We start from the raw sequence: 57,671 nt of genomic DNA, 5'->3' as shown, positions 1-57,671 counted from the left end.
GTTTTGTCCATGTACCAGCCAACGAAGTCGATGGCGTCGTCGAAATCTTCGCGGTCGGCGCCGTGGCGGCCGGTGCTTTTCTGGTAGTCGGACCAGACTTCGTCCTTGGCCTGGGCGTAGCCCGACGCGGTGGTCACGCGGCCCCACGGAATCACCCAAAGCAGGTATTTGCGTGGGGTTTTGGCGTCGTAACGGTAGCCGGACTCCTGATACATGATCGCGAACGGCACCTGAATCGGCACGCCCCAGCGCTTCTGCGTGACTTGCGCAGCGTCGTACCAGTCGCTTTTTTCGCGGAAGATGTCGCAGAGGTTTTCCGGCGAACGGGGCGGCGAGGTGCCGCAACCCGTCAACAGCGCTGCCAGTGTCAGTAGTCCAAGCGTTTGCCCGTAATTCAAAAGCGGTTATCCCGTCATGCGCAAAAAGGCCGACAGTCTACGCGCTCAACTCAATTGGTGACGATAGGGCAAATCCGGACCGGTTTTGCTGCAGGTCAGCGCGGCCGCTCGTACGGCAAATGTGAGCATCGCGTCGATCTGCTCACGAGCGAGTTGGCGGACACCTTCAACCGAATCCAGACCTTGCTCGGTCAGCCAGGTGATCAACGCTGCCTGGAAGGTATCGCCAGCGCCAACGGTGTCGGCGATTTTCACCGCACTGGCCGGCACCGACCAGGAACCATGTGCGCGGCTGAACACGGTTGCACCTTCGCCGCCACGGGTTAGGAATACCAACTGGCAACGGTGCTCCAGCCAATCTTCGATGACGTGCTGCGGATCTTGCTCGGGGTACAGCAGGCTCAAGTCTTCGTCGCTGACTTTGATCATGTCGGCCAGTTGCACCAGCGTGGCTATGCGTGCGCGCCACAGATCGATATTCGGCTCGGGATTGAGGCGCACGTTTGGGTCGAGGGTGATCAGGCGCTTGCCGCTCTCGCGTTGCACCAGCGCCAGCAAGGTGTCGGCAATCGGCTGCACCACCAGCGAAAACGAACCAATGTGCAGGCCTCGAACCTCCGCGCCCAGCGCGGGCAAATGGGCCAGGCTCAGCTGCCGGTCCGCGCAACCTTCACCGCGAAAGCTGTAGTGCGGTGAGCCATTGGCGCCGACCGCGACCATTGCCAGTGTGGTCGGTGCGGCGAAGTCCACCAGATAGTCCGGGCGCACGCCCTCTGCCTGCAGCACTTGTTGCAAGCGTCGGCCGAGGTAGTCGGTCGACAGGCCGCCAAACAACGCCGAGTCCACGCCCAACCGGCGCAACCCCACGGCGACGTTGAACGGCGAACCGCCGGCAATCGCCTTGAAATTCACTTTCGAGGCCAGACCGCTGGCATCGTCTTCGCTGAAGAAATCGAACAGGGCTTCGCCACACACCAAATACATAATTGTTTGCTCTTTATAGGGTTGCGACATGCTGTTGATAGCGTTCATAAGCCTGCTGGAACGCCGCGACATTGGCGGCAACCGGCAGGGTTTCACTGGCCAGATCAAGTTTCACGCAGCGTTCGCAAAGATCGGCCAGCGTGTCTTCGTGGCCGTTCGACCATGATTTGCACCACGCGGCCTGAATCGCCGCGCCAAGAGCAGCGGCTTCACTTTGTTCGGTACAGATCACCGGGGTGTTCATGATGTCGGCAACGATCTGCCGCCACACCGCGCTTTTCGAGCCGCCGCCGATCAGGCAAATGCTGCGGCTTTGTAAACCATTCTGACGCAGCAAATCCAGTCCGTAACGCAGGCCGAAGGTTGTGCCTTCGACGGCCGCGCGGCATAGGTTGGCCTGGGTCAGGTTATTCAGGGTCAAGCCGTGCAGGCTGCCCGTGGCATGGGGCAGGGCGGGGACGCGTTCGCCATTGAAGAACGGCAACAGGCTGACGCCTTCGGCGCCAATCGGTGCTTGCGCGACGAGGTCGTTGAATTGTTCGAGATTGAGGTCGAACAGTTCGCGAATCGCGCCCGTGGCGTTGGTCAGATTCATCGTGCAGATCAGTGGCAGCCAGCCACCACTGGAGGAACAGAATGTCGCGACCGACGCATCCGGGCTGACTTTTGGCGCTTCGGCGTAGGCGTACACCGTGCCGGAGGAACCCAGGCTCATGGTGATCGCACCGGGCCGAATATTGCCGGTGCCGATGGCGCCCATCATGTTGTCGCCGCCACCGCTGGAGACCAGCGCGTTTGGGTTGAGGCCGAGGTGTTCGGCAAGCGCCGGAAGGATCGTGCCCACCGCTTGATGGGCGTCGATCAATTCAGGCAGCGCCGCTTGCAGACGACCACTGGCGTCGATGTCGCGCAGCAGTTGTAAATCCCACTGGCGGCTGCGCACGTTGAAGTAGCCGGTGCCGGAGGCGTCACCGTATTCGCTGCAGGCGCGGCCGGTGAGCCAATAGTTGAGGTAGTCGTGAGGCAGCAGAATGCGTGCGATGCGTGAAAAGACTTCGGGGTGCTGTTCTTGGGTCCAGAGCAGTTTGGACACGGTGTAACCCGGGGCGATGACCACGCCGAGCCGTTCGAGCGAGCCTTTTTCGCCGCCCAGATGCTTGAGCAAACGGTCGTTTTCGTCAGCGGTTTCGGTGTCGCACCAGAGCTTGGCCGGGCGCAGAACCTGGCCTTGATCGTCGAGCAGCACCAGCCCGTGTTGCTGGCCGGAGACGCCGATGCCGAGGATCGATTGACCGTCAATATTTGCCGCTTGCAGCGCTTGGCGGGTGGCGAGGGCGAAGGCGTCCTGCCATTGCCGGGTGTCTTGCTCGCGACGACCGTTGGCAGCGCTGATCATCGTGTGGGCGGCGGCGCCCTGGCCGAGCACCTGACCGCTGTCGGCATCGAGGATGATGGCTTTGGTGCCTTGGGTACCGCAGTCGATGCCGAGGAAGAGTTGTTGGGTCATGTGTGAACCAGTCAGTTGCGCTAAAGATCAAGAGCCACCCCCTCACCCCAGCCCTCTCCCCCAAGGGGGAGAGGGGGAAAGGGAGCAGATTTGTATAGGTTTCAATTCCTGAGTTTGACTCCGGACTCTCAGTTCGGTGTAGCTCAAATAAGCACCTCGGTCAGTCCCCTCTCCCCCAAGGGGGAGAGGGGGAAAGGGAGCAGATTTGTGTAGGTTTCAATTCCTGAGTTCGACTCCGGACTCTCAGTTCGGTGTAGCTCAAATAAGCACCTCACCCTAGCCCTCTCCCTCAGGGAGAGGGCTAGGGTGAGGGGGCTTTTCAGGCCAACACCTGTTCCAAAGTCCGCGTCACGCCTTCTTCACGCAAGCTCTTCAGGCACCAGTCAAACGCCGCGACAAACTCGTTAGAACGCGGTATTGCCACACCGAAAATCTCCTCAACCCCCAGCAACCGCTCAGTGATCAACGCATCATCCGCCACCAGCGCCTGACAAAACGTCGCCCGTGGATCGGGAATCGAATAGGTATCGCCATTCTCGTCCACGCCCTTCAAATACAAGGCCCAGGCCGCCACCACCAACGCCGCGCGCTTAGTCTCGCGCCCATCAGCAATCAACCGGTTGATCGTCGGAATGGTGAACTTGGGAAATTTCGACGAGCCATCCGAACACACCCGCTCCAGTTGATCAGCAATCGCCTGATTGGAAAACCGCGCCACCAGGGTGTCTTTGTACTCGGTCAGATCGATGCCCGGCACCGGCGCCAGTTGCGGGGTCACGTCGAAATCCATGTAGGCGCGCATGTAATGCACGAACAACGGGTCGTTCATGGTTTCGTGAACGAAGCGATAGCCCTTCAAAAATCCCAAATAGGTCAGCGCCAGATGGCTGCCGTTGAGCAGTTTGATTTTCATCTCTTCGTACGGCGAAACGTCGTCGGTGAACTGCACACCGACCTTTTCCCAGGCCGGGCGTCCATTGACGAATTTGTCCTCCAGCACCCATTGCACAAACGGTTCGCAGACCACTGGCCAGGCATCGTCCACCGCGTGTTTGTCGGCCAGTTGCAGGCGATGCGCAGTGCTGGTCATCGGCGTGATGCGGTCGACCATGGCATTGGGGAAACTGACGTTGGCGTCGATCCAGTCACGCAGATTGGCATCGCGCAACGCGGCGAAGGCGAGCAGCGCCTTGCGGGTCACGGCGCCGTTATGGGGCAGGTTATCGCAGGACATCAAGGTGAATGCCGGCGTGCCCGCGCCCCGGCGTTTGGCCAGGGCTGCGCAAAGGAAGCCGAACACGGTTTTCGGCGCCTGCGGGTTGGCCAGATCGTGCTGAATCTGTGGCAGATGCGCCATGAATTCGCCGTTGCTGTCGTCGATGCAATAACCGCCCTCGGTGATGGTCAACGAAACGATGCGGATCTGTGGATCGGCGAGTTTATCGATCAGCGCCTGCGCACCGTCCTCGGCCAGCAGCATGTCGCGAATCGCGCCGATCACGCGCACTTCGGTGTCGTCGCTGTCACCGAGTTCGAACAGGGTGAACAGGTAATCCTGCTCCTTGAGATCGTCACGGGCGCGGCGGTCTTCGGCGCGCAGGCCGACGCCGCAAATCGCCCAGTCCAGCGCTTCGCCGGTGTTCATCAAGGCATCAGTGTAATAGGCCTGATGCGCGCGATGAAAACCGCCGACACCAATGTGCGCAATGCCCTGGCGAGTGTCGCGGAGGCTGTAGGCCGGCAGCTTCACTTCAACGGCGAGGCGGTTGAGGTTCTGTTTGTTGAGTTTCATTGGGCAAGTCTCGAAAGGTCAGGCGGCAGCGCGCAGCGCACGGGTCAACGCCACGCCTTCGGCATCGAATAAATGGCAGTGAGTGGCGTCCAGGTGCAGGCTCAGTTGCTCGCCGTAGCGGCTGGCCAGATCGCCGCGCACGCGCATGGTCAGCGCTTCGCCTGCGGCGGTTTTGACGTGGCAGAAGGTGTCGCTGCCCAGCCGCTCGCTGACGTCGGCGGTGACTTGCAGGGTGCAGTCGCCGGGTTGTGCCAGTTCCAGATGTTCCGGGCGAATGCCCAGGGTCACGGCGCTGCCGACGCTCAGGTTGCCGGCGTTGAACGGCAGGGTGATGCGGGTGCCGGCGTCCAGCGATACTTCGCAGCTGTGGCCATCGACCCGGGCTATCTTGCCTTTGAGGAAACCCATTTTCGGCGTGCCGAGGAAACCCGCCACGAACAGGTTGACCGGGTTGTGATACAGATCCAGCGGCGAACCGACCTGCTCGATCTTGCCGCCGTTGAGCACCACGACTTTGTCAGCCATGGTCATCGCTTCGACCTGATCGTGGGTCACGTAAATCATCGTCGCTTGCAGGTCTTTGTGCAGGCGCAACAGTTCCAGGCGCATCTGCACCCGCAACGCCGCATCGAGGTTGGACAGCGGTTCGTCGAACAGGAAGATTTTCGGGTTGCGCACAATCGCCCGGCCAATCGCGACGCGTTGGCGCTGGCCACCGGAAAGCTGTTTGGGCTTGCGCTCGAGCATCGGCCCCAATTCGAGAATGCGCGCCGCTTCGCCGACTTTCTTCTCGACCTCGGCTTTCGGCACGCCGGCCAGATCGAGGGCGAACGACATGTTTTTTTTCACCGTCATGTGCGGGTACAGCGCGTAGGTCTGGAACACCATCGCCAGATCGCGCTTGGCCGGGCTGACTTCGGTGATGTCGCGGCCATCGAGTTCGATGGTGCCGCCGCTGACTTCTTCCAGGCCGGCGATCAGCCGCAGCAGCGTGGATTTACCGCAGCCCGACGGGCCGACGAAGACCACGAATTCCTTGTCGTTCACCTCAAGGTCGATGCCCTTGATGATGGAAAAACCTTCGAAGCCTTTTTGCAGATTCTTGATTTTCAGGTTGGCCATGGTGGCGCTCCTTTTATATTTGTTCTTTAAGGGCTATTTAACGGCGCCGAACGATAGGCCGCGCACCAGTTGTTTCTGGCTGATCCAGCCGAAGATCAGGATTGGCGCGCAGGCCAAGGTCGAGACCGCCGACAACTTGGCCCAGAACAACCCTTCGGGACTTGAATACGAGGCGATCAGTGCGGTCAGTGGCGCGGCTTTCGACGAGGTCAGGTTCAGTGACCAGAAGGCCTCGTTCCAGCACAGGATCAGCGACAGCAGCACAGTCGAGGCGAGGCCACCCTTGGCGATGGGCAACAGCACGCGAACCATTTCCTGCCACAGCGTGGCGCCATCGAGGCGGGCGGCTTCGAGGATGTCTTTGGGAATGTCCTTGAAGTAGGTGTAAATCATCCAGACCACGATCGGCAGGTTGATCAGCGTGTAGATCACGATCAGCGCGATGCGCGTGTCGAGCAGGCCGAAACTCTTGGCGAGCAGGTAGATCGGCATCAGCACGCCCACCGGCGGCAGCATCTTGGTCGAGAGCATCCACAGCAGCGTGCCTTTGGTGCGCTGGGTTTCGTAGAACGCCATGGAGTAGGCTGCCGGCACCGCAATCAACAGGCACAGGGCGGTGGCGCTGAAGGAAATCACCACCGAGTTCCAGGCGAAACTGAAGTAGTCGCTGCGCTCGTTGATGTGCAGGTAGTTCTCCAGCGTCGGCGTGAAGATGAACTGCGGCGGCGTGGCGAAGGCGTCGATTTCGGTCTTGAAACTGGTCAGCACCATCCAGAAAATCGGGAAGAAAATGATGATCGCGATGGCCCAGGCCAGCGTGCCGAGCAGCAGGCTTTGCAGCCGGCGGGATTGTTGAAGAGTCATGGCAGGCCTCAGGCTTTGTCAGTCAGGTTTTTGCCGATCATCCGCACCAGAATGATCGCGGCGATGTTGGCGATGACCACGGCAATCAGGCCGCCGGCCGAGGCCATCCCGACGTCGAACTGCACCAGCGCCTGGTTGTAGATCAGGTAGGCGAGGTTGGTCGAGGCGTAGCCGGGGCCGCCGTTGGTGGTGGTAAAGATTTCGGCGAACACCGACAGCAGGAAGATCGTCTCGATCATTACAACCACGGCAATCGGCCGCGCCAGATGCGGCAGGGTCAGGTGCCAGAAGATCGCCACGGGGCCGGCGCCGTCGAGGCGGGCGGCTTCTTTCTGTTCCTGGTCGAGGGACTGCATGGCGGTCATCAGGATCAGGATCGCGAAGGGCAACCATTGCCACGAGACAATGATGATGATCGACAGCAACGGGTAGTGCGCCAGCCAGTCCACCGGTTGCGCTCCAAACAGCTTCCAGATGTAGGCGAGGATTCCGGACACCGGGTGAAAAATCAGGTTCTTCCAGATCAGCGCGCCAACGGTGGGCATGATGAAGAACGGCGAAATCAGCATCACCCGCACAATGCCCCGCCCCAGAAACTCACTGGCCTCCAGCAGCGCACTGATCAACACACCTAACACCACGCTGATCAGCAGCACACTGCCGACGAGCAACAGGGTGTTGGTGGCGCCGGGCAGGAAGCCGGAGTCGGTGAGGAAGTAGGTGAAATTTTCCAGCCCGACGAATTCGTTCACGCCCGGATCAAGCAGGTTGTAACGAATCATCGAGAAATAAATGGTCATGCCCAGCGGCACGATCATCCACAGCAGCAACAGGGCCACCGAAGGGCTGACCAGAAACCAGCCGGGATTGGCCACGCGGCTTTTGCGTTGAGGTTGCGACAGGTCGAGGTGGGCTTTGGCAGTTGAAGTATTCATGGCGATCAGAACCGAGTCATACAGACCTATGGAGATCCCGTGTGGGAGCGGGCTATGCGGGTTACTTGGGATAACCGGCGCGCTTCATCTCGCGTTCAGTGGTTTGCTGGGCCGCCGCCAGCGCCTGATCCACCGTGGTCTGGCCGATCAGCGCAGCCGAGAACAGTTTGCCGACCTGGGTGCCGACGCCCTGGAACTCAGGAATGGTCACCAGTTGAATGCCGATGTAAGGCACCGGTTTCAGCGTCGGTTTGCTTGGATCGGCGGCTTTCAGCGATTCCAGCGTGACTTTGGCAAACGGCGCGGCGCTCATGTAGGCATCGCTGTAGGTTGAGGCGCGGGTGCCCGGCGGGACGTTGGCGATGCCGTCGGTCTTAGCCACCAGTTCACCGTATTCTTTGGACGTGGCCCAGGCGCTGAATTGTTTCGCCGCATCTTTGGCCTTGGAACTGGTCGGAATCGCCAGCGCCCACGAATACAGCCATGCCGAGCCCTTGTCGGTGACTTGATGCGGGGCGTAGGTGAAACCGACGTGATCGGCGACTTTGCTTTGGGTCTTGTCGGTCACGAAGGAACCGGCGACGCTGGCATCGACCCAGATCGCGCACTTGCCGCTGTTGAACAACGCGAGGTTTTCGTTGAAACCGTTGCTGGACGCACCCGGCGGGCCGGATTTTTTCATGGTATCGACGTAGAAATTCAACGCGTTTTTCCACTCGGGGCCACTGAATTCCGGCTGCCATTTCTCATCGAACCAGCGTGCGCCGTAGGCATTGGCCACAGTGGTGATCAACGCCATGTTCTCGCCCCAACCGGCCTTGCCGCGCAGGCAGATGCCGTATTGCTCTTTGTCCTTGTTGGTGAGCTTTTCGGCGAACCCGGCAATCTCTTCCCAGGTCGGACGCTCGGGCATGGTCAGGCCAGCGTCCTTGAACAGGTCGGTGCGGTAGTAAGTGATCGAGCTTTCAGCGTAGAACGGCAGGGCATACAGCGAACCCTTGACCGACAGCCCTTCACGCACCGAAGGGAACACATCGTCGAGGGCGTAACTGGCCGGCAGATCCTTCATCGGTTCGAGCCAACCCTTGGCGCCCCACAGTGCCGCTTCGTACATGCCGATGGTCAACACGTCGAACTGTCCACCCTGTGTGGCGATGTCGGTGGTCAGGCGTTGGCGCAGGACGTTTTCTTCCAGCACCACCCAGTTGAGCTTGATGTCCGGATGCTCGGTCTCGAAGGTTTTCGAGAGTTTCTGCATGCGAATCATGTCGCTGTTGTTGACGGTGGCGATGGTCAGGGTCTGGGCGCCAAGGCTGACGCTGCTGAGGGTCATGCAGGTGAGGGCAAGCAGAGCTTTTGCAGTGGGTTGCATCGTGCACTCCTTTTCTGCACCCGGCGGGTGGCAGAAGGACGGTTATTGTTTTTGTGTCTTCCGAATGCAGGAAGAATGTGCACTGATTACAGCCTTCAATCGCAGGGCTGACAAATCATCCGTCGCACTAAAACCAATACTTTTTTGCACTGGCCTTTGAGAGGAGAAACGCAGGGAAGGGGGTTTCAGCGCTGGTGCGTTGTCGAATCCGTACAGGTTTTCATCCCGAACTGCTGGCGTTTCAGCCGCGGTTCTGCTCGGTCAGGCGCTGCACGGCGAGGCGCCGGTAATGCGTCGGCGTCATGCCTTTGAGTTGCTGAAAGCGTCGGTTGAAGTTGGAAATGTTGTTGAAACCCGACTCGAAACACACTTCAGTCACCGGTTTGTCGCCATCGGCCAGCAGTTCACAGGATTTGCTGATGCGCAGGCGATTGACGAACTCGATGAAATTGCGCCCCGTCGCCTGTTTGAATACGCGGCTGAAGTAAGTCGGTTTCATGCCCAGGTGCTCGGCCACTTCCTCCAGCGTCAGCTCACGTGCGTAGTGGGTGAAGATATAGTCGACGGCGCGGTTGGTGCGGTCGATGTTGTGCTCATCGGCCAATTGCGGTGTGGTGGCGCCGGACAGCAACTGGAAATCGTCACTGGCGGCGAGCAATTCCATCAAGATGAAAAAGTGCCCGAGCCGGGTGATGCCTTTGGTGTCGGCAATCCGTTGCATCAAGGTCATGGCCTGGCGAATCGTGCGCTTGCAGCGAAACTCGATGCCGTACTGCGCGCGCTCCAGCAGCGGGGCGAGGGTCTTCAGTTCGGCGAACACCTGGTGCCCGGTTTCAAACAGCTCATCGGTGAAGTTGACCAGCATGTCGCGCTTTTCCACGACTTCGTCTTCGGCCACCTGACTGATCCAGTTATGCGGCAGATTCGGCCCGGTCAGGAACAGGCTCTCGGGATAGAAGTTGCCGATATAGTCGCCAATAAACACCTTGCCCGAACTTGCCACGATCAGGTGCAGTTCGTATTCCTTGTGAAAATGCCAACGCACCAGCGGGCAAGGAAAGCCGTGCTGGCGGTAAATGATGGATAACCCGTTGTGGTCATCCATCAACTCATAGGAAGGATCGGTGACGCGGGTCGCTCGGCTCATGGTCTTGGCGCTTTTTTTGTTATCGCTTGGCAATCATGCCTCTTCGCAGGAGCGTTCGGCCAGCGCCGTTACCTCTGGCGTTCGTACAAGGCGTCGCCGTAAACCGCTTTCATGCTGGTTGCGCTCCAGCAGTAGCGGACAATTTCGGATTCTTCGAAGAAATCGGTGCTGATGATGCTGCACCGCGTGACCCAGTCGCGGGTGGTATTGAACCAGTCGTTGATTTGACTCTTAAGGTGTTGCGGGCCTCCGAGCAAAGAGTAGTTGGTGGCGGACAATGACCAGATAAAGCGATCGTGCGGTGCGTCTTTGAGGCTGGTGCTGATCAGGGTTCGCAGGTCATCGACATCGTTGAAGGTTTTACCGCTCCATTTGTGTGGAATGCGCGTCCAGAAGTAATCAAAGTCCAGGCCCGGCTTGGAGGGCGCCGCCATTACGATGCGGCGTGACGTGCTGGCGGCCTTCAATTGACCGATCGTCAAATGTGCGTCCATGGGCGATACAAGCCGTGACCCCAGTTTGCGCATCAGCAGGCTGTTGAGGCTCCTGTAATCAAACGGCTTGGCGCCGTCTGCGAGTTCATGGAAATCGAGCACGATGAACTCGTCGGGATTCTGATCGAGGAAGTCCGTCACCGCGTCGATGAGCTCATCAAGGATGCGGTGGGACTGCAGTCCGTTGTGATGAAAGTAAAACACCGGGGTGACAGGCCCGGCGGTGCAGCCGAGCCGGATATCAAACGCCCGTGCCCCTTGGGCCAGTTGCCAGGCAAACGAGTCGTTCTGACACGTCGTCCAGTTACCCACCAACACCTCATAGTTCGGCGCTTTTTTGTCCATTCCGCAGTTATGAGTGCCGGGCCAGACGACTTCTGTCAGCTTCAAAAGATTGATGTCGAGAGTGTTGCTCATCCATTTGCTTTTATCGAAGCTTGCGTTTCTGTTATCGCTCATGACGTTTCCTTGTCTTTGACTTTGTCCCGTCCTTGGGGCAAAGGCTGATGTTCGGAGGTGGCCGCTGCCGCCTCGGTTCGAACACCAGCCTAGAGACGTCCGTCGGCATTTCCAACCCCGGGAAACATCCACACAAATATAGCTATTTAGTGGCTTTTATCGGCGCGCTTTTGCGAGGTTGGCCGTGCGGCAATAAGAAACGATGTTTGATTCTTCAATGAAGTCGACATTGATGATGTTGCATCGACTGGCCCAATTACTGTTTTGCGGATCGAACCAGATATTCAGTTCTTCGTGAAGATCGACCGGGCCGATGGGAACGCTATACGTCGCAGCGGATAACGACCACGGAAAATAACTGTCCGGTGGGTTGCTGACCACCCGCTCTATGTAGTTTCTCAAGTTACTGGCTTTGGTTGACGACGCTTCATCCCATTGATGGGTGATCTTCCTGCAAAACAACTTGTCGTCGAGCTGAAAGTGGCTGGTTGCCGCGACCAGAACACGTTGAAGAGGGCTGATGCGCTTGAGCTCCGCAAGGCTGAGATGAGCGTTTTGTTTCGGAATGATGCGCGGGCCGAGGTAGTTGATCACATGCTGATTGAACCGCTTGTAGTCAAACTCGCCTTCGCTGTCAGCCAACTCGTGAAAGTCCAGAATGATGAACTCGTCCGGGTAAAGTCCGAGAAAACGCTGAACATGCGTTAGCAGGTCGTGCAGGTTTCTCGAGGAAAGAAAACTATTGTGCCGAAAGCGGAATTTTTTGATCCCGTCTTCCTTGGCCATGCAGGCCAGACGCAGATCCAGCGCCCTCGCGCCGTTGGCGAGTTGTTCAAAAAATGTATCGTGCTGGCAAGCCAGAAAATGTTTCCCGGGAAGTAGCGCATAGGACGCCTTCCAGTCGCTGCCGGCGTTATGGGTGCCCGGCAGACTTAGTTCGCTGAGAGATAAACTATCGATGGATGGAGTTGTAGCCATCCAGTTTGTATTGGAATAAGTGGTGCTCATGAAACATCCTTTTTTGAATGAATGCCGCTCTTTGATGAGCAGCGATGAAGGATGTTTTATATCGCTTAAGAGGCGTCGCTCCAAACAACTGATTAATGCGGAATGTATATGCAGGATTACAGTCTGTTTTTCGCCTCAATCCACTGCGACATATATTGTGTGCTCTTGTGCGAATGATGGCGCAACATGCTGCCAGTGAAATTGAGCTTTCTCAGTGCCAGCAAGTTATCCTGACAGTACTTCAACTTTTCAATCAGCGACGGCCCATGTTCGGTGTGTGCGTAACGTTGTTTCAATAGTGTATGGCCATGAACTTGAGCGTCCTTCCACTGAGCCTCATCTGTGTAAAGCCGCACTGCTTCATCGGCAAGCGCCTGAGCTGTAGTCGCCACAGCCCCTGGCCACGGGTGTTCGCCATGCATGGCCTCAGCTCCCACAGGCGTGGTCACGCTGGGGGTGCCACACAACATCGCGTCAATGAGTTTGCCTTTGATGCCGGCTCCAAAGCGCAAGGGAGCCAGACAAATCCGCGCCTCGGACATCACCTGCAAGGCATCTTCGGCCCAGTTCATGATGTGAAACCCCTGCGCGGCGTTATGCAGGGCGGAAGCCTTGGGCGGCGTGTACGCCCCGTAGATGTGTAGTTGGGCATTCGGCAGTTGCGCGCGGATCAGCGGCCACACCGCGTTTTTCATCCAGAGCACTGCATCCCAGTTCGGTGCGTGGCGGAAGTTACCGATACTGAGGAAGTTCGCCCGCTCGGCAAAAGTGCGCAGTGCCGTGGTCGGCGGCGTCACCATCAAAGGGCACCAATGCAGGATCTGCCGAGGCAAGCCGAACTGTTGCACTAACAATTCGATTTCCACCTCGGAAATCATCAGGTTCAGATCGCAGCGATACAGCGCGGCGATTTCACGTTTGGCCAGGTCAGTGTCGGCCATCAGACTGAATTCTTCTGCCAATGCCGGAGAGAACAATTCGCTGAAGTCGTTCTGATCGTCGCTCAGCTTCAACCGATCCTTCAGGCGTTGGTGGCGAGCATGCCGCAGGCTTTGCAGATCCGAGGTTTCCAGCACGCGCAAGGCGTTCGGACAGTGCTTTTCGACGCGCCAGCCAAACTGTTCTTCCATCATGAATTGATCGAACACGACGATGTCCGGCGTCAGTTCAGCGACGAAATGGTCGAAACTGCTGTTGTTCAGCTCGATCGCCACCTCGCGAATGCCCAGCGCCGTGAGGTCAGCCTTGTGCTCGCCGGGCCCGGCGGGGCTGCTGAAGGTGATGTCCCAGCCTTGCTGCAAAAAGGTTTCAAGGATTTGCATCACATGCCCACTGGCGGCCGAAGATTGAGGCTCGGGCCAGACGTAGCCAATAACCAAGACTTTTGTAGCAGGGGGCAGACTCATAAAAATCCTTGTTGCTTACACGGAGATTGCTGGGAGGGGGCGCAATTAAACCACATTTGCTTTTGGCATTCGTCTGAAACACGCAGTGCTGTATACGTTTTGCATTAAGGCAAATAGCTGAAGTTGTAAATGTTAATAGGGGCTACTGTTTTTGGCAGTGAAGGAAATAGTTGGTTTCCCGATAAAATAGTCTGCAATATCTTGGCTCTGTCATGCAGTGCTGTATTGAATCTACTCTTTCTCAAAGGGAAGCCATATTGCAATTTGCGCATTTATTCTGCGCAGGGCGATTTGTAATTAAACATTGAGAGGTTGATGCGAATGCAGTTTGCAAACTGGGTTGATTTTAAAGATTCAACGAATGAACGCGCTGAATTACTGCCATTTATTGGCCTTGCCGATGCGGATCAAGAAGAGCAATCAGCAATTGCGGAAAAACTGACTCGGTTTCTTCAGCAGCGGGCAGAAAATTCAGACTCAAGTATTGATTTACTGGTCGTTCCGAGGGTCAAGGGTTCCACACTGGATATCGCTCAAGAGGCCGGACGCGTTGCTTTACTGAAAATGACTCGGACACCCATATTCGAATCTGTCCGCAGAACGCATTCGCTTTCCAGCGATGCTGTCTTTTGTGTGAACGACACCTTGGGTCTTCTCGCCCTGTCAGAAGGACTGTGGCGTTACCTAGGTGAGTTTGTTCATGCTCCGGAGTTTCCAAAAGAAGACTTTGACATGCTCATGGAGTGTGCAACACAGACGGGTGGTCAAGTAGTTTCGGGGAGCTTCATCGGCATTGGGCAGTGGCTGCAGTTTCATCAATATGCCGTGCCCACTGAGGTGGCGGAGATAGAAAATCTGATTGCCTGCCTGAAATTCAAGCTGCCCGCTGCTCCGTTGTTGGGCGATTTCCACGAATTGATTGCGGCACCTGAAGACTCTCCGTTCCATTTGTCTGAGCAGCAACGAGGGCTGATCAGAAGCTTGATCGAGGAAACGACGCAAGGGCGTATGAGTCTGCTGCGACACCTTTGCACAAGCGCTTACACCGATCTTGACGCGCCATCAAGGCGCCAGGAAGCAGCGAGGCTTCTGGAAGACTTTTGGAGCACGGACAAGGCAGCAGATCTGGGGACTGTGCTGCATGATTTGCTCGATTGGCATCTGGAAACCGCTGAACCTCAAATAGCAGCCCGGCAACTCAAACTGTTGCTGGCAACGGCGGTGATCATTGACTTGGGGCTGACAGCTGACAAGCACACCAGAACCATCGCCGGGTTTGATTTCTACCAACCGAATCACGCCTTGCTCACTGCACCTCAAGTGCGCGAAAGGTTCGAGGCGTATCTGGTGGAATCGAATCTTGCAGAACCTGATTTTGCGTCACTTGCAGCTTATCTTTTACTGGCCTTCGCGGCGCCGGAGTTCCTGATAGCTGACACACCTGAACAACTCACGTTAGGCAAACCGGGCTGGGTGGTCGTCACCCAGGCAGTGACCTTGATTGAAATGTCGGCTCCTGGCACCGCACGATCAATGTCGTTCTCTGCGATAAAAAACTTCTCGCATCTTTTACCGATCAGTGAAGAGCAGCGTGTGTTGCATGAGCTGACAGCGGTTGCGCCTGTCATTAACTGGGCGGTACTCAATGGAATTGTCACGTATACCGTCGACAAGGATTATGACCAGCAGACGTTCACCGTCGCGGCCGAGTATTTCGAGCGATACATGGAAGCGTTACACCAGTCGGAAAACGGCTTGTCAGCCATACCTCCGGATCGCCGTGAATTGGCCAGGCAAGCGTTATTGAAGGTGATGCCGGCGGGAGAATACCTAGAGGCGCCAACCTGGCGGTTCACGTCCGTTGCGTCGCTGAAGGAGCGTAGCTGGACAGACTTGCTTCAGTTGTTTTCCATCAGCGGCTTGCTCATTAATATCGCGGACTTCGCGAGCATGGAGACCAAGAACCAGGATCTGGCGATCTCGGAGCTGGCGCGGCTCAGGCTGTCGATCCTTGACCTGTATATGTCGGACGACTTGATAGTCGACGGACGTTTGAACAATGCATTTTTTATACAGGAGGGAGACAACTCGCCCGCTGATGCGTTTTTGCGGTTGGCTGAGTTGCCTCCTGCCATTCCAGCGTTCGAGCAGGCATTTGCCGAATATTATGCTGCACTGCAGAAAAGTCTGGCGGCGGTGCTGAAAATCGCCATTTGCTCCTTGCCCGAGGACGAGAGAACGTTTCTGACCAATAGTTACGTAACGCTCCACACTGTTCGCCCTGGCGTTAATACCTTGAATCCTTTTCAGGAAACCCAGGCACAACGTGATGAGGCCAAGGGGCGATATGGAATCATTCTTTGTGGTGAACAGGGTAAAGAAGTCCGTAGTTACGAACTTTTCAGCTTGCGAGGTATTTGTCGGCGCAATGTGCAACTGGCGGAAAGGTTCAAGCAGAGCGGTGTTCTCAACGATACACCCAGCCTTTCGTTCACCGGCAAAAGCACCGACTTCCAGACCAAGCGCCACGAACAAGCCTGGCCCATCGACGCTACGGCCTATCTCAAGGGCGATGCCCCACGGCCCGACATGACTTCTAGCGTCGTGGTGGAAAAGCTCTGGTATATGCAAATGGACTTGGGGAGTATCAGTTCGGTATCGATGTTTTTCACCCAGAACCTGAGTCGCCTGGTCGCGCTCATCCTGGAATATCATCCAGTGGCGACACGAAAGTCGTTATACGACGCCCTCAATACCCAGACTGATTTGCAAAAGTGGCGCAAGCAGTCCGAAGAGTTCGAGACGTTTCTGTTGGACGTGATTGTTCCCTTCAAAAAATGTATCGAGGACATTCGTTCAGGTGAGGATCCCCGCGTAGCCGAAGGCATTGGCGGCTGCATCCTCGACGGGCTTGCCATCGTTGGTTTGTTGGTCGGGCTGGGCACCCAGGTCGCCAGTGTCATCACCAAGACTGCCTCGACCACGGCCAAGGCGCTGAGTATCGCCAGAGCGAGCGTACGTCTGGTAGTGGCGTTGCTGAATCCGCTGGACGGACTGGCGACCCTGGCACTCAAAGGTTCGAAGCTCGCAGTGCGCGGGGTGTTGTTCATCAGCGATAAAGGCGTCAGCGCCATCAGCACGGCAACTCGCCAGCTTCGGCGACTGACCGGCGGTGCCCAGTCCTATGACTTGATCAAGGCAGCCCGGCGCTTCGATCTGGTAGCCGGCGAAGCGGGGGAGCTGGCCAACGTCATTGCACTTCAGCGCAACAGTGACCTGTATGCGCTCAATCAACGGGTCGGCGGTGCATGGGGGCCACGTTTGAAGACGTTTAGTTGGGCAAAACTGTCGCCATTCAAACTGTTTTTTCCAGCTAAACCGCACAGTTACACGCGAGCGTATGTGAAGAAGGCAATCTCGCTGGCCAAAAGCAAGCTGGATAACGCCATCGCGCTTCTGGCCGACACTCAAGATGAAAATATCAAGTCGGTACTAAAACATGTGTTTGGCAGCGATTCAGAGGCAGTTTTCAAACACCTCGCCAGCAATTTGCGTGATATGCGCAGGGATCTCGACTCGGTCACGCTCGCCAACATGTCGTTCAGGCGCGGAGATCCTGGAGCGCTTGCTGCGCTGCGGCCGGCGGCCTATAAACGCTGGAGGGCGGGGATCGACACCGGTGCAGAATTGAAAGGAAACGCGAAGAAGTTCATGGATATCTTTCCCGAAGAACTGGATCAGCACTATCGCGTTTCGAACTATGACGACTACCGGATAAGTGACACGCTGATCCATGAAATGGCGCACGGTGCGCCCGACACACTGGATCTGTATTACGGTGAGACGTTACGGGGCGCGGTGCCTGCCGATTACGATGTGGTTGGACTAGTCGAGCTCGCCAGGGATGCCCATAAGGCTGATCCAAGGAACTTGTCCAATCCACACTTTCGAATGGCTCATCCCCCTGGATTTGTCGAACTTGAAACCACGTTAGCCAGCAAGCCCTCGATTATTCGCAAGCATCCCGCGTTGTATAACGCGGAATCGATCTCCCTGGCCGTGGCCTTACTGGATCAACTTGAAACCAACAGGTTTACTTTTGGGTTCAATATTTCCGCCATAGGAACTGCCGTCAAAAACACGGATGTCGGTCAGTTTGTCTTCGGGCCAGTGTTGATCAATCTGGCGAAACTCTAATCAATTTGCCGGGAGAACCGGATATCTCCGGTTTTCTTGCTTCAAGACGCTTTCAAAATTCCCCTGACCTTGTCGCGCAACTGATCAATCGAAAAAGGCTTGCCGATTACATGCATGTCAGCGGGCACGTCAATGCTTTCGGCATAACCGCTGGCAAACAGAACGGGCAGGGTGGCGCGCAGCTTGCGCGCTTCAGTGGCCAGTTCACGACCATCCATGCCCGGCAGGCCTACGTCGGTCATCATCAGATCAATGTGCTTTTCAGAATCCTTGAGGACCTCCAGCGCCTGCTCACTACCATCCGCTTCCAGCACATTGAACTCCAACTCCTCCAGCACATCGACAATCAACATGCGCACGATGTCGTCGTCTTCTACTACAAGGATGGTGGACGCGGAGGTGGACATATCAGTGGCTCTCAAGAAATGAATTCGGGGACGGCGACCGGTCGAAAATGCCGGGCTCTTGCATGAGTAAGTGGCGCATAGCCACAAGTTCCCGCAGTGATACAAAAAGATTAGTCGTATTCGGGCGGGCAAGGATAACTGCTGACCACGCAGAGGCGCAGGCAAATGTAGGAAATTGACGTCAAATGTGTGAGAAAAATGGATCCATGCCGTCGTTTTGGGGCAAACTCTCGGGTTTTCAACAGTTCGACAAGGCTGCCCCATGTCCGCTCCGACTTCGGTTGATGAACAACGGTTTCGCAAACTTCTGAGTCGCAACATCAGCCTGCCGCTGGGCGTGGGCGCGCTCAGTGCCGTGTTTTTCGTATCGCTGATCACGTATTTGCTGTCGGTCATCCAGTGGGTGGAACACACCGACCGGGTGATCAATAACGCCAACGAGGCGGTGAAGCTGACCGTTGACCTGGAAACCGGCATGCGCGGTTTTCTGCTCAGCGGCGACGAGCATTTCCTCGATCCGTACGAAACGGCCAAGCCGCGAATCAATGTCGCGCTCAACACCTTGCTCGAACTGACCGCCGACAATCCGGTGCAAACCGATCGTCTGCGTCGCCTGCAAGCCTTGCAGACCGAATGGTCAAATTACGCACAATCAATGATCGATCTGCAGCGATCCAGCGGCGATTACCGGGCAGCGGTGAAGGCCGGACGCGGCAAGCGCCTGACCGACGAGATTCGTAAACAATTCGAAGACGTCATTGAAACCGAGCAGGTTTTGCGCACCACGCGTAACGAAGAGGTGCGCCGAACGACGATCTGGAGCATCAGCCTGTACCTGCTGTTTATCGCAGGGATCAGTGGTCTGCTGGCCTATATCGGCCGCCGTGACTTGATCAATCTGTCCAGCAACTACAGCGCGACCCTCGCTGCACAGCAGGCTTCCGCCGGGCGTCTGGAACAACAGGCGTGGCTGCGCAATGGTCAGACTGAACTGGCCGAGCAAGTGCTGGGGCAACTGACGCTCAACCTGCTGGGCCGCAATATCCTGCAATTCTGCGCGCAATACCTCGGCACAGCCGTGGCGGCGCTGTATGTCCGCGAAGAGCATGGCGGTCTCAAACGCGTCGCGACTTACGGCTTCTCCCGCGAGCAGGAAGAACAGGATCAGTCGATCTACAGCGGCGAAGGCATCGTCGGCCAGGTCGCCCAGCAGGCACGGCTGATTCGCATGGATTCGGTGCCGTCCGACTACTTCAAAGTCAGCTCCGGTCTCGGTGAAGGTCTGCCGCATAGCGTGTTGGTGGTGCCGACCAGTGATGACGACCGCGTCAACGGTGTGATCGAACTGGGCTTCCTGCGCCCGTTGAACGACCGCGATATCGACCTGCTGGAACTGATCGCCGGCAACATCGGCACTTCTATTGAGGCCGCGCGTTACCGCCAGCGCCTGCAGGAAGTGCTGGCTGAAACCCAGCAACTCAACGAAGAGTTGCAGGTGCAGCAGGAAGAGCTGAAAACCGCCAACGAAGAACTGGAAGAACAGTCGCGGATTCTCAAAGAGTCCCAGGCGCATCTGGAAACCCAGCAAGTCGAACTGGAACAGACCAACGAGCAACTGGCGGAACAGGCTCAGACCTTGGCCGAACAGCGCGATGCGATGGATCTGAAGAACACCGAACTCAATCAGGCCCAGGTGCAACTCGAAGAGCGCGCCGAAGAGCTGCAGCGTTCGAGCAAGTACAAGTCCGAATTCCTCGCCAACATGTCCCACGAACTGCGCACGCCGCTGAACAGTTCGCTGATTCTGGCCAAGTTGCTGGCGGAAAACCCGCAGGACAACCTCAGCGCCGAGCAAGTCAAGTTCGCCGAATCGATCTACTCGGCCGGCAACGACCTGCTCAACCTGATCAACGACATTCTCGACATCTCCAAGGTCGAGGCCGGCAAGCTCGAAGTTATTCCGGAAAACTCCAGCGTCGCGCGTCTGGCTGATGGCTTGCGCAGCGTGTTCGAGCCACTGGCGGCCGACAAGCAACTGACCTTCAGCGTCGAACTGCTTCCGGATGCCCCGGCCATGCTGTTCACCGACCGTCAGCGTCTGGAACAAGTGATCAAGAACCTGCTGTCCAACGCGGTAAAGTTCACCGAGAAGGGCGCCGTCAGCCTGACCATCGCCGGTCAGCCGAATGATCGTATTGCTTTCATTGTGCGCGACTCGGGCATCGGTATCGCCGCCGATCAGCAGGAGAGCATTTTCGAAGCGTTCCGCCAGGCCGATGGCACGACCAACCGCAAGTACGGCGGCACCGGTCTGGGCTTGTCGATTTCCCGCGATCTGGCGACTTTGCTGGGCGGTTCGATCAGCGTCAGCAGCACGCCGGGGCAGGGCAGCGTGTTTACGCTGGTGTTGCCGCAGCAATACAGCGAACCGGGCGAAACCCCAGCGGCAGCGCTGCCTTTCACTGCGCCTGCAGCGACGCCTGTCGCGGTTGCGCCGACGCCGGTACAGGCTTCGCCGCTGGCACCCGTGGTCATTCCACGCTTTGCCGACGACCGCGGCAAGGCGCCGTTCGCCACCCGCTGCATTCTGGTGGTGGAGGACGAACCGAACTTCGCCCACATTCTTTACGATCTGGCCCACGAACTCGGTTATCAGTGCCTGGTCGCCCATGGCGCGGACGAGGGTTATGACCTGGCGCGCGAGTTTGTCCCGGACGCGATCCTGCTCGACATGCGGCTGCCGGATCATTCCGGTCTGACCGTACTGCAACGCCTGAAAGAACACGCCGAGACCCGGCACATTCCGGTGCACGTGATTTCGGTTGAAGACCGCGTCGAAGCGGCCATGCACATGGGCGCCATTGGTTATGCGGTCAAGCCGACGACTCGCGAAGAACTCAAGGACGTATTCGCCCGTCTCGAAGCTAAACTGACGCAGAAGGTCAAGCGCGTATTGCTGGTCGAAGACGACGATTTGCAGCGCGAGAGCATCGCCCGGCTGATCGGCGATGACGACATTGAAATCACCGCCGTGGGCCTGGCTCAGGATGCGTTGGAAAAACTGCGCACGACGATTTACGACTGCATGGTCATCGACCTCAAGCTGCCGGACATGCTCGGCAATGAGCTGCTCAAACGCATGTCCACCGAGGACATCTGCTCGTTCCCGCCGGTAATCGTTTACACCGGGCGCAACCTGACCCGCGACGAAGAAGCCGATCTGCGCAAGTATTCGCGCTCGATCATCATCAAGGGCGCACGCTCGCCAGAGCGTTTGCTGGACGAGGTCACACTCTTTCTGCACAAAGTCGAATCGCAGTTGTCCCATGAACGGCAGAAGATGCTCAAGACCGCGCGCAGTCGCGACAAGGTCTTCGAGGGTCGCAAAGTGCTGCTGGTGGACGACGATGTACGCAACATCTTCGCCCTGACCAGCGCCCTGGAGCACAAAGGCGCAGTCGTGGTCATCGGTCGTAACGGCCGTGAAGCGATTGAAAGATTGAATGAAGTCGAGGACATCGACCTGGTACTGATGGACGTGATGATGCCGGAAATGGACGGTTTTGAAGCCACCATTGAAATCCGCAAGGATCCGCGCTGGCGCAAGCTGCCGATCATCGCCGTGACAGCCAAAGCCATGAAGGACGATCAGGAGCGCTGCCTGCAGGCGGGCGCCAATGATTACCTGGCCAAGCCCATCGACCTGGATCGACTGTTCTCGCTGATTCGCGTGTGGTTACCGAAAATGGAACGGATTTAGTGGAACGCAGTGATCCTGTCGAGCGAAACAGCGAAATCGAATTACGTTTGCTGATCGAGGCCATCTACCTCAAATACAGCTACGATTTTCGCGATTACTCCGGCGCTTCGATCAAGCGCCGGGTGCAACATGCCCTGAGTCAGTTCGAGTGCGCGACGATTTCGGCATTGCAGGAAAAAGTCCTGCATGACCCGACCGCGTTCATGCAATTGCTGCAACTGCTGACGATTCCGGTCAGCGAGATGTTTCGTGATCCGTCGCATTTTCTGGCGATTCGTCAGGAAGTGGTGCCGCTGCTCAGAACCTATCCGTCGATCAAGATCTGGATCGCCGGGTGCAGCACCGGTGAGGAGGTCTATTCGATGGCGATTCTGCTGCGCGAAGAAGGCCTGCTCGACCGCACGATCATCTACGCCACCGACATCAACCCACGCTCGCTGGACAAGGCCAAGCAGGGCATTTTCTCCATGGAAAATGTCCGCGCCTACACCGCCAATTACCAGCAGGCTGGCGGGCAGCGCTCTTTCGCCGACTACTACACTGCAGCGTATGGCTACGCGATTTTCGACAAGAGTCTGTGCGAGAACGTGACCTTCGCCGATCACAGTCTGGCGACCGACAGCGTGTTTTCTGAAACCCAGCTGATTTCCTGCCGCAACGTGCTGATCTATTTCAACAAGAAGCTGCAGGACCGCGCTTTCGGGCTGTTTCATGAGTCGCTGTGCCACCGTGGTTTTCTGGTGCTTGGCAGCAAAGAGACGCTGGATTTCTCCAGCTACGCCAATCAGTTCGATCCGCTGGTGAAACAAGAACGGATTTACCGCAAATCATGAACGATGTCGTGGATTTGCCTCGAGTCGAGGCCATCGTGATTGGCGCTTCCGCCGGTGGCGTCGAGGCGCTGTTATCGCTGCTCGGGGCGCTGCGCAAGGGATTCGTGCTGCCAATCATCGTGGTGTTGCACTTGCCGGAAGAGCGCCGCAGCCAACTGGCCGAAGTCTTCGCCCGACGTCTGCTGCTGCCCGTGGAAGAAGCTCTCGACAAACAGAATATTGTCGCCGGCACCGTGTACTTCGCGACGCCGGGCTATCACCTGTCGGTGGAGCTGGATCGCAGCCTTTCCCTGAGCCTTGAGGATCGCGTGCATTACTCACGGCCTTCGATTGATTACCTGTTCGAATCGGCCGCCGATGCTTACCGCGATACGCTGGCTGCGGTGCTGCTGACGGGCGCCAATCACGACGGTGCGCGCGGACTGGCGCAGGTCAAACGCCGGGGTGGCCTGACCATCGTCCAGGACCCGCAAGAAGCGCAGGTCGCCACCATGCCACTGGCTGCATTGAACGTTCATCAACCTGATCATGTCCTACCCATTCACGGCATCGGCCGTTTGCTTGTCGAGCTGGAACGAATCGCATGCTGAGTAATATTCAAGCCAAACTGCTGATCGTCGACGATCTGCCGGAAAACCTGCTGGCACTCGAAGCACTGATCAAACGCGAAGACCGCACCGTCTATAAGGCGTTGTCGGCGGACGAAGCGTTGTCGCTGCTGTTGCAGCATGAATTTGCCATGGCCATCCTCGACGTGCAGATGCCCGGCATGAACGGCTTCGAGCTGGCCGAGTTGATGCGCGGCACGGAAAAAACCAAGAACATCCCGATCATTTTTGTCAGCGCCGCCGGCCGTGAATTGAACTACGCGTTCAAGGGCTACGAGAGCGGGGCGGTGGACTTCCTGCACAAACCGCTGGATATCCACGCGGTGAAGAGCAAGGTCAATGTCTTCGTCGACCTGTACCGCCAAAGCAAGGCGATGAAACAGCAAGTCGAAGCGCTGGAGCAGAGCCGCCGCGAACAGGAAGCGCTGCTGCAACAATTGCAAAGTACTCAACTCGAACTGGAGCAAGCGGTGCGGATGCGTGACGACTTCATGTCAATCGTCGCCCACGAAGTGCGCACGCCGTTGAACGGGCTGATACTCGAAACCCAGTTGCGCAAGATGCACCTGGCGCGGGACAACGCTTCAGCGTTTACCCTCGACAAGATGCACGCGATGGTCGATCGCGACGAACGCCAGATCAAAAGCCTGATCCGTCTGATCGAAGACATGCTCGACGTGTCGCGTATCCGCACCGGCAAGCTGTCGATCCGCCCGAGCCGCTTCGATCTTGCGCAACTGGTGAGCAATCTGTTGCAGAACTTTGGGCAGCAAATTGAGGCGGCCGAAACCGAGGTCAGTTTCACCGCGCCGGAACCCGTGGAAGGGCTATGGGACGAGTTCCGTATCGAGCAAGTGGTGTCGAACCTGCTGACCAACGCCCTGCGTTACGGCGGTCGCAGTCCGATTCAGGTGCGCGTTTACCGTGAAGGTGATGAGGCGCGTGTCGAGGTTCAGGATCGCGGTATCGGTATCAGTCAGGAGAACCAGAAGCGTATTTTTCAGCAGTTCGAACGGGTCTCCGCCAAGACGGTAGTGGCCGGCCTCGGACTGGGTCTGTTCATTTCCGAGCAGATCGTCGCCGCCCATGGCGGCTCCATCGTCGTCGAGAGTGAAATCAACGAAGGCGCCCTGTTTCGCGTTTGTCTGCCGATCCAGGAAAACGGCAAATCCGACGCAACCTCTGAGTGACCGCACGGTCGTATCAGCAGCTATTGACCGAACAAAGGCTTCCCATGAGCGTAGATGCACAAGATGTAGTACTCGTCGTCGAGGACGAACCGGTTATCTTGATGGTCCTGACCGATTATTTGTCAGGGCAGGGGTATCGCGTGTTGCAGGCCGAAAACGGCGAGCAGGCGTTCGAAATCCTCGCGAGCAAACCGCATCTGGACATGTTGATCACGGACTTTCGCCTGCCCGGCGGTATCTCCGGCGTGCAGATCGCTGAACCTGCGGTAAAGCTGCGCCCCGACCTCAAAGTGATTTTCATCAGCGGCTACCCGCAGGAAATCCGCGAAACCGGCAGCCCGATCACGCAGAAGGCGCCGATTCTGGAAAAACCGTTCGATCTGGATGTGTTGCAGGAAAAGATTCAGGAGCTTCTGGCCTGAACGCAGGAGCCGGATCTACCGCTTGGCGCGGTAGATCCTGCACTACGTTGCGTATCAGATTCTGATCATCTCGCGCACCTTGGCGGTCAACAGATCGAAGGTGAAGGGCTTGGTGATCATCTGCATGCCCGGGTCTAGAAAACCGCCACGCACCGCTGCGTGCTCGGCATAACCGGTGATGAATAACACTTTCAAACCTGGTCGGTACTGCCGGCCAATTTCTGCCAATTGCCGACCGTTCATGCCCGGCAGGCCGACGTCGCTGATCAGCAAATCGATGCGTTGCGTCGAGTTGAGAATCGGCACCGCGCCGTCTGCATCGGCTGCCTCGACAAACGCATACCCCAACTCACCGAGCACGGCGCTGACCAACACGCGTACGGCGGGGTCGTCTTCGACAATCAGCACAGTTTCGCCGTCCAGTGCGTCCGGAGCATGGTGGATATCAGAGTCAGGTGCGGCGAGTTCTTCGCCACGGAAGCGCGGCAGGTAGAGGTTGACCGTGGTGCCCTGATCGATTTCGCTATCGATCGAGACGTGACCACCCGATTGCTTACTGAACCCATAAATCATCGACAGACCCAAACCGGTGCCCTGGCCAATCGGTTTGGTGGTGAAGAACGGATCGAACGCGCGGCTGATCACGCTCTGCGGCATACCGCTGCCGTTGTCGGTGACGCTGAGCACGACATAATCGCCGGGTTCAAGGTTGCTGTAAGCCTCGGTAAACTCTCGGTTCAGTGCCTGGTTACGGGTTTCGACCACCAGTTTGCCGCCATCAGGCATGGCATCGCGGGCATTGAGCACCAGATTGAGCAGGGCGCTTTCCAGTTGATTGGGATCGGCTTCGGCGATCCATAACTCTTCGTCCAGACGCATGTCGAGCTGGATGCTTTCGTTGAGGCTGCGCTGCAACAGCTCGCCCATCGATTGCACCAACTCGTTCATCTGTACGGCTTTTGAATCGAGAGACTGCCGGCGCGAAAACGCCAACAAGCGATGGGTGAGGCCGGCAGCGCGGTTGGCTGAGGTCACGCCCAGGTCGATCAGACTATCGAGGTCGTCAGTTCGGCCGCGGGCCAGACGCCGACGCAACAACTCCAGGCTGCCGATGATGCCGGTCAGCATGTTGTTGAAGTCATGCGCGATACCCCCGGTGAGTTGCCCGACCGCTTCCATTTTCTGCGACTGGCGCAGGGCTTCTTCGTTGTGACGAAGCTGCGCGGTACGTTCCTCGACCTGTTGCTCAAGGGTTTCCAAGGTCGATTGCAGCCGGCGCTCGCTTTCACTCAAGTCGATCAGACGATCGCGGGCTTCATATTGTCGTCGCCGCCCGCGCATGGCTGCCGACACCAGACTGACCAGCGTTGCCGGATGGAACGGGCGCTCAAGGAAGGTCACATTGCCCAGCAGATCACTGAGGCGCGAGGAGGGGCCTTGCTCCGAACCACCGTGATGGGTCAGCAGCACAATCGGCAAGTCCGACCACGCTGGTTGCTGCTCAAGATGCAGCAGCAAGGTTTCCAGATCGGGGCCGCGCAGGGCTTCAGCGGCAATCAGCAACAGCCCGGCACCGGGATCCAGTTCGCTGCACAACGTACCCAGATCCGCAGCAATCACACCGCCGTAGCCGGCTTCATTGAGAATCATCAGTGCAATCTGGCTGTCACGTCCCAGGGGCGCAAGAATCAGCGCCCGTTCGGACAGCGGCACGATGACCGTCACAAGGTTTCTTCCTTGAGCAGCGGGTTACTCGCGCCGAGGTAGGTAGGAACGCCGCGAAGCACGCCCTGGAACGCTTCGAGCGGTTCGCCGATGGTCATGCCGTTGGACGCAATGCGGTATTCGCGAATGGTCGATTCGTGGCTGCCGGTGCGTTTTTTGATGATCGAAATGGCCCGACGGACTTTGCCGAGGGCTTCAAAGTAACGCAACAGAACCACCGTGTCGGCCAGGTAAGTGATATCGACCGGCGCTTGCATATCGCCGACCAGGCCATGCTGGGCGACGGTCATGAAGGTCGCCGCGCCTTTGCGGTTCAGGTACAGCAGCAGTTCGTGCATGTGCAGCACTAGCGCGTTTTCTTCCGGCATCGCTGCCTGATAGCCGTTGATACTGTCGATCACTACGGTTTTGATGTTGCCGTCATCGACGCAACGGCGCACTCGATGGGAGAACTCACCCGGCGACAGTTCGGCGGCATCGACCTGTTCGATCAGCAGATTGCCGGTCGCACGCAATGCCCGCAAGTCAATACCGATGTTCATCATCCGGTCGAACAGCAATTCCAGTTCTTCATCAAAAATGAACAGCGCGGCTTTTTCGCCGCGTTGTACAGCAGCAGCGGCGAAAATAAGCGAAATCAACGATTTGCCAGTACCGGCCGGGCCAAGAATCAATGTGCTGGAACCGGTTTCGATGCCGCCGCCGAGCAAGGCATCCATTTCCTTGATGCCGCTGCTCAATTGCTGACGCGGATAATCGCCACGATGTTCGGCGGCGACCAGACGCGGGAAAACATGCAAGCCGTCGCCCATGATGGTGAAGTCGTGATAACCGCCGCGATACTTCTGCCCGCGATATTTGACGACGCGGATCCGACGACGCTCGGCGCCGTAATTGGGCGTCAACTCTTCAAGACGAATCACCCCGTGGGCCACGCTGTGTACGGTCTTGTCGAGGGATTCGGTGGTCAGGTCATCCAGCAGCAACACCGTGGCGTCGTAGCGCACGAAATAGTGTTTGATCGCCAGAATCTGCCGGCGATAGCGCAACGAACTCTGCGCCAGCAAGCGTATCTCCGAGAGGCTGTCGAGCACGACGCGGGTCGGTTTGAAGCGCTCGACCACCTCGAAAATCTGCTTGGTCGCTTCGCCCAGCTCCAGGTCGGAGGAGTACAACAGACTTTGCTGGTGCTCGGCATTGAGCAGACTTTCCGGCGGCGTCAGCTCGAAAATATGGATGTTTTCGTCCAGCTCCCAGCCATGGGAGCGCGCTCCCTGGCGCAATTCACGCTCGGTTTCCGACAGCGTGATGTACAACGAGCGTTCGCCGGCACGGGAGCCGGCTAAAAGAAAATGCAAAGCAGCGGTGGTTTTGCCGGTGCCGGGTTCGCCCTCAAGCAAAAACACATGGCCGCGTGACAGACCGCCGGCAAGGATATCGTCCAGGCCTTCGATGCCGGTGGCAGCTTTCGCACTGATGAACTCGTTGGATGTAGACAAAGAATGCCCTCTCATGACTAGGGGAAGCGAGGCGGCTCGCACGATTTCGGGCTGCCTGATCACTTGACCTTTTGCCGAGACGGCGGTTCCGATTTTTGTTCGCCGAGACGTGAAGGGGCGCTCAAAGCCCCTGTTGCAGGGCCGGGTCGTCCGGATTCAATTGTTCAAGTTGAGCCAGCAGAATCTGCACATTCTGCAACTGGCCGCTTTCTTTCCAGTAATTGATCAGCAACACCCGCGCCTTGCGGTCGGCCGGGTGGCGCTGGACGATTTCCTGCAGCTGGTTTTGCGCGGCGTCCAGCTCCTCGGCTTCATGCAGGGTGGTCGCGAGGTCATAGCGGTAATCCTTGTTGTCCGGTTCAAGCTCGACCGCTTTCGAAAGACCGAGCAGGGCGTATTCGCGCTGGCCGTGGTGCAGCAGCCAGAGGCCGAGGGCGTGCTGAAGATACGCCGAATCCGGCTGGGCCTTGAGTTGCTGGGCGAGCAGTTGCCGGGCTGCATCGGTCTGCCCCTGACGGTCGAGCACATCGATCTGCATCACCAGCGCAGGCAGATTGCCCGGTTCCAGGCGCAACGTATTGTCCAGCGCGACCTGCGCTTCTTTGAGTTCGACGTTATGAATGTAGAGACGCGCCAATTGCGCGTAGGTGGCGGCGCTCTCGGGTTGGCTTTTGAGCGCCTGCTCCCAGCCGTCGATGGCTTGCTGCAACGGGGCGAAATACAGGCCCAGCTCATCCGGGGTCAAACCGAGCAGGGCATTGATTGCGGCAAAACGCACGTTTTGATCGGCATCTTCAAGCATCGGCCCCAACAACAGGCTGCGTTGTCCGCCGGGCACCAGGCCAACCACACTTTTGATCGCCGCCAGACGCACCTCGGGTGCCTCATTCTGCAAATCCGCGTCGGCAAGCTTCAGCGCCTGCGGGCTCGGATAATTGGGGAGTTCGCCATGCAGCCAGACGCGCCGTTTGACCGAAATATCCGGCCGCCCCAATTGCTGATAAAGCTGCCGCGCCGCGCCCGGTTGACCTTTGCGGGCGGCGTCGAGTGCTTCGCTGTAACCGTGCCGGATCGCGTCTGGCACCACGGGCGTGGTGCTGCGCAGCGACAACCACGCAACGACGACAATGAGCACAAGACCCAGGCTGATGAGCAAGTAGCGGCGAGACTGAGGCATGCAGATTTCCGAAAACAGGCGTACTTGAGCAGAGCGGCAAGCTTCGGTCAGCTCGGGCCGGGAGTCAAACCCGGTATGCGAATCGCCCTACAACACGCGTCGAAATTGTGAACCGTCAGGCTTTGATTGCAGTGTCTACGCTTGCAGGAGTTGCTTCGACGAGTGTACCCATGCAATCCCTGCTCAATTATTTCAAAGCGGTCATCCATCCCGGTCAGGCAGTGCTGCTGTTTGCCTTGCGCACCATTGCGGCCGGGCTGCTGACGCTTTACTTGGCGTTTTTATTCGATCTGGACCAGCCCAAGTGGTCGATCATGGCTGTGGTGATTGTCAGCCAGCCGCTTGCCGGGATGGCGCTGGCACGCAGCTTTGGCCAAGTAATCGGTACCACGCTGGGCGCCGCCGTGGCGGTGCTGATCATGGCGATTTTCCCGCAGGCGCCATTGCCGTTCATAACCACGCTGGCCTTGTGGCTGGCGCTGTGCACGGCGGGCGGTACGTTGTTGCGTTACACCAGCTCCCAGGCCTTTGTGCTCAGCGGGTACACCGCCGTAGTGGTCGCGTTGCTGGCGATTCCGGATCAGGACGGCACCTTTCTTCTTGCGGTAACCCGCGTGACCGAAACGTTGCTGGCCGTGGCCTGCGTGTGTGTCGTGAGCCTGCTGACCGCACGGCCCGAAGCCGTCGCCAAAGGCTACTTCGCCAAAGTCGATCAGGTCATCAAACTGGTCGCCAGCCACGCCGCTGCAGTGATTCGCACCGAAGAAAGCGATGCCGAATTCCAGCGCCGGCAAATGCAGTTGCTCGGCGAGATCAGCGCGCTTGAAGGTTTGCGCCGCCATCTGTATTTCGATGCGCCACGTTTACGCAGTGCCAACAACCTGGTGTTGATGTTGGGCAATCAACTGATGTTGCTGACGTCACGGCTGACCGCTTTACGCCACCAGCGCGAATTGTTGACGGAACGCTGGGAGGGCGATCTGCCGCTGGAAGTCCAGCGTCTGCGCGCTGAAGAACTGGCGCTGCTTGATCAACTGGCGCAGCAGGGGCGTTCACTGCCCGCCGAATCGCGGTATCACTTTGTCACGCTGCAGCAACAGTTCGAGGCCTTGGCTTACAAGGCTGAGCAACTGACCGAAGACATGAGCGCCACCTTGCGTTCACTGGCGTGGGCCTTGCGCTGGGAACAGGCGCGGCTGTTACAGCAACTGGAGCAGATTCTGGAATTGAGCGAAGCGATTCAGGACGGGCGTGAAGCCAGTTGCCTTTATCGCGGGCAGACCAGCCCTTTGCATCTGGATTTCACATTGGCCTCGATGAACGCCATCCGTGCTTTTACCGCATTGCTGGTTGCCGGGCTGATCTGGATTGAAACCGCGTGGGACGGCGCGCGTGGCGGGATGATTCTGGTGGGGATTCTGTGTTCGCTGATGGCTACGTTTCCAAGGCCCTTGATGGCGGCTCAGAGCTACGCGCGGGGGCTGGGCCTGGCGCTGCTGGTTTCGGCGCTGTACCAATTCATGCTGGTGCCGGCAATCAGTGATTTCGAGTTGCTGGCGTTGATCATTGCTCCGTTGCTTTACGTTATCGCGGTGGGGCTGGCGAGCCCGGCAACCGCAGGTATCGGCATGGGACTCGGGTTGTCGAGTTTTCTGATGCTCGGCCCGCAGAACGCCGGCACGGGGCAAAACACGGCCATTCAGTGGTTCGAGTTCGCCGGTGCCTACGTCAGCGCGGCGATGCTGGCGCTGATCGTCTACGCATGGATTTTCCCGTTCCGTCCGGCATGGCGCATTCGCCGGTTGTACAACGAGGCACGCGAGCAGGTCTATGAGCTGGGCAAAAGACCGGCCACCGATGAGGAGCAATTCGCTTTCGAGAGCCGCATGGTCGATCGTCTGACCAGCATGCTGGGCCTGTTACCTGCGGTGAATGACCGCACCATGCAGCGCCTGTATGAAATCAGTCTGGCTTGCGTGGCACTGGGGGTGGCGATGCACCAGCTCAGGCAGCAGGCGCAGAACAATGCCTTGCTGACGGACACTTTCAGCCAGCGTCTGTCCTCGGCCCTGCGCAAGACCGGACGTTTCGTCGCCGGGCGCGAGGACGTGCAATTCAAGCCGCTGCTGGTCACGCTGCACGCATTGGGTGATGCGCTGGATGAACTGCATGTCGCCAGCCATGAACATGTGTGGTCAGTGTTCCGTATGCGCGTGGCCCTGCTGATTGTCGTGTCATTCCTGGAGCGCCACGGCGAGCACTTGCAACGCAACGCCCCGGAAGGAGAACCGGCCCTTGCCCATTGACTTCGAAATTGGCGGCGTCTATTTGCCGCCCATAGCCCAGGCCTTATTGCTGGCCATACCGATATTCATGGTGCTGGATTGGGGGCTGCGCCGTCTGGGTGTTTTGCGTCTGGTCTGGCATGAAGCACTGTTTGAAGGTGCCTTGTATGCCTGCGTCTGCGCCGCGCTGATTCTGCTGATGGGAGCCTGATGCCTTGAAAGTGTTACTTGCTCGATCAATGACGTTGGCCGTGGTGGTGCTGGCCATCGTGCTCGGCTGGTTTGCCTGGGAACATTACACCCGTGCCCCGTGGACCCGCGATGCGCGGGTGCGAGCCGATGTGGTGACGCTGTCGGCTGACGTTTCGGGGCGTATCGTCAGTCTGGCGGTGCAGGACAACCAGCACGTCGACAAGGGCCAGTTGCTCATGCAAATCGACCCGGCGCGCTACACCCTGGCGGTTGAACATTCACGGCGCTCGGTGGAAGTGGCCAAGGCAACGCTGGGGCAATCACAGGCCGCAATCGTTGCCAGCGAGGCATTGCTCAAGCAGCGGCAAAGCGAGGAGCGGCGTCGGCGCACCCTCAAACAGGGCTTCGCGATCTCCGGTGAGGAATGGGAGAAGTCCAGCACTGACGTCGCTGTGGCCCAAGCCGATTTGTTACGCAATCAGGCCAATCTCGGTCTGGCCGAGGCCAATGTGCAACTGGCGATTGCCGCACAGACTCAAGCTGAACTGGATCTGCAACGCACCCGCGTCGAATCGCCGGTCAGCGGCTATGTCACCAATCTGTTGACCCGTGAGGGGGATTACGCGGTGGCCGGTGGTGCGTTGTTGGCGCTGGTCGACAGCGGTTCCTTCTACGTCAGCGGTTACTTCGAGGAAACCAAATTGCCACGGATCGAGGAGGGTGATCGTGTGCGGATTCAATTGATGAGCGGAGAAACCTTTGGCGGCACAGTGCAGAGCATTGCCTTTGCCATCGCCGACCGGGAGAACGCGCCGGGCAGCCGCCTGCTGGCCAACATCAACCCGAGCTACACCTGGGTGAAACTGGCACAACGGGTGCCGGTTCGGATCGGTATCGACGGCGATTATGCCGACAAGAACCGCTTGCGAGCGGGCACTACCGCTACGGTGACGGTTCTGGAGCATGAAAAAAAGGCACAAAAAAGCCCCGCGACCGAATGATACGCGGGGCAAAAAATTGGTTGGTTGCGGCCAACCAAAGGAGCTCTTTAACAATAGAAGGTTATTTGCTGGCGACCGTCTCTGGTTGCCAGCCGCCGCCAAGGGCTTTATAGATCGCGACGATGCCGCGATACAGATCGACTTCGGCCTGAGCCTGGCTGTCTTCGGCGTTCAGACGTTCACGCTGGGCGTCCAGCAGTACAAGAAAGTCCGTGGTGCCTTCGCGGTAGCGAATCTCGGCGAGATCGGCAGCCTTGCGGCTCGATTCGCTCTGGCGGATCAGCGAGATCAACCGTTGCTGACGTTTGCCGTAATCGCTGAACGCGTTTTCCGACTCTTCGAGAGCCAGCAGCACTTGTTGCTCGTAAGTCGCCAGTGCGCCTTCGGCATCGGCATCGGCGCCGCGCAAACGGGCGCGGACGCTGCCAAGGTCGAACGCCGCCCAGGTGATGCTCGGGCCCAGCGCCCAGGCGTTGGCCGCCGAGGAACCGATCTGCGAACCACGGCCGGCCGTCCAGCCGAGGAAACCGCTAAGGCTGACCCGTGGGAACAGATCGGCTTTCGCTACACCGATCCGCGCCGTGGCAGAAGCCAGTTTGCGTTCGGCGCTGAGGATGTCCGGACGACGCTGCAGCAGTTCGCCCGGGTTACCGATTGGCAGTGCCTTGGCGATTGCCGGCAAGTCTTTGGGACTCAAATCGACAGTCAGCTTGTCCGGACGCTCACCCAGCAGGGTGGCGATGCGGTTTTTCTGCCGAACCTGTTCCGCCTGCAATTGCGGCACGCTGGCTTCGACCGAGGCCAGACGCGCGTCGGCACGTTCGACGTCGAGCTGATCGCCAACGCCGGCGTCACGCAGGCTGATTGTGATCTTGCGCGACTCCTGCTGATTGTTCAGGTTGGCCACGGCGATTTTTTCCCGCAGCTGGGCACCGCGCAATTGACCGTAGGCATCGACCAGTTCGGCAATCATGGTGACTTGCAGTTGATACAGATCGGCTTCGGCGGCTTGCTGGTCGGCGTCGCTGGCTTCCAGATTGCGCTGGATACGCCCGAACAAATCCAGTTCCCAGGCCATGTCCAGCCCCAGGTCATAGCGTTCACTGTTGACCCGTTTGGTGGTCTGGCCTGGGATTTGACCCTTGGCCAGATCACTGCTGGCGCGGCTGGTGATGGTCGGCATCGCATCGTTGCTGACGTCGTCGCGGATCGCCCGGGCGGCTTTCCAGCGAGCGAATGCCACGCGCAATTCACGGTTGCCTTGCAGCGATTGAGTCACCAACTGGTTGAGAGTCGGGTCGTCGAACTGCTGCCACCAGATGCCTTCGAATTTCGAACGGTCGAAGTTCTTTTGCCCGGCGGCGCCGTCGGTGACGGCCGTGATGTTGGCCGCCTCCGTGGCTGGGGTCTTGTAGTCGGGGCCGACGGCGCAGGCGCTGAGGGCCAGCACCAGCAGACTCGGCAGGAAGACTTTCAGACTCATTGTTGCGCCTCCAATTTCAGGGCCTTGGCCGCTTTGCGGGCTTCACTGCGTTCGACAAAGTTGCGGATCAGCACGTAGAACACTGGCGTCAGCAGCAGACCGAAGAAGGTCACACCGAGCATCCCGGAGAACACCGCCACACCCATGGCGTGACGCATCTCGGCACCGGCACCGCTGGAGAACACCAGTGGCACCACACCCATGATGAACGCGAACGAGGTCATCAGGATCGGCCGCAGACGCAGACGGCAGGCTTCCAGTACGGCGGCCAGCGGATCGAGGCCTTCTTCCTGTTTGTCCTTGGCGAACTCGACGATCAGAATCGCGTTCTTACAGGCAAGTCCCACCAGTACGATCAAGCCGATCTGGGTGAAGATGTTGTTGTCGCCGCCGGAAATGATCACGCCAGTGATGGCCGACAACAGGGTCATCGGTACGATCAGGATCACTGCCAGTGGCAGGCTCCAGCTTTCGTATTGAGCCGCCAGTACCAGGAACGCCAGCAGTACGCAGAGCGGGAACACGAACAGTGCGGTGTTGCCGGACAGAATCTGCTGGTAGGTCAGGTCGGTCCACTCGTAGGTCATGCCGTTCGGAAGTTCATCCTTGAGCAGTTTCTCGATAGCTTTTTCCGCCTGGCCGGAGCTGTAACCCGGAGCTGCCGCACCGTTGATTTCAGCGGTGATGAAGCCGTTGTAGTGCATCACGCGATCCGGCCCCGAGGTGTCGCTGACCTTGATGAAGGTCGCCAGCGGGATCATTTCGCCCTTGTTGTTACGTACTTTCAGCTGACCGATCTGGTCGGATTCGAGGCGGAACTGCTGTTCGGCCTGAACGTTGACCTGATAGGTGCGCCCGAAGCGGTTGAAGTCGTTGGCATACAGCGAACCCAGGTAGATCTGCAGGGTGTCGAAGATGTCGCTGACCGCCACGCCGTGGGTCTTGGCTTTTTCACGGTCGATGGCGGCATCGACTTGCGGCACGTTCACGGTGTAACTGGTGAACAGGCCGGCCAGTTCCGGCACGCTGTGGCTCTTGTTGATGATGTTCATGGTTTCTTTGTACAGCTCGTCGTAGCCCAGGTTGCCCCGGTCTTCGATTTGCAGACGGAAACCACCAATGGTGCCCAGACCTTGTACCGGCGGTGGCGGGAAGATCGCCATGTAGGCTTCCTGAATGTTCGCGTACTGGCCGTTCAAGGCACCGGCGATTGCACCTGCGGACATGCTCGGGTCTTTACGTTCATCGAACGGTTTCAGGGTCACGAACACGATGCCGGCGTTCGGGCTGTTGGTGAAACCGTTGATCGACAGGCCAGGGAACGCTACGGCGCTTTCCACGCCTGGCTGTTTCAGAGCGAGGTCGGACATGCGCTTGATCACGTCTTCGGTGCGATCCAGGCTTGCGGCGTCCGGCAGTTGCGCGAAGGCCACCAGGTATTGCTTGTCCTGGCCGGGTACGAAGCCGGTCGGCGTGTTGGAGAAACCGAAGAAAGTCAGCACCATCAGGCCTGCGTACAGGAACAGAGCGATGCCGCTACCACGGATAACCCGGCGCACGGTGCCGACGTAGCCATGGCTGGCACGGTCGAAGAAGCGGTTGAACGGGCGGAACAACCAGCCACCGAAGATCTTGTCGAGCACCTTGGAGAAGCGGTCTTTCGGTGCGTCATGACTTTTCAGCAGTACGGCGGCCAGCGCTGGCGACAGGGTCAGCGAGTTGAAGGCCGAGATCACGGTCGAGATCGCAATGGTCAAGGCGAACTGTTTGTAGAACTGACCGGTGAGGCCCGAGATGAATGCCGCCGGGACAAACACTGCACACAGCACCAGCGCTGTGGCAATGATCGGGCCGGTCACTTCACCCATGGCTTTTTTGGTCGCATCGAAAGGGTTGAGCCCCAGTTCAATGTTCCGTTCAACGTTCTCCACCACCACGATGGCGTCGTCCACCACGATACCGATCGCCAGTACCAGGCCGAACAGCGACAAGGCGTTGAGCGAGAAGCCGAACAGGTGCATCACCGCAAACGTACCGATCAACGAGACCGGCACCGCCACCAACGGAATGATCGAGGCGCGCCAGGTTTGCAGGAACAGGATCACCACCAGCACCACGAGGATCAGTGCTTCGAAGAGGGTGTGAACCACCGCTTCGATCGAGCCACGCACGAAGATCGTCGGGTCATAGACGATGCTGTAGTCCATGCCTTGCGGGAAGCCTTTCTTCAGCTCTTCCATCTTGCCGCGAACTTCGTTCGAGATATCGATGGCGTTGGAGCCCGGACGCTGGAAGATCGGGATCGCCACCGCCGGCTGGTTGTTCAGCAACGAACGCAGAGCGTATTGGCTGGAGCCCAGTTCAACGCGAGCGATGTCTTTGAGGCGAGTGATTTCACCGTTGTCGCCTGCGCGAATAATGATGTTTTCGAACTCTTCCTCGGAGACCAGACGCCCCTGAGTGTTGACCGACAGCTGGAAGCTTTGGGCATTCGGAGCAGGGGGCGCACCGAGTTGACCGGCCGCGACCTGACGGTTCTGTTCACGGATCGCGGTTACCACATCGGTGGCCGTCAGATTGCGCGAAGCAGTCTTGTTCGGATCGAGCCACACGCGCAGCGAGTAATCGCCCATGCCGAACAACTGCACGTCACCGACACCACCGAGGCGAGCGAGCTCATCCTTGATGTTGAGGATTGCGTAGTTGGACAGGTAGAGCATGTCGTAGCGTTTGTCCGGCGAGGTCAAGTGCACAACCATGGTCAGGTCGGGCGAGGCCTTGTCGACGGTGATACCGATGCGCGTCACTTCCTCGGGAAGTTTCGGCTCGGTACGAGTCACCCGGTTTTGTACCTGCACCTGTGCGTTGTCCAGGTCAGTGCCCAGCGCGAAGGTGATGGTGAGGGTGATCTTGCCGTCAGCGGTCGACTGCGAGGACATGTACAACATGTTCTCGACGCCGGTGATGGCTTGCTCCAGCGGAGCGGCCACGGTTTCACCGATGACTTTCGGGTTGGCACCCGGGAAGTTGGCGCGTACCACCACCGTTGGCGGCACGACTTCCGGGTATTCGCTGATCGGTAGCTGGAACAGCGAAATCGCACCGGCGATCAGGATCAACAGCGACAGCACCGCTGCGAAGATCGGCCGTGAAATGAAGAATTGGGAAAAATTCATCGGAGTTGTCGTCCCTTAACCGCGTGGGGTCGTAGCAGCCAGCTTCACAACCGAGCCCGATGCACCTTTGGCAGGTGCGACTTTGGGCAGGTTGCTGGCTTCCAGCGCTTGACGTTGTTGAGCGAGTGCCGCGATGGTTTGCTCGCTGGCCATCGGGATCACTTCAGGCGTGACCGGGGAGCCAGGGCGAACCCGTTGCAGACCCTTGACGATGATCGTGTCGTCCTTGTTCAGACCGGTGCGGACAATGCGCAGGCCTTCGATTTTCGGACCGAGTTCGACGGCGCGGTAAGCGGTTTTGTTGTCCGCATCCATCACCAGCACGAACTTCTTGCCGAGGTCGGTACCGACCGCTTCGTCATTGATCAGCATGGCGTTGTAGGTGCCACTGCCCACCAGTTTCAGGCGTGCATACAGGCCCGGGGTGTAGGTGCCGTCGCTGTTGTCGAACACGGCGCGACCACGGATGGTGCCGGTTTTCGGGTTGACCTGGTTATCGACGAAGTTCATCTGGCCGAGGTGCGGGTTGCCGTCTTCATTGGACAGGCCCATGTACACCGGAGTGGTCGCACCGCGCTGACCCTGGCGAGCCAGTTGGGTGTATTTGAGGAATACGCGCTCGTCGGCGTCAAAGTAGGCGTAGACCTTGTCGGTAGACACCACGCTGGTTAACGGGGTGGTGTCGGCGGTCACCAGGTTGCCGGCGGTGATTTCCGCACGGCTGACGCGACCGCTGATTGGCGCGGTTACGCGGGTGAAGCTCAGGTTCAGTTTGGCCAGATCCAGTTGTGCTTGCAGGGCACCGACAGCGGCGCGGGCTTCTTGTGCGGCGCTGGTGCGCGAGTCGGCCAGTTCTGCGGAGATGGCGTTGCTGGCACGCAGACGTTCACCGCGACCGGCTTCGTTTTCACTGCGGGTGGCGTTGGCGCGGGATTGGGCAACCAGTGCTTCGAGGCGGCGCACTTCGGCCTGGAATGGGCGGGGATCGATCTGGAACAGCAAGTCGCCTTTCTTGACCAGCGCGCCTTCGGTGAAAGCCACCTCGTCGATCTGGCCGGAGACCCTTGGGCGAATCTCAACGGTTTCCGGCGCTTCGAGGCGCCCGGTGAATTCGTCCCACTCGTTGACCGGTTGTTCCAGCACCTTGGCCACGCTGACTTTGGCAGCGGGCATGGTGGCGGCAGTCTCCGGAGTCTTGCCGCAGGCGCTCATCACCAGCACGGCCAACATGGCCAAGGGGAAGCGCAAATGTTTGAGTGACTGTTCCATGGAATCATCCGCCAATGTATTGAAGATGGGCGGATGATGCTCGGCGGGGTGTGATGGCACGAATCGAATGAAGCAAAGGTAACTATCATTCGGAATGATATAAGACCGATGCGAGCCCTCTAGCATGCACCTTTCGTTAGGGGGCTATCAATTGGTTTGAAGGCAATTCTCTGTTACCCGTGACGCAAAGGTCGAGGGTCAGGCTGCACGGCGGCGATTACGCGAAGATTAAAAATACCGCCCCCACCTTGGCAACGGGGGCGGCAATTGACCTGCGAAAGGCGTCTATCTGAATATCTGCTCGATCATCACCCTGGACGGGATATCCAACGTATTCGAGTAATAGGCTTCGTAGCCATAGGCAGTTATGCGAACTTTGCACGGGATTGAAGTTTGCGACTCGAGCAACGGCTTGATGGCTTCATAGTCATTCAAGTCGCGTTGCGTTCCATTCGGATTGGTGTAGTAAAAGATCAGTTCCGAGGAAAACTTGTAATTGGGTTTGGCTTGACTGCTGGCGAGGACTCGTCCTTCAGCTTTTATGGCAATTGAATGCTCGGATGAGAACTCCGTGTCTCGATTCAGAGAGCAAATCAGAGTTGGTGAGAGTTGATTGGCTTTTTCGTAATCATTGAAAGCGTTCTGCAAATCCACAGTTGAGCTGAAGTGCGCTGTGAACAGATTGCTGGCCCCCAGTTCGAAGGACGATAACGTGAGATCGGCCGGTGGAATACTGGCCGTTTTTACACAGCCACTACAGAGAAGCACTGCAAGATAAATGACAACGCCTGGTCTGTTCATTGGCCGAAGATACCGTTGATTGAGTCAAAAATCAGATCGCAGGCGGACTTGGTCCCTTGAACAGGCTCGATGAACATCCAGTCAGCCGAAGCATGGTGTCTATCAATGGTTTTATTGACGGTCGGACCTGCCTCGATGATCCAGCGCTCCCCGAAATCAGCGACGCCATCAGAATTATCCGGTTTGCTGGCGTTCGCCCTGATGTTGATCCATGTTTCGGCAACCGGCGTTGGTTCGGAAAAGTAGATGTCGGAACCCAGCCATACAAAAAAACCTTCACCCACTGGATCGAGCGTCACCAGAAACTTGATGGTGTAACCGGCCTCGGACAGGATCTGTGACAGATGTGCGCCATTCCACCCGCCGAGGCTATGGCCGACGATATAAACCGGGCAGGATTTACTGGGTATGTTTTCAATGAAGTGAGTCTGAATGTCGCCGGAACCCCTTGCGTCCTTATAGCTTTTGGGGAGTCCGGTATATTTCGTCTTCAGCTTCGCGTTGCCGGCGATTTTTGCGTCGAGCAGTTTTTGGGCGTCATCGATATTGTGGAAAGCGCCCTGGAAATAATATTTTTCCTGGTCGGCCGCCCCACCAATGAAAAAGACGATCGCCTTCTTCGCTGGAACAGGTGCCGTCTTTACTGTCTGATCCTTCACGACGGTCAACGTCGGTGTGACTGACAGGCTTGCGGTATTACCGTTGGGAAGTTTGATTTGCTCTGCCGGCATGTTGTCAGTCTTCCAAAAACAGTTTTATGGTTTCTGCCAGGTGTGAACTCACAACGTGTGTGAATCCCGACGCATCACTGGTTCCATACTCGAAACTGCCGTCCGCACGTTGAATGGCGTAGCCATGATTGGGCATGGGATCACCGGTGCTTTCGTCGATCAATTTGATCTTGTCGCTGAAGTGCACTGGCATCGGCAGCAAGCCGCTGAAAGGTGCCGGGACGAATGTGTCTCCGATGATGACTGTTCCGGAACCCCCCACAACGACATTGCCGTGCCCGCCCGTGCTGTCTAACGTCGCAGCGTTCAAGCCATTGATGAATACTGTTGCGCTGACGCCTCCGGTGATGGGGCTACCGCATGCGGACTTGTCGGTCATCCGGGCCGCAGCAAGGCCGTCAAAGTTGACATTGGGTGAGCCACTGGCGATCGGATTTGTTCCATGTCCTGGAAGAGGGCAGCTAGTGGGATCTGTGAGGCGTGCAGCAGGTTTTCCGCTCATGTGAAGTTCCGTTTCAAGATTTCAGGCCAGGCAACTGCGACGGTTGCACGTGTTCGCTTTCAATCACCTTGATGGTGTTCGAAAAAAGCGAAGGGCACCGGTGCTTGTATACGTGCAGCACGCATAAAATTTTACCGTCCCTGGAAATTTCGCCGCGAAGAATGCCGCAAGCCACTGCCGCGTTCAACTATCTCTATGACGCGTTTTTGGCAGCGTCTACTACGTCAGACTGTCCGGGTCGCCGAAAAACATCTGAATTCGCGAGCGTAACCACCGCTCGCCCGGATCGTTATCCTGCGACCCACGCCACGCCATGTGCAGCTCGAACGTGCGCGTCGGCAGCGGTGGATCTTCTGCCCGTACGCCTCCGGCAGCCGTCAGCGCATCAGCCGTGTAATCCGGCACGGTCGCAACGATGTCGGTCCCGGCCAGCAACGTACTGAGTCCGTTGAACTGCGGCACGGCCAGCACCACATGCCGTTTGCGCCCGAGTTTCTCCAGTTCTTCATCGATAAAACCACTGAGGTCGCCGGCGAACGACACCAGCGCATGGGGGCGGGCACAGTAGTCGTCCAGGCTCAACGGCCCCGGCACGGTATCGGCACGCAGCAGTTTCGGCTGGCTGCGGCGCAAGACTTTGCGTTTGGCGTTGGCCGGCAGGTCGGTGGTGTAGCTGACACCGATGGAGATTTCGCCGGAGGCAAGCAGGCTCGGCATCAATATGTAGTTGACTCGACGCACCACCAGAACAATGCCCGGCGATTCGGCGCGCAGACGTTTGAGCAACATCGGCAACAGGGCGAACTCAACATCATCGGACAGGCCGATGCGGAATACCGAGGTGCTGGTCGCCGGGTCGAATTCTGCCGCTCGGCTGACCGCCGTGGAAATCGAGTCGAGGGCAGGCGAGAGCAGGGCGAAGATTTCCACCGCGCGGGCGGACGGTTCCATGCTGCGTCCGGTGCGCACAAACAGTGGGTCATCGAACAGGCTGCGCAGGCGTGAAAGCGCCGCGCTGATGGCCGGTTGGCCGAGAAACAGCTTTTCGGCGGCCCGGGTCACGCTGCGTTCGTGCATCAATGTTTCGAACACGATCAGCAGGTTCAGGTCGACACGACGCAGGTCATTACGATTCATCTGGAGTCCTGGCAGAGTCATCAAGCTTGACGAGGGCGGCCATATGAGAACAATGGCCGGCATGAATCTTACGGGGAAAGGCTGGTACTCTGCACCGGAAAATTCAGCTTTACTGAGACGGTGGCAGCAGTTTTTTCATGGATTTTGCCGATGCCGCGCTTGCTGTGGAATCAATGACAGGCATGTCGACTATTAATAGCCACTGATAGTCTTGGGTTAAAAGCCCAGATAGAGTTCAGGGCATTAGAGGTTACTTTGACGAGGTTTGCGATGTCCCGCACGATCCGTTTTCACAAGTTTGGTCCGGCCGAGGTGCTCAAATGCGAAGAGCATGCGGCCGCTCAGCCAGGTCCTGGCGAAGTGCAGGTGCGTGTCGAAGCGATCGGCATCAGCTGGTATGACATTCTCTGGCGTCAAAACCTGGCGTCGTCCCAGGCCCGCCTGCCATCGGGCCTTGGTCACGAGATGGCCGGGGTGGTCACCGCTGTCGGTGACGGCGTGGATGATCTGTCGGTCGGCGACAAGGTTGCCAGTTTTCCGGCCGAGAGTCCGAACGACTACCCCGTGTATGGCGAGCAGATTGTGTTGCCACGCACGGCGCTGACCCGTTATCCCGGTGTGCTCAGCCCGATCGAAGCCAGCGTGCATTACACGCCACTGCTGATCGCCTATTTTGCCTACGCCGATCTGGCACGGGTCAAGCCGGGGCAGTTTGCGTTGGTCACTGATGCCAGCCATTGCGCCGGGCCGTCCTTCGTCCAGTTGGGCAAGGCGCTGGGCGTGCGAGTGATTGCCGCGACCAAAACGGCGGAAGAGCGTGAGTATCTGCTGTCGCTGGGCGCCGAAAAAGTCATCGTCACCGAGGAAGAAGATCTGCTGATGCGGATCAACAAGATCACTGACAACCGTGGCGTCGATGTCGTGTTCGACGGCCTCGGTGGCCCGCAGATGTCGCTGCTTGGCGATGTGCTCGCACCGCGCGGCAGTCTGGTGTTGTACGGGTTGCAGGGCGGCAACCAGACGCCGTTTCCGGCTTGCGCGGCGTTCCAGAAGAACATTCAGTTTTTTGTGCACTGCATCGGTAACTTCACCGGCAAACCGGAGCTGGGCATCACCCAGGATCACGTCGCATTGCAACGTGCCCTGCGCGATATCAACCAATTGACCGCTGACCGTGTGCTGCTGCCGTTGAAGACGCGTGTCTTCCCGTTCAGCGAGTTCGTTGAAGCGCACCGCTACATGGACGAATGCCCATGCCGCGAGCGAGTCGCTCTTCAAGTCGAACCGGCGTAATCCTGCCAATCAGAGTCCGTGACCCCACGGACTCTTTTGTTTCCCCCCTCCGCAACACACGAGACCTTCCGGAGCCCTTGTGCCCGAAACCGTTCGAAAACTGAACCGGTTTTTGCTCTCGATCTGTATCTTCTAATCGCCCTGTAAGCCCTGATAATTGAATGACTACTTTCATCTCAAGGAATGAGCTATGGCTGTGCATTCTTATTGCCCTGCGTGTTCACGTGCATATGTGTCTGATTGCCACGATGCTTTCTGTTTAAGACTTGTAGGGCGCTTCCGAAACTGCTTCTGTTTTTCTTGTACTCATTCTGTGCAAGGTATTGTCGGAAATTTCCTAGGAATTTTCTCCTTCGAAAAATACTCAATACTGGCAATGACTTACGAAAGATATTTGTCTGCTTTCAAAAATAACCGGCCCATGTGTTTCAAATAACTACTGAAGCGTAAGTGCTAGGATTCAAGTACCTATTAATTATCGAACAATTGTCGTGTGGCTCGAATGCAGCTGCGCGTTCGAACACTTTTATATCGGGTAATGTCACGATGAGCGCAATTCACGATCAGGCAATGAATTATGTCTACCAGCAAGTTCTGCAGCGCTTGCTGAGTTATTTCTCCCGTGCCGAACGCACAGCGTTGCAATTGCTGATCCAGCGATTGACCGTGGCGGCGGGCGGATCCGATCGCATCAGTGACTTCAAGGTTCTGGTGATCCAGTCAGGGACGCGAGACAGCTGTTACAACCTGGCATTGCTGCGCGCCGCCCAGTTGAGCCTGGCGTCCCGGTCTCCAGCCACTTTCCAGTTGCGCGTTGCCACATTGCGGCGCAATGGCACCAGCGCTGCTGCGATGCAATGCATGCATCGCAGCTTCGGCGCGCTGTTCCTCTACGACGACCCGCGCGTCGAGGTGCTGATGGTCGATCATCGACAGGTCATGCCTTTCGACCATCAGTTGCCAATCAGCGAAGAGGGCAGTGCGACCACGCCGATCAGTCTGCTGATGATTGGGCACCGACGCACTCACAACGAAGCGCTGGAGCTGTGGGATGAGGAGTATCTGGCAACGGCCGAGTTTTACGGCCAGATTGCCCGATGGAACAACGGCGTGGACGCATTGGTCGGCAGTGAGCCAGTGCGCCGCCAGAAGCAGTTTCTGGAAGGACTGGATCGTGCGGTTCAAAAAGCCGGAATCGGCACGTTGCCAGCCAATTTCGCCGGGTTCGAGTCGTTATTTGCCATTCTCGACGGTCTGGGCGGAAACTATTATCGGGAAATTTATCCAGCCAGCGAACAGACACTCTGGCGCCCGGAAGGCCAGTTTGAAGCGTGCAGACGCACCGGTTACGTCGATATAAACGACCTGCTTGTCGGCAATTTAGAGGAGCGCTGGCCGCTGTTGACCGAGTTCCTCGGGTTCCAGCTGGACGAGTCGGCGCGTTATCAGGAGGGCAGTGAGCATGTCGATCCGCTGATTACCGCGCACCTTCACGGCTTGCAGAAACAATTCATTGCCGGCGGTGATTACCGCGATGGCTTCACCCAAAGCCTTCAAGGTCTGCTGATCAGCATGCGTCGCAGCCTGGTTCCCGAGCCGGTCTGCCAGCAATTTGAAGCGGCACTGGACAGCGCGCAAGCCTGTGAACTGCAGCGCGAGCTGGCGGCCGTCTGGCTGCAGAAAACCTTTGGTCTGGGCGAAATGCAACTGGTGTGTCTGCTGTTCACGCCGTTTACCAGGAGCGGTGAAGGGCTCGAACGTTTTCTTCGTCAGTGCCACCCCGGCATGCTGGTGGCGTTGCCAGACCTGCACCGTGCCATGCAAGGGCTGCACGCACCTGAGCAGGTATTGAAGTGGATGATCGACGTCAGCGGATTGCCGATCAATCTGATCTGCCGGTTGTACGCCATGGAGCCTGTCTGCGCGTCTCTCGAAAATACTCAGGAGAACGTCGAGGCTAGTGAAAGCGCAGACGAAGGAACGTTGTGCGACCGCTCTGCGGAAGGTTGAACGTGAGCGTGTTCCTTGCAAGCGTGGGGCTGTACAGGACGGGTTTTCGTACATGAAGGCAGCGCGCGAATCCGATTTTGCCTATCAGGCGGTTTACCGTTATTTGCAGCAGTTGATCAACGAGCCGGAAGGTGATGCCGATGCGCGTTTGCCCTCGTTGCGACAACTGTCCGTGCGCCTGAGCGTATCAATCTCAACCATTCAGTACGCCTATTCGCTGCTGGAAAAAGAAGGGCGGGTCTACTCGGTGGCGAAATCGGGGTATTACGCCCGGCTGGACTCCCGCGCAACACTGCCCAGCGGCAGTGACGATCTACTCGAGACCCTTTACATCAATGCCCGGCGCCCCGGCATGTGTGTGCTGAGCGCTGACGAGCCGGCGTCTTTGCATCCACTGGAAGGCCCCTTGTTGACGCTGGAACGGGTGCTGCTGCGTCAGTATCCGCGCCCGACGCAACCGCTGGCACAACCCTGCGGTGACCTGGAATTGCGTACGGCACTGGCCGCTCGCTACACCACATCGCCTGCGCATTGTTGGCACGCCGACGACGTTTATATCGGCGCTGACTTGCGCGGTGTACTTGAGGTGTTGATTTGCGTCCTCGAACTCAGACACGCGACGGTTCTTGTCGAGTCGCCCTGTGACTGGGTGATCCTGCAACTGCTGCAAGCCAGTGATGTGCGGGTTCTCGAGATCCCGCTGAGCGCAGAGGGTGTGTTTGATCCACTGCAACTGGAAACCCTGCTTGAAACCGAACCGGTGCGGCTGGTGCTGCTGTCCTCCGCGTTGAACATGCCGCAGGGCAGCGTGATTCCACAGGTTAACCTTCATTCGATTGCCCAACTGCTCGCCCGGCACGGTACTTGGGTATTGGAGAATGATTGTTACAGCGAACTCGATGAACGAGTGGCCGGGCAGCGCCTGCGCGACCTGCTCGATCATGACCGCTTGCTGGTGTTTTCGACGTTCGAGAAGTTTATCGGTGCCGAAGCGCCCTACGGATTTGTGCTGTCGAGAGAGTTGCGCAATGAGTTGCAACGCCACTTTTTATTGCGCTCGTTCCGCCTGTCGCCGATTCGTCAGAGAGCCATCGCCCGGTTATACGCCAGCGGAAGGGTCGACCAGCATTTGCATGTCTTGCGCCGCTTGCTCAAAGAGCGCCGGACGCATTTGGTGCAGTTGTTGAATCAACGGCTGGGCGACGCCGTGCAGATTGTCGAGCCGCAGGGCGGCGCCACCGTGTGGATCCGCTCATTGCGTGCAGTCGATATGGGGCAGGTGTTTCGTGATCTGCTCAAGCAGCAGGTGGTGATTGCCCCGGGAGAGTTGTTCAGTTTGCAGGGTCTGCATATGCACCACTTGCGTTTGAGTGCCGTTGGGCACGGCGTTCACACGCTGGCAGCGGTTGCCGGGCTGCTGGGCGACGCGCTGCGCCTGGCGCCTGGCGACTAGTTCACCGTCTGTTAACGAGTGTCGGATCGATCCCGTCGCGTTGTGGTCGAACTGCCAGTAAACTGCGCTGTAATTCTCGAACCACTCTATTTCAGAGGTTTTGCATGACACTCAGTCCTTTTGCGGGCAAACCGGCACCGGCAGAGTTGTTGGTCGACATCCCGCGACTGGTAACGGCTTATTACACCGGCCAGCCTGACGCTTCGATTTCCACTCAACGAGTGGCGTTCGGCACCTCCGGGCACCGTGGCAGCTCCTTCGACTTGAGTTTCAACGAGTGGCACGTGCTGGCAATCAGTCAGGCCATCTGCCTGTACCGCGAAGAGCAGGGCATCAACGGCCCGCTGTTCGTGGGCATCGACACCCACGCATTGTCGACTCCGGCTGGCGCGAGCGCGCTGGAAGTGCTGGCGGCCAACGGTGTCACCGTGATGATTGCCGAGGGCGACGAATACACGCCGACGCCTGCGGTGTCCCACGCAATTCTCTGCTACAACCGTGGCCGCACCTCTGGCCTGGCCGACGGTATCGTCATCACGCCGTCGCACAATCCACCGCAAAGCGGTGGTTACAAGTACAACCCAACCAACGGCGGCCCGGCCGACACCCACATCACCAAGTGGATCGAAGCCAAGGCCAACGAACTGCTGACCAATAAACTCGCGGGCGTGAAGCGCGTCAGTTACGAGCAGGCGCTGAAGGCGAGTACCACTCACCGCCACGACTACCTCAACACTTATGTTGCCGACCTGATCAACGTGATCGACTTTGACGCCATTCGTGGCGCCAAGCTGCGTCTGGGCGTTGACCCGTTGGGCGGCGCTGGCGTGCGCTACTGGTCGGCAATTGCCGAGCACTATCGTCTGGACCTGGAAGTGGTCAACAAGCAAGTCGATTCGACGTTCCGTTTCATGACTGTCGACTGGGATGGCCAGATCCGCATGGACCCATCGTCCAGCCACGCAATGCAGGGGCTGATCGGTCTGAAAGAGCGATTCGATGTGGCGTTCGCCTGCGATCCTGACCACGACCGTCATGGCATCGTTACGCCATCCGGCGGCCTGCTGGCACCGAACAACTATCTGGCCGTTGCCATTGACTATCTGTTCCAGAATCGCCCGCAATGGCGCGCCGATGCCGCCGTGGGTAAAACCGTGGTCAGCAGCGGATTGATCGATCGCGTGGCCAAGCGCCTCAACCGTCGCCTGTACGAAGTGCCGGTCGGTTTCAAATGGTTTGCGGACGGCTTGTTTGACGGCTCGCTGGGTTTTGGTGGCGAGGAGAGCGCCGGTGCATCGTTCCTGCGCAAGGACGGCGGCGTCTGGAGCACCGACAAGGATGGTCTGATCCCTGCGCTGCTGGCGGCGGAAATGACTGCGCGTACCGGCCGTGATCCGAGCCAGGCTTACCGCGCACTCACCGATGAACTGGGCGAGCCGTTCTCGGTACGTGTCGATGCCAAGGCCAACCCTGAGCAGAAAGCACTGCTGAGCAAGCTGTCGCCGGAGCAGGTCACCTCGACCGAGCTGGCAGGCGAGAAGATCCAGAGCATTCTCAGCAAGGCGCCGGGCAACGACCAGGCCATTGGCGGTTTGAAAGTGATGACCGAAAACGGCTGGTTCGCGGCGCGTCCGTCGGGCACCGAAGACATCTACAAGATCTACGCCGAAAGCTTCATCAGCGACGACCACCTCAAACAATTGGTGGCCGAAGCGCAAACCCTGGTGGATGGTGCGATTTCGACCAAGTGATGCTGCTTTGAAAAATTGATCGCTGTAAATTTTCAAGCACAAAAAAAGGGTGACCACCAAGGTCACCCTTTTTTTGTCCGCGATTTACGCCAGATCGACCAACACGATCTCACTGTCCTCAATCGCTGTGACTGTCAGCACGTGCTCATGCGCCACCGCGACGCCGTCTCGAGCATTGGCGCGCAAGCCGTTGACTTCAATCACACCGGTCGCTGGCACCAGATACGCCCGACGCCCTTCATCGAGGCGATATTCCGCTGTTTCCCCAGCCTTGATATTGGCTGCAACCAGCCGCGCATCCGCACGAATCCGCAGACTTTGATCATCACCGTCCTTGCCGCTGGCAAGCGTTACAAACCCTTCGCGCTGGCCATTCGGGAAGGGCTTGGCACCCCACGACGGCGGTGCGCCGGTTTCGGTGGGCAGAATCCAGATCTGGAAGATCTTGGTGTCAGTCGCTTCCAGGTTGTATTCACTGTGAGCGATGCCGCTGCCGGCGCTCATCACCTGCACGTCACCCGCTTCAGTTCGGCCCTTGTTACCAAGGTTGTCCTGGTGAGTAATCGCACCTTCACGCACGTAAGTGATGATCTCCATGTCACGGTGCGGGTGTTGCGCAAAACCCGTGCCGGCAGCGATCACGTCATCGTTCCACACGCGCAGGTTGCCCCAGTTCATGCGTTGCGGGTCGTAATACTCGGCGAACGAAAAGTGATGATGGGCATCCAGCCAGCCGTGATGGGCACCGCCCAGCGTGCTGAAGGGTCTGAGTTCAAGCATGATCGTCTCCTGAAAAGGTTCGTCATGGGGCGCAACGCCAGAGCCACGAAGCGAGACCGTTGGTTGATGACGAGCATCATCTATCAGTCAACAATCAAGAAAAAGCGTAAAAAGTGCTGCATTCTCATCGAATCCATTGATGTGAAAAGTGCTCGAAACGGTCTCATCTCACCTTCAATTCATCGCCTAAACCAATGACCTGTAAGCATTTCGCTAGAACTCCAGCGCAAATGCAGACACCATAGCCGCAACAGCCTCACACCCTGGAGTCCGTCAGCGTGGCGCAACACACCCCCGATCTTCCTCCCGAACTTCGCCCCCTGGCCGAGATGCCGTGGTTCAAGCGCCTGGCCGCGCGTTTTTTTGGCCATGGCCTGACCCGTCTGCGCGCACAGCACCGTGCGTCTTGGTTGCACGGGCAGGCTGACGGCTTTCGCAGCGGGCACACCGCTGGCGTTGAATATGGCTTCAAGGAAGGCAAGCTCGAAGGGCTGGAAGAAGGTCGGCAAGTGCTGTTGATCCGCGACAGCCGCAGTACCGAACACCGTCCACCCAGCGTGGATAATCATTTGTTTGACGACTGGCGGCTGCCGCTGACAGCCGACTTGAAGAAGCGCATGAAGGCCGATGTCGCTCGCTTGCTGCCGGCCCATGCGCAGCCAAGCACCGCACAGTGGAAGATGATTTTTAGCGAGACGCCGTCAACTTCCGTGGTCGCCGGGGCCGGTGCGGGCAAGTCCACCACGCTCGTGTTGCGTATTCTGCTGCTGACTCACTACCTGGGCTTCGAACTGAACTCGATGACGGTCGTGACGTTCACCCGCGAATCGCGCAAGGACTTCATCAATAAGCTGATCCAACTGTTCGGCCTCTGGGGGCAGAACCTGGAGCAGAAAACCGCACGGGACCTGGTGCGCACCTTCCATTCGCGCATTTTGCCGATGGTGCGCAGTCTGCCGGGCTTCGAACGCTTGCAGGCGTTCGAAAACCTGAGCCTGCGCCCGCAAGGCGTCGATGAGGAAGTGGACAGCAATCCGTTTGACCTGCGCATCAACGACGCTCAACGCCAGCAACTCAATGCCTGTTACCACCGGTTGTTCAACGACAATCCACGTTTTCGTGAACTGATCCAGCCGTTGTCCCGTCATGGCCTGCAGCTCAAGGAGCTGGAGCGCGATCATCCGGACGTGCAAAAACGCATGGCCGTGACGGAACTGGCGGCCAAGCGCGATGAAGAACTGTGCGATGTGATCGAGGATCTGTGGTACCGCGCCGGTGCCTGGCCAATCAAAGGCATCGAGTCCAATCGCCAGACGTTTGAAATAAACGGCTCGAGATTCCATTGCCACGGTTACATTCCCAGCCTCGATGCCTGGGTCGTTCTGGGGTTCGATTCAAGGGAGAACCCGCAGGTCTGCCGGCCAAACGCCAAGCTGACGGTGCGTGCAGAATGGGCAGTAAAGCGCACCCTGTTTCAAGCTTTCTGTCGTAAGCCATTGATATGGCTGGATAGTTATGAGGCTTCAAAGCGAATGCTTGCGACATTGGCGGGCGATGCGACTGCCGGCCCGGGCTTCGATTACAAGGTTAAAGGTGAGCTGGCTTCCGCACCTTTGCTCGATTGTTTCGTGGCAGCGGCAGGCTTCATCGAAAATCTCGGGCTGGATGTGCCGGACGCTGTCGGGCGCATGAGTTTTGCCAAGGACGACCCGGATCGGTTGTTCTTTGAGGCGCTGAGCCTGTTTTGGCGCGCCTTCGAGGATCATCTGCTCGATCAGAAACCACCGATCATGAGCTACAACCGCATGTTTGCGCTGTTCAGCGAACATTCACCGGAAAACCTGAAATTGCTCAGCGATGAACTGCTGAGGCCGCTTTCGCACCTGATGATCGATGAGTTTCAGGACGTATCGCCGCAGATCGTCTCGTGGATTCGCGCCAGCCTGGCCGAGATTCGCAGCCGTGGGCCGGCCATGCATATCGGTCGTGGAGCGCAGCGTTCTTCGCTGTTGTGCGTTGGCGATGACTGGCAATCGATCTACGGTTGGCGCGGCAGTTCGCCGAGCTACTTCATGGAGTTCAACAAGGAATTTCCGTCACCGAGCACCACGCGGGTGATGCTCAGCGACAATTACCGCAGCCACCAGCACATCATCGACGCCGCTGAACACATCGTTCGCGCGGCTCCGGCAATCCCGGGCAAGAAGGCCAAGGCCAGCGGTGAATCCAGACCACTGCAGCCGGTAAATGTGCTGGAGCGCGATGATCAGGCGCTCGGTCAGCGTCTGGCGGAGCACTACCGACAAGGCCATTCAATCTTGATGCTTTATCGAAAAAGCAGCGATAAGTTGTTGATTGAGCAGCATATTCAGCCTGTAGTTAATGTTGATTCGAGCTTGCCGTATGCCAGTCGCAGGCTGAAGCAATTGACCTATCACAGTGCCAAAGGCCTGCAGGCTGACGCGGTGTTCCTGTTGGGCGATTGCCAGCACCTGACCAGCTCACCCTACAAAAATCAGGTTTATCGCATGGCCGGATTGGGCAGGTCCGGTGACAGTGAGCCTTACGACAGTGCCCAGAAGGACGAAATCCTGCGCCTGGCCTACGTCGGCATCACCCGGGCCGTCAGCCATTGCTACTGGTACGTCGAGCCGCAGGAGGCGCAAGCGGTGAACATGCCGCGTGCGTCCGAGCGAATTCCGGCCGGTAAACCTTTCTTTGCCGATCACCGCCCGGCCAAGCAAAAAGCCTGAATCCCGTGCCCACAAAAAAAGCCCGCTTAAAGCGGGCTTTTTACTTTTAAATCATGTGGTTATGCATAGCTCTTGAGAGACTCTGGAGGTACAAAAGCTTCCAGTTCATCCTCGACCGCTTCGATTATTCGTTCGACATCTGCGGCATTCATCACCGTCGCGCAGGGAATGCCGGCGATGGCGATCATGGTTTCTCCGCTGGCGCGATCAAACAGGCGGGCGATCATGCTGCCCGGTGCGTCCATCGTGGCCTCGAAACCCATGGGATGAAAATGCCAGCGCATCAGCTGGCAGGCATTGGGGAACGTGACTTTGCTTGAACCTTTATTCATGTGTTGCCCGCCTTCTTCATCGAGCGCTTCCTTTTGCTCACGTTAGGTGGGAAGAGCCTTCATTGGCTCAACCAGTGACTGACATTAAAAGTAGCATCCTGATGTGAATTTCCTGTGAGATTTTTCAGTTCTTTTTGCGATGGATTCGCATTTTTTGATGTAAGTCACGCGCGGCGCAATCATCGCCAAAGGGCCATCACGGATTAGCCGTTGCCGCTCGGGCCGAAGTTGGGCAAGCTCGGTTCTTTTTCACCGAGTCATTTATGCACGCCGACGACGACGGCCCGCAACAGACCGAGGCCACGGCCGCCACGGTCATGCGTTATCACCTGAGCTGGAAACACCGCGACCTGGACCGCGTCATGGCGCTGTATCACCCGGACATTCAGTACAACGATTTCTTCCAGAACCGCGTGCTCGGCCTCGACGAGTTGCGCGAATACGTGCGCGTTAGCATGCCGCGAGAATCCGACGAAGCGCTGGAGCACTGCGATCGCATCCGCGTCGACGGCAACACCGCGTTCATCCAGTACGAAGTGACGCTGCGCGGCGGTGACGGTCTGGTGTCGTTCCGCTCCAGCGAGGCGATCACCGTCAAGGACGGGCTGATCTGGCGAGTCAACGAGTACGCCTCTCTGGTTCGCGCGCAAAGTGGCGACAACCAGAAAGCCAGTCAGCGCCCGGCGGTCAGCCGACTCGGGCTGTCGCCCCGTCAGTTGAGCTTCATGGCCGAAGACCTGCAGCAATACTTCGAGCGCCAGCAACCGTATCTCGATCCGGAGCTTGATCTGCAGCGAGTGGCCAAGGAGTGCGGTTACAGCCGCAATCAAATTTCCTATTTGCTGAACCAGGTGCTGGGGCAAAGCTTCTATCGTTACGTCAATCAGGCGCGTCTGCAGCATTTGCTCAAGTCACTGGATGACGCCACGCCGCCGCTGCGCATCGATGAATTGGCCTTTGCTGCCGGATTCAATTCGCTGTCGGCGTTTTACAGCTGTTTCCGCCAGCACACCGGCCAGTCGCCCAAGGCTTACGCCAAACAAATTTCTTTGCGTGCACGCGCGCAAGACATCCCCTGAAGTCGCGCACTAGGATCGACGCCATCGAAGGTTTTCAGTGGCGGAGTCTTGCATGCCGGCGTGGCGCACTATCAGTTTGTGGATGGATCAACTCGATGAGCCGCTGACCGCGCGCGCCGCGTTGGAACAGGATCTGGATGTCGATGTGGCAATCATCGGCGCCGGCTATACCGGGCTCTGGACCGCGTATTACCTGAAAAAACTCGCACCCGGGCTCGACATCGCCATCATCGAGGCACAAACCGCCGGGTTCGGCGCGTCGGGGCGCAATGGCGGCTGGCTGATGGGCAATTTGCTTGGCGAAGACCGCTTGCTCGCCGGTTTGTCGCCGGAGCAGCGCCGCGCGTCCTTTGACCTGCTGCACAGCATTCCCGATGAAGTGGAAGTGGTGCTCGAACGTGAAGGTATCGACTGCGATTACCGCAAGGGCGGTGTGCTGTATTGCGCCGCCCGTTACCCGGAGCAAGAAGCCAGCCTGCGTGAATACCTCGCCAAACTGCACGCTCAGGGCCTGACCGACGACGATTATCGCTGGCTCAGCCCCGAGCAACTGGCACAACAGATTCGTGTGGCGAAACCTTACGGCGGCATTTATGCGCCGCACGTCGCGACCATTCACCCGGCCAAGCTGGTGCGCGGCCTGGCCCGTACAGTGCAGGGCATGGGGGTGAAGATTTACGAAAACAGCCCGGTGACCCATTGGCAGTCGGGCAGCCTGCGCACCGCCCGGGCCAGCGTGCGCAGCCGCTGGATCGTGCCGGCGGTTGAAGGCTATTCGGTGACATTGCCACCGCTGGGGCGTTATCAATTGCCGGTGCAAAGCCTGATCGTTGCCACCGAACCGTTATCGGCGGCAACGTGGGATGAAATCGGCCTCAATCGCGGACAGGCCTTCAGCGAGTTCAGTCGCCAGGTCACCTATGGCCAGCGCAGCGCCGACAACCGTTTGATCTTCGGCGCCCGTGGCGGCTATCAGTTCGCCGGCAAGCTGCGCCACAACTTCGACCTGACCCGCGATGAAGTCGAGCTGCGCCGTTATTTGTTCGGCGAATTGTTCCCCCAACTGAAGAACGTCCAGATCACCCACGCCTGGGGCGGCAACCTCGGCATGTCCCGGCATTTCAAGCCGCACATGCTGTGCGACCGCGCCAACGGCATCGCGCTGTCCGGCGGTTATGGCGGGGAGGGTGTCGGCGCGAGCAACCTCGGCGGCCGCACGCTGGCCGATCTGATTCTTGAGCGAGACACCGAGCTGGTCAAACAACCCTGGGTGTTGCCCGACGGCGGCATTCACGCGTTGCGTGCCTGGGAGCCGGAGCCGTGCCGCTGGCTCGGTTACAACGCGATCATCAAAAGCTTTGTCCATGAAGACCAGACCCTGGCCAATCCGGCCACGGCGCCCTGGCGGCGCAAGCTCGCCAGCCAGGTGGCCGGCTTCATGGAAGGTTTCATGCACTAAACGCCGTTTACTGAAAAGACAGGTCCGACCATGAGCATTACGCAATTCAAGAACACCGCGACATTGCAACTCGATGAATCCAATCCGGTCGCCGTGCCGCTCGGTGAACCCGTGGCCATCGCCTCGACCACCAGCGTCGAGCGCGACGACGGCGTCGAAACCGGCGTTTGGGAGTGCACCCCCGGTCGCTGGCGCCGGCAAATCACCGCGCAGGAGTTTTGCCATTTCATTTCCGGGCGCTGCACGTTCACCCCGGACGGCGGTGGCGAAACCCTGCACATACAAGGTGGCGACGCACTGATGTTGCCGGCCAACACGCTCGGTGTCTGGGATATCCAGGAAACCGTGCGCAAGAGTTACGTGCTGATTTTCTGATTGTTTGATCCCTTTGATTGCCTGCCAACAAAAAAGAAAACCCACACAGGAATCGATCCATGATCCGCAAGACCCTCGCTCTGGCACCGCTGATGCTTGCCGTTTCCCTTGCTCAGGCAGCGGAAACGGTCAAGGTTTACAACTGGTCCGACTACATTGCGCCGGACACCACCAAAAACTTTGAAAAAGACACCGGCATCGGCGTCACCTACGACGTCTACGACAGCAACGAAACCCTCGATGGCAAGTTGATGACCGGCAAATCCGGCTACGACGTGGTGTTTCCCTCCAACCACTTCATGGCCCGGCAAATCCAGGGCGGGGCGCTGAAGAAGCTCGACAAGAGCCAGTTGCCGAACTGGAAAAACCTCAATCCAGTCTTGCTCAAGGCTTTGCAGACCAACGATCCGGGCAATGAACACGGCTTCCCTTACCTGTGGGGCAGCACCGGCATCGGTTACAACATCGCCAAGGTCAAAGCGGTGTTGGGCGACAACGCGCCAGTGGATTCCTGGGACTTGATCTTCAAGCCCGAGAACATGCAAAAGCTGCAGAAGTGCGGCGTGGCAATCCTCGATAACGGCCCGGAACTGTTGCCGGCGGCGCTCAACTACCTGGGGTTGCCGCACCACAGTAAAAATCCCGAGGACTACAAGAAGGCCGAAGCACTGCTGATGAAAGTACGGCCGTACGTCAGCTACTTCCATTCTTCGAAGTACACCAGCGACCTGGCCAACGGTGACATCTGCGTGGCCGTCGGCTTTTCCGGCGACATCCTGCAAGCCGAAAACCGCGCCAAAGAAGCGAAGAACGGCGTCGATATCGGTTACGCGATTCCCAAGGAAGGCGCGGCGATCTGGTTCGACATGGTCGCCATGCCGGCCGACGCTCCGGACGAGAAGGCCGGGTACGCGTTCATGAACTACCTGCTGCGCCCGGACGTGATGGCCGGCATCAGTAACTACGTGCACTACGCCAACGGCAACGAACAGGCCGACAGCCTGATCGACCCGGCGATCAAGAACGACACCAAGGTTTATCCGAGCCCGGAGATGATGGGCAAGCTGTTCGCACTGGAAGCGATGCCGTTGAACATCGACCGCATCCGCACGCGGGTGTGGAACAAGATTCGCACGGGTAGCTAATACCCAGGATTAGACATAGAACCCTGTGGGAGCGGGCTTGCTCGCGAAGGCGTCTGTTCAGTCAACATAGAGGTTGACTGATACTCCGCTTTCGCGAGCAAGCCCGCTCCCGCATGGGTTATTCAGTGAGTTTGAGAAGTTGATATCAATACACTGGCACCGCACTAATAAAGTGCAGAAAAGTGCGACGCATCTAACAAAAAACAACTTACCGATATTTAATATTTAAATAGAAAATCGTCAGACAATTAGACGAATGCTGTTTGCGCAAAACAATCTTTCGACCCCGCGCGCTTTGTTTACGGCAGTTTCACCAAACAGTTCAATTTGATCTCAAAAAAATGCTTTACGTCAGATTTCAAATTGTGTCAGGTTTCTTACGCCTTCATTGGGCGAGTGATAGGACAATCTCGCCAGGGGTTGTCGCTATCGGACAAAAACTGTTCCATTGCTAAACAAGGAAGTGTGTTTATGTCGAAAGTTAAAGCTAATGCTATTGATACCGCCGAACAGGCTTTTCTGCTGTCGGCAGCGCAACCTCTGGCCGCAACCAGCTCTGCCTGGAACCAGATCAATAGCTTCAGCCACCAGTATGATCGTGGCGGCAACCTCACGGTTAATGGCAAACCCTCTTACTCCGTCGATCAAGCCGCAACCCAGTTGCTGCGCGACGGCGCTGCCTACCAGGACAAGGACGGCAGCGGCAAGATCGAACTCACTTACACGTTCCTGACGTCGGCATCGTCCAGCACGATGAACAAGCACGGAATCAGTGGGTTCAGTCAGTTCAGTGCGCAACAACAAGCCCAGGCCAAGCTCGCCATGCAATCCTGGGCAGACGTGGCCAACGTGACCTTTACCGAAAAAGCCTCCGGCGGTGACGGTCACATGACGTTCGGCAACTACAGCGGCGGCCAGGACGGTGCAGCCGCATTTGCCTATCTGCCAGGCACTGGCGCCGGTTACGACGGCACCTCGTGGTACCTGATCAACAGTGGCTACACGCAGAACAAGACGCCGGATCTGAACAACTACGGTCGTCAGACCCTGACTCACGAAATCGGCCATACCCTGGGCCTTGCTCACCCTGGAGACTACAACGCCGGCAATGGCAACCCGACCTACAATGACGCGACCTACGGGCAAGACACCCGCGGTTACAGCGTCATGAGTTACTGGAGCGAGAGCAACACCAACCAGAATTTCAGCAAGGGCGGCGTGGAAGCGTATTCCTCCGGCCCGCTGATGGATGACATTGCCGCAATCCAGAAGCTCTACGGTGCCAACACCACCACCCGCACGGGTGACACCACCTATGGCTTCAACTCCAACACTGGCCGCGATTTCCTCAGCGCATC

The 57,671-nt window shown here is 58.0% G+C and carries 44 protein-coding genes (2 of these 44 running past the window's edge); 19 read left to right on the top strand and 25 right to left on the bottom strand.

The window, feature by feature from the left end; translation table 11 throughout:
* The 12 genes from F2P67_RS09300 to F2P67_RS09245 form a co-directional block, all read right to left on the bottom strand.
* Nucleotides 1-398, bottom strand: partial view of a transglycosylase SLT domain-containing protein gene (locus tag F2P67_RS09300; RefSeq protein ID WP_166219673.1) — the 5' portion only. Its footprint begins 223 nt before the window's first position; the window shows 398 of its 621 coding nt (coding positions 1-398); it begins with the start codon at nucleotides 396-398; its stop codon lies beyond the left edge, outside the window.
* 45 nt (nucleotides 399-443) lie between these two features.
* The gene (locus F2P67_RS09295; protein ID WP_166219671.1) at nucleotides 444-1,382 is read right to left on the bottom strand and encodes a carbohydrate kinase family protein; all 939 of its coding nucleotides are present in this window, start codon (nucleotides 1,380-1,382) and stop codon (nucleotides 444-446) included.
* 13 nt (nucleotides 1,383-1,395) lie between these two features.
* Nucleotides 1,396-2,889 carry a xylulokinase gene (gene xylB / locus F2P67_RS09290; RefSeq protein ID WP_166219668.1) on the bottom strand — a complete coding sequence of 498 codons (1,494 nt, stop codon included), beginning with the start codon at nucleotides 2,887-2,889 and terminating at the stop codon, nucleotides 1,396-1,398.
* Nucleotides 2,890-3,208: 319 nt separating this feature from the next.
* Nucleotides 3,209-4,681 (bottom strand): mannitol dehydrogenase family protein, encoded by a 1,473-nt coding sequence (locus tag F2P67_RS09285; protein WP_166219666.1) that lies wholly within the window; start codon nucleotides 4,679-4,681, stop codon nucleotides 3,209-3,211.
* A gap of 18 nt (nucleotides 4,682-4,699) precedes the next feature.
* On the bottom strand, nucleotides 4,700-5,803 hold the full coding sequence (locus F2P67_RS09280) for an ABC transporter ATP-binding protein (protein WP_166219664.1): 1,104 nt from the start codon (nucleotides 5,801-5,803) through the stop codon (nucleotides 4,700-4,702).
* A 33-nt stretch (nucleotides 5,804-5,836) separates the two neighbouring features.
* A complete protein-coding gene (locus F2P67_RS09275) occupies nucleotides 5,837-6,667 on the bottom strand; it encodes a carbohydrate ABC transporter permease (protein WP_166219662.1) in 831 nt (276 codons plus the stop codon).
* An 8-nt stretch (nucleotides 6,668-6,675) separates the two neighbouring features.
* Nucleotides 6,676-7,602 (bottom strand): carbohydrate ABC transporter permease, encoded by a 927-nt coding sequence (locus tag F2P67_RS09270; protein WP_166219660.1) that lies wholly within the window; start codon nucleotides 7,600-7,602, stop codon nucleotides 6,676-6,678.
* Between the two features lie 61 nt (nucleotides 7,603-7,663).
* Nucleotides 7,664-8,974, bottom strand: a complete 1,311-nt coding sequence (locus F2P67_RS09265) for an ABC transporter substrate-binding protein (protein WP_166219658.1) — start codon at nucleotides 8,972-8,974, stop codon at nucleotides 7,664-7,666.
* A 241-nt stretch (nucleotides 8,975-9,215) separates the two neighbouring features.
* Nucleotides 9,216-10,121: an AraC family transcriptional regulator gene (locus F2P67_RS09260; protein ID WP_166219656.1), complete on the bottom strand. Its 906-nt coding sequence runs from the start codon at nucleotides 10,119-10,121 to the stop codon at nucleotides 9,216-9,218.
* Between the two features lie 68 nt (nucleotides 10,122-10,189).
* Nucleotides 10,190-11,074, bottom strand: a complete 885-nt coding sequence (locus F2P67_RS09255; RefSeq protein WP_166219654.1) for a phosphatidylinositol-specific phospholipase C domain-containing protein — start codon at nucleotides 11,072-11,074, stop codon at nucleotides 10,190-10,192.
* Between the two features lie 156 nt (nucleotides 11,075-11,230).
* Nucleotides 11,231-12,082, bottom strand: a complete 852-nt coding sequence (locus F2P67_RS09250; RefSeq protein WP_166219652.1) for a phosphatidylinositol-specific phospholipase C domain-containing protein — start codon at nucleotides 12,080-12,082, stop codon at nucleotides 11,231-11,233.
* Nucleotides 12,083-12,198: 116 nt separating this feature from the next.
* Nucleotides 12,199-13,488 (bottom strand): glycosyltransferase, encoded by a 1,290-nt coding sequence (locus tag F2P67_RS09245; RefSeq protein ID WP_166219650.1) that lies wholly within the window; start codon nucleotides 13,486-13,488, stop codon nucleotides 12,199-12,201.
* A 321-nt stretch (nucleotides 13,489-13,809) separates the two neighbouring features.
* Here F2P67_RS09245 and F2P67_RS09240 point away from each other — a divergent pair, with 321 nt between their 5' ends.
* Nucleotides 13,810-17,685, top strand: a complete 3,876-nt coding sequence (locus tag F2P67_RS09240) for a hypothetical protein (RefSeq protein WP_166219648.1) — start codon at nucleotides 13,810-13,812, stop codon at nucleotides 17,683-17,685.
* Between the two features lie 41 nt (nucleotides 17,686-17,726).
* Here the strand turns inward: F2P67_RS09240 and F2P67_RS09235 are convergent, their stop codons facing one another.
* The gene (locus F2P67_RS09235; RefSeq protein ID WP_166219646.1) at nucleotides 17,727-18,092 is read right to left on the bottom strand and encodes a response regulator; all 366 of its coding nucleotides are present in this window, start codon (nucleotides 18,090-18,092) and stop codon (nucleotides 17,727-17,729) included.
* A gap of 262 nt (nucleotides 18,093-18,354) precedes the next feature.
* Here F2P67_RS09235 and F2P67_RS09230 point away from each other — a divergent pair, with 262 nt between their 5' ends.
* Genes F2P67_RS09230 through F2P67_RS09210 form a run of 5 tightly spaced genes read left to right on the top strand, consistent with a single transcriptional unit; the run spans nucleotide 18,355 to nucleotide 24,905 of the window.
* Nucleotides 18,355-21,852, top strand: coding sequence for a response regulator (locus tag F2P67_RS09230; protein ID WP_166219644.1), 3,498 nt, complete (start codon nucleotides 18,355-18,357; stop codon nucleotides 21,850-21,852).
* Nucleotides 21,852-22,685, top strand: a complete 834-nt coding sequence (locus F2P67_RS09225) for a CheR family methyltransferase (protein ID WP_166219642.1) — start codon at nucleotides 21,852-21,854, stop codon at nucleotides 22,683-22,685. Before F2P67_RS09230 ends, F2P67_RS09225 begins: the two co-directional genes overlap by 1 nt.
* Nucleotides 22,682-23,275, top strand: coding sequence for a chemotaxis protein CheB (locus F2P67_RS09220; RefSeq protein ID WP_166219640.1), 594 nt, complete (start codon nucleotides 22,682-22,684; stop codon nucleotides 23,273-23,275). The genes F2P67_RS09225 and F2P67_RS09220 overlap by 4 nt, the downstream gene beginning before the upstream one ends.
* A complete protein-coding gene (locus tag F2P67_RS09215; protein ID WP_166219638.1) occupies nucleotides 23,269-24,483 on the top strand; it encodes a hybrid sensor histidine kinase/response regulator in 1,215 nt (404 codons plus the stop codon). The genes F2P67_RS09220 and F2P67_RS09215 overlap by 7 nt, the downstream gene beginning before the upstream one ends.
* A gap of 44 nt (nucleotides 24,484-24,527) precedes the next feature.
* Nucleotides 24,528-24,905: a response regulator gene (locus F2P67_RS09210; RefSeq protein ID WP_007963558.1), complete on the top strand. Its 378-nt coding sequence runs from the start codon at nucleotides 24,528-24,530 to the stop codon at nucleotides 24,903-24,905.
* Nucleotides 24,906-24,959: 54 nt separating this feature from the next.
* On the opposite strand, the gene F2P67_RS09205 is transcribed toward F2P67_RS09210, so the two are convergent.
* The 3 genes from F2P67_RS09205 to F2P67_RS09195 form a co-directional block, all read right to left on the bottom strand.
* Nucleotides 24,960-26,630 (bottom strand): ATP-binding protein, encoded by a 1,671-nt coding sequence (locus F2P67_RS09205; RefSeq protein ID WP_166219636.1) that lies wholly within the window; start codon nucleotides 26,628-26,630, stop codon nucleotides 24,960-24,962.
* Nucleotides 26,627-28,129 (bottom strand): ATPase domain-containing protein, encoded by a 1,503-nt coding sequence (locus F2P67_RS09200; RefSeq protein ID WP_166219634.1) that lies wholly within the window; start codon nucleotides 28,127-28,129, stop codon nucleotides 26,627-26,629. The genes F2P67_RS09205 and F2P67_RS09200 overlap by 4 nt, the downstream gene beginning before the upstream one ends.
* Before the next feature lie 121 nt (nucleotides 28,130-28,250).
* On the bottom strand, nucleotides 28,251-29,306 hold the full coding sequence (locus tag F2P67_RS09195; RefSeq protein ID WP_166219632.1) for a tetratricopeptide repeat protein: 1,056 nt from the start codon (nucleotides 29,304-29,306) through the stop codon (nucleotides 28,251-28,253).
* Nucleotides 29,307-29,476: 170 nt separating this feature from the next.
* Here F2P67_RS09195 and F2P67_RS09190 point away from each other — a divergent pair, with 170 nt between their 5' ends.
* The 3 genes from F2P67_RS09190 to F2P67_RS09180 are packed head-to-tail and all read left to right on the top strand — an operon-like array spanning nucleotide 29,477 to nucleotide 32,784.
* Nucleotides 29,477-31,612, top strand: coding sequence for an FUSC family protein (locus F2P67_RS09190; protein ID WP_166219629.1), 2,136 nt, complete (start codon nucleotides 29,477-29,479; stop codon nucleotides 31,610-31,612).
* On the top strand, nucleotides 31,602-31,802 hold the full coding sequence (locus F2P67_RS09185) for a DUF1656 domain-containing protein (protein ID WP_166219627.1): 201 nt from the start codon (nucleotides 31,602-31,604) through the stop codon (nucleotides 31,800-31,802). Before F2P67_RS09190 ends, F2P67_RS09185 begins: the two co-directional genes overlap by 11 nt.
* A 4-nt stretch (nucleotides 31,803-31,806) precedes the next feature.
* Entirely contained in the window at nucleotides 31,807-32,784 is a 978-nt protein-coding gene (locus tag F2P67_RS09180) for an HlyD family secretion protein (RefSeq protein WP_166219625.1), read from the top strand.
* Between the two features lie 61 nt (nucleotides 32,785-32,845).
* On the opposite strand, the gene F2P67_RS09175 is transcribed toward F2P67_RS09180, so the two are convergent.
* The 7 genes from F2P67_RS09175 to F2P67_RS09145 all read right to left on the bottom strand — a co-directional run bounded on the left by F2P67_RS09175 (nucleotide 32,846) and on the right by F2P67_RS09145 (nucleotide 41,883).
* Nucleotides 32,846-34,267, bottom strand: coding sequence for an efflux transporter outer membrane subunit (locus F2P67_RS09175; protein ID WP_166219623.1), 1,422 nt, complete (start codon nucleotides 34,265-34,267; stop codon nucleotides 32,846-32,848).
* A complete protein-coding gene (locus tag F2P67_RS09170) occupies nucleotides 34,264-37,443 on the bottom strand; it encodes an efflux RND transporter permease subunit (RefSeq protein WP_166219621.1) in 3,180 nt (1,059 codons plus the stop codon). The genes F2P67_RS09175 and F2P67_RS09170 overlap by 4 nt, the downstream gene beginning before the upstream one ends.
* A 15-nt stretch (nucleotides 37,444-37,458) precedes the next feature.
* Nucleotides 37,459-38,712: a multidrug efflux RND transporter periplasmic adaptor subunit MexE gene (gene mexE / locus F2P67_RS09165; RefSeq protein WP_166219619.1), complete on the bottom strand. Its 1,254-nt coding sequence runs from the start codon at nucleotides 38,710-38,712 to the stop codon at nucleotides 37,459-37,461.
* Nucleotides 38,713-38,997: 285 nt separating this feature from the next.
* Nucleotides 38,998-39,513, bottom strand: coding sequence for a hypothetical protein (locus F2P67_RS09160; RefSeq protein ID WP_166219617.1), 516 nt, complete (start codon nucleotides 39,511-39,513; stop codon nucleotides 38,998-39,000).
* Entirely contained in the window at nucleotides 39,510-40,244 is a 735-nt protein-coding gene (locus tag F2P67_RS09155) for an alpha/beta hydrolase (protein ID WP_166219615.1), read from the bottom strand. The genes F2P67_RS09160 and F2P67_RS09155 overlap by 4 nt, the downstream gene beginning before the upstream one ends.
* A 4-nt stretch (nucleotides 40,245-40,248) precedes the next feature.
* Nucleotides 40,249-40,746 carry a PAAR domain-containing protein gene (locus tag F2P67_RS09150; RefSeq protein ID WP_166219613.1) on the bottom strand — a complete coding sequence of 166 codons (498 nt, stop codon included), beginning with the start codon at nucleotides 40,744-40,746 and terminating at the stop codon, nucleotides 40,249-40,251.
* Between the two features lie 219 nt (nucleotides 40,747-40,965).
* Entirely contained in the window at nucleotides 40,966-41,883 is a 918-nt protein-coding gene (locus tag F2P67_RS09145) for a LysR family transcriptional regulator (RefSeq protein WP_166219611.1), read from the bottom strand.
* A gap of 270 nt (nucleotides 41,884-42,153) precedes the next feature.
* Between F2P67_RS09145 and F2P67_RS09140 the strand changes: the two genes are divergently transcribed.
* The 4 genes from F2P67_RS09140 to pgm all read left to right on the top strand — a co-directional run bounded on the left by F2P67_RS09140 (nucleotide 42,154) and on the right by pgm (nucleotide 48,390).
* Nucleotides 42,154-43,176, top strand: coding sequence for a zinc-dependent alcohol dehydrogenase family protein (locus tag F2P67_RS09140; protein WP_166219608.1), 1,023 nt, complete (start codon nucleotides 42,154-42,156; stop codon nucleotides 43,174-43,176).
* A gap of 546 nt (nucleotides 43,177-43,722) precedes the next feature.
* Entirely contained in the window at nucleotides 43,723-45,186 is a 1,464-nt protein-coding gene (locus F2P67_RS09135; protein WP_166219606.1) for a hypothetical protein, read from the top strand.
* 52 nt (nucleotides 45,187-45,238) lie between these two features.
* Complete coding sequence (locus F2P67_RS09130; protein ID WP_166219604.1) at nucleotides 45,239-46,639, top strand: aminotransferase-like domain-containing protein; 1,401 nt, start codon at nucleotides 45,239-45,241, stop codon at nucleotides 46,637-46,639.
* Nucleotides 46,640-46,743: 104 nt separating this feature from the next.
* Complete coding sequence (gene pgm, locus F2P67_RS09125) at nucleotides 46,744-48,390, top strand: phosphoglucomutase (alpha-D-glucose-1,6-bisphosphate-dependent) (RefSeq protein ID WP_166219602.1); 1,647 nt, start codon at nucleotides 46,744-46,746, stop codon at nucleotides 48,388-48,390.
* Between the two features lie 84 nt (nucleotides 48,391-48,474).
* Here pgm and F2P67_RS09120 read toward each other — a convergent pair whose 3' ends face one another.
* Entirely contained in the window at nucleotides 48,475-49,170 is a 696-nt protein-coding gene (locus F2P67_RS09120) for a pirin family protein (protein ID WP_166219600.1), read from the bottom strand.
* A 278-nt stretch (nucleotides 49,171-49,448) separates the two neighbouring features.
* Between F2P67_RS09120 and F2P67_RS09115 the strand changes: the two genes are divergently transcribed.
* Complete coding sequence (locus F2P67_RS09115; RefSeq protein WP_166219598.1) at nucleotides 49,449-51,923, top strand: UvrD-helicase domain-containing protein; 2,475 nt, start codon at nucleotides 49,449-49,451, stop codon at nucleotides 51,921-51,923.
* A 59-nt stretch (nucleotides 51,924-51,982) separates the two neighbouring features.
* On the opposite strand, the gene F2P67_RS09110 is transcribed toward F2P67_RS09115, so the two are convergent.
* A complete protein-coding gene (locus tag F2P67_RS09110; protein ID WP_166219596.1) occupies nucleotides 51,983-52,255 on the bottom strand; it encodes a DUF1652 domain-containing protein in 273 nt (90 codons plus the stop codon).
* A 263-nt stretch (nucleotides 52,256-52,518) separates the two neighbouring features.
* On the opposite strand from F2P67_RS09110, the gene F2P67_RS09105 reads away from it, so the two are divergent.
* The 5 genes from F2P67_RS09105 to F2P67_RS09085 form a co-directional block, all read left to right on the top strand.
* On the top strand, nucleotides 52,519-53,334 hold the full coding sequence (locus F2P67_RS09105; protein ID WP_166219594.1) for a helix-turn-helix domain-containing protein: 816 nt from the start codon (nucleotides 52,519-52,521) through the stop codon (nucleotides 53,332-53,334).
* Between the two features lie 52 nt (nucleotides 53,335-53,386).
* Nucleotides 53,387-54,793, top strand: a complete 1,407-nt coding sequence (locus F2P67_RS09100; RefSeq protein WP_166219592.1) for an NAD(P)/FAD-dependent oxidoreductase — start codon at nucleotides 53,387-53,389, stop codon at nucleotides 54,791-54,793.
* A gap of 30 nt (nucleotides 54,794-54,823) precedes the next feature.
* On the top strand, nucleotides 54,824-55,168 hold the full coding sequence (locus F2P67_RS09095; protein WP_034154173.1) for a cupin domain-containing protein: 345 nt from the start codon (nucleotides 54,824-54,826) through the stop codon (nucleotides 55,166-55,168).
* Nucleotides 55,169-55,227: 59 nt separating this feature from the next.
* On the top strand, nucleotides 55,228-56,313 hold the full coding sequence (locus F2P67_RS09090) for a polyamine ABC transporter substrate-binding protein (RefSeq protein WP_166219589.1): 1,086 nt from the start codon (nucleotides 55,228-55,230) through the stop codon (nucleotides 56,311-56,313).
* 471 nt (nucleotides 56,314-56,784) lie between these two features.
* Nucleotides 56,785-57,671, top strand: the 5' portion of a protein-coding gene (locus F2P67_RS09085; RefSeq protein WP_166219587.1) for a serralysin family metalloprotease. It continues 577 nt past the right edge of the window; the window shows 887 of its 1,464 coding nt (coding positions 1-887); its start codon is at nucleotides 56,785-56,787; its stop codon lies off the right edge, out of view.

Source organism: Pseudomonas atagonensis, from assembly GCF_011369485.1.
Classification (GTDB): Bacteria; Pseudomonadota; Gammaproteobacteria; order Pseudomonadales; family Pseudomonadaceae; genus Aquipseudomonas; species Aquipseudomonas atagonensis.
Note: the sequence above shows the minus strand (reverse complement) of the source record. Positions and strands in the feature narration are given on the sequence as shown.

Bases quoted from the DNA above. Each gene is read 5' to 3' on its own strand.
- F2P67_RS09295 (WP_166219671.1), bottom strand. From the start codon at position 1,382: ATGTATTTGGTGTGTGGCGAAGCCCTGTTCGATTTCTTCAGCGAAGAC.
- xylB (WP_166219668.1), bottom strand. From the start codon at position 2,889: ATGACCCAACAACTCTTCCTCGGCATCGACTGCGGTACCCAAGGCACC.
- F2P67_RS09285 (WP_166219666.1), bottom strand. From the start codon at position 4,681: ATGAAACTCAACAAACAGAACCTCAACCGCCTCGCCGTTGAAGTGAAG.
- F2P67_RS09280 (WP_166219664.1), bottom strand. From the start codon at position 5,803: ATGGCCAACCTGAAAATCAAGAATCTGCAAAAAGGCTTCGAAGGTTTT.
- F2P67_RS09275 (WP_166219662.1), bottom strand. From the start codon at position 6,667: ATGACTCTTCAACAATCCCGCCGGCTGCAAAGCCTGCTGCTCGGCACG.
- F2P67_RS09270 (WP_166219660.1), bottom strand. From the start codon at position 7,602: ATGAATACTTCAACTGCCAAAGCCCACCTCGACCTGTCGCAACCTCAA.
- F2P67_RS09265 (WP_166219658.1), bottom strand. From the start codon at position 8,974: ATGCAACCCACTGCAAAAGCTCTGCTTGCCCTCACCTGCATGACCCTC.
- F2P67_RS09260 (WP_166219656.1), bottom strand. From the start codon at position 10,121: ATGAGCCGAGCGACCCGCGTCACCGATCCTTCCTATGAGTTGATGGAT.
- F2P67_RS09255 (WP_166219654.1), bottom strand. From the start codon at position 11,074: ATGAGCGATAACAGAAACGCAAGCTTCGATAAAAGCAAATGGATGAGC.
- F2P67_RS09250 (WP_166219652.1), bottom strand. From the start codon at position 12,082: ATGAGCACCACTTATTCCAATACAAACTGGATGGCTACAACTCCATCC.
- F2P67_RS09245 (WP_166219650.1), bottom strand. From the start codon at position 13,488: ATGAGTCTGCCCCCTGCTACAAAAGTCTTGGTTATTGGCTACGTCTGG.
- F2P67_RS09240 (WP_166219648.1), top strand. From the start codon at position 13,810: ATGCAGTTTGCAAACTGGGTTGATTTTAAAGATTCAACGAATGAACGC.
- F2P67_RS09235 (WP_166219646.1), bottom strand. From the start codon at position 18,092: ATGTCCACCTCCGCGTCCACCATCCTTGTAGTAGAAGACGACGACATC.
- F2P67_RS09230 (WP_166219644.1), top strand. From the start codon at position 18,355: ATGTCCGCTCCGACTTCGGTTGATGAACAACGGTTTCGCAAACTTCTG.
- F2P67_RS09220 (WP_166219640.1), top strand. From the start codon at position 22,682: ATGAACGATGTCGTGGATTTGCCTCGAGTCGAGGCCATCGTGATTGGC.
- F2P67_RS09215 (WP_166219638.1), top strand. From the start codon at position 23,269: ATGCTGAGTAATATTCAAGCCAAACTGCTGATCGTCGACGATCTGCCG.
- F2P67_RS09210 (WP_007963558.1), top strand. From the start codon at position 24,528: ATGAGCGTAGATGCACAAGATGTAGTACTCGTCGTCGAGGACGAACCG.
- F2P67_RS09195 (WP_166219632.1), bottom strand. From the start codon at position 29,306: ATGCCTCAGTCTCGCCGCTACTTGCTCATCAGCCTGGGTCTTGTGCTC.
- F2P67_RS09190 (WP_166219629.1), top strand. From the start codon at position 29,477: ATGCAATCCCTGCTCAATTATTTCAAAGCGGTCATCCATCCCGGTCAG.
- F2P67_RS09175 (WP_166219623.1), bottom strand. From the start codon at position 34,267: ATGAGTCTGAAAGTCTTCCTGCCGAGTCTGCTGGTGCTGGCCCTCAGC.
- F2P67_RS09170 (WP_166219621.1), bottom strand. From the start codon at position 37,443: ATGAATTTTTCCCAATTCTTCATTTCACGGCCGATCTTCGCAGCGGTG.
- mexE (WP_166219619.1), bottom strand. From the start codon at position 38,712: ATGGAACAGTCACTCAAACATTTGCGCTTCCCCTTGGCCATGTTGGCC.
- F2P67_RS09160 (WP_166219617.1), bottom strand. From the start codon at position 39,513: ATGAACAGACCAGGCGTTGTCATTTATCTTGCAGTGCTTCTCTGTAGT.
- F2P67_RS09155 (WP_166219615.1), bottom strand. From the start codon at position 40,244: ATGCCGGCAGAGCAAATCAAACTTCCCAACGGTAATACCGCAAGCCTG.
- F2P67_RS09150 (WP_166219613.1), bottom strand. From the start codon at position 40,746: ATGAGCGGAAAACCTGCTGCACGCCTCACAGATCCCACTAGCTGCCCT.
- F2P67_RS09145 (WP_166219611.1), bottom strand. From the start codon at position 41,883: ATGAATCGTAATGACCTGCGTCGTGTCGACCTGAACCTGCTGATCGTG.
- F2P67_RS09140 (WP_166219608.1), top strand. From the start codon at position 42,154: ATGTCCCGCACGATCCGTTTTCACAAGTTTGGTCCGGCCGAGGTGCTC.
- F2P67_RS09135 (WP_166219606.1), top strand. From the start codon at position 43,723: ATGAGCGCAATTCACGATCAGGCAATGAATTATGTCTACCAGCAAGTT.
- F2P67_RS09130 (WP_166219604.1), top strand. From the start codon at position 45,239: ATGAAGGCAGCGCGCGAATCCGATTTTGCCTATCAGGCGGTTTACCGT.
- pgm (WP_166219602.1), top strand. From the start codon at position 46,744: ATGACACTCAGTCCTTTTGCGGGCAAACCGGCACCGGCAGAGTTGTTG.
- F2P67_RS09120 (WP_166219600.1), bottom strand. From the start codon at position 49,170: ATGCTTGAACTCAGACCCTTCAGCACGCTGGGCGGTGCCCATCACGGC.
- F2P67_RS09110 (WP_166219596.1), bottom strand. From the start codon at position 52,255: ATGAATAAAGGTTCAAGCAAAGTCACGTTCCCCAATGCCTGCCAGCTG.
- F2P67_RS09105 (WP_166219594.1), top strand. From the start codon at position 52,519: ATGCACGCCGACGACGACGGCCCGCAACAGACCGAGGCCACGGCCGCC.
- F2P67_RS09100 (WP_166219592.1), top strand. From the start codon at position 53,387: ATGCCGGCGTGGCGCACTATCAGTTTGTGGATGGATCAACTCGATGAG.
- F2P67_RS09095 (WP_034154173.1), top strand. From the start codon at position 54,824: ATGAGCATTACGCAATTCAAGAACACCGCGACATTGCAACTCGATGAA.
- F2P67_RS09090 (WP_166219589.1), top strand. From the start codon at position 55,228: ATGATCCGCAAGACCCTCGCTCTGGCACCGCTGATGCTTGCCGTTTCC.